The organism is Pararhodobacter oceanensis (assembly GCF_003076755.1).
GTDB lineage: Bacteria > Pseudomonadota > Alphaproteobacteria > Rhodobacterales > Rhodobacteraceae > Pararhodobacter > Pararhodobacter oceanensis.
In genome coordinates this window covers 456254-513924 of sequence record NZ_QDKM01000003.1, presented here as the reverse complement: position 1 = coordinate 513924, position 57671 = coordinate 456254, and the positions used below count along the sequence as shown (strand labels likewise).

Annotated in this window: 49 protein-coding genes and 1 pseudogene (2 of these 50 running past the window's edge); 28 read left to right on the top strand and 22 right to left on the bottom strand. The window is 63.1% G+C overall.

The annotated features are described in order from the left end of the window. On the top strand, window positions 1-1037 hold the 3' portion of the coding sequence (locus DDE20_RS09895) for a GTPase (RefSeq protein WP_116558309.1). Its footprint begins 487 nt before the window's first position; only the last 1037 of its 1524 coding nucleotides appear in the window; its start codon lies beyond the left edge, outside the window; the stop codon is at window positions 1035-1037. Between the two features lie 27 nt (window positions 1038-1064). Here DDE20_RS09895 and DDE20_RS09890 read toward each other — a convergent pair whose 3' ends face one another. The 4 genes from DDE20_RS09890 to DDE20_RS09875 form a co-directional block, all read right to left on the bottom strand. Next, window positions 1065-2003 (bottom strand): endonuclease/exonuclease/phosphatase family protein, encoded by a 939-nt coding sequence (locus DDE20_RS09890; RefSeq protein ID WP_116558308.1) that lies wholly within the window; start codon window positions 2001-2003, stop codon window positions 1065-1067. A gap of 137 nt (window positions 2004-2140) precedes the next feature. After that, the gene (locus tag DDE20_RS09885; protein WP_116558307.1) at window positions 2141-2992 is read right to left on the bottom strand and encodes a hypothetical protein; all 852 of its coding nucleotides are present in this window, start codon (window positions 2990-2992) and stop codon (window positions 2141-2143) included. Between the two features lie 242 nt (window positions 2993-3234). After that, entirely contained in the window at window positions 3235-3840 is a 606-nt protein-coding gene (leuD, locus tag DDE20_RS09880; protein WP_116558306.1) for a 3-isopropylmalate dehydratase small subunit, read from the bottom strand. 63 nt (window positions 3841-3903) lie between these two features. Further along, window positions 3904-4719: a DUF4198 domain-containing protein gene (locus DDE20_RS09875; protein WP_116558305.1), complete on the bottom strand. Its 816-nt coding sequence runs from the start codon at window positions 4717-4719 to the stop codon at window positions 3904-3906. On the opposite strand from DDE20_RS09875, the gene DDE20_RS09870 reads away from it, so the two are divergent. Beyond that, complete coding sequence (locus tag DDE20_RS09870) at window positions 4718-5911, top strand: HupE/UreJ family protein (RefSeq protein ID WP_116558304.1); 1194 nt, start codon at window positions 4718-4720, stop codon at window positions 5909-5911. The genes DDE20_RS09875 and DDE20_RS09870 overlap by 2 nt on opposite strands. 335 nt (window positions 5912-6246) lie before the next feature. On the opposite strand, the gene leuC is transcribed toward DDE20_RS09870, so the two are convergent. Next, window positions 6247-7656: a 3-isopropylmalate dehydratase large subunit gene (leuC, locus tag DDE20_RS09865; RefSeq protein WP_116558303.1), complete on the bottom strand. Its 1410-nt coding sequence runs from the start codon at window positions 7654-7656 to the stop codon at window positions 6247-6249. 355 nt (window positions 7657-8011) lie between these two features. On the opposite strand from leuC, the gene DDE20_RS09860 reads away from it, so the two are divergent. The 9 genes from DDE20_RS09860 (at window position 8012) to DDE20_RS09820 (ending at window position 17662) form a co-directional block, all read left to right on the top strand. Further along, window positions 8012-9379 (top strand): mechanosensitive ion channel family protein, encoded by a 1368-nt coding sequence (locus tag DDE20_RS09860; RefSeq protein ID WP_116558302.1) that lies wholly within the window; start codon window positions 8012-8014, stop codon window positions 9377-9379. A 117-nt stretch (window positions 9380-9496) separates the two neighbouring features. Then, window positions 9497-9883: a ribosome silencing factor gene (gene rsfS, locus DDE20_RS09855; protein ID WP_116558373.1), complete on the top strand. Its 387-nt coding sequence runs from the start codon at window positions 9497-9499 to the stop codon at window positions 9881-9883. A 26-nt stretch (window positions 9884-9909) separates the two neighbouring features. Then, window positions 9910-10380, top strand: coding sequence for a 23S rRNA (pseudouridine(1915)-N(3))-methyltransferase RlmH (rlmH, locus tag DDE20_RS09850; protein ID WP_116558301.1), 471 nt, complete (start codon window positions 9910-9912; stop codon window positions 10378-10380). A gap of 235 nt (window positions 10381-10615) precedes the next feature. Beyond that, window positions 10616-12163 (top strand): 2,3-bisphosphoglycerate-independent phosphoglycerate mutase, encoded by a 1548-nt coding sequence (gpmI, locus tag DDE20_RS09845; protein ID WP_116558300.1) that lies wholly within the window; start codon window positions 10616-10618, stop codon window positions 12161-12163. 1 nt (window position 12164) lies between these two features. Further along, window positions 12165-13325: a murein hydrolase activator EnvC family protein gene (locus tag DDE20_RS09840; RefSeq protein WP_116558299.1), complete on the top strand. Its 1161-nt coding sequence runs from the start codon at window positions 12165-12167 to the stop codon at window positions 13323-13325. Window positions 13326-13389: 64 nt separating this feature from the next. Then, on the top strand, window positions 13390-14721 hold the full coding sequence (locus DDE20_RS09835) for a S41 family peptidase (protein ID WP_116558298.1): 1332 nt from the start codon (window positions 13390-13392) through the stop codon (window positions 14719-14721). A 26-nt stretch (window positions 14722-14747) separates the two neighbouring features. Beyond that, complete coding sequence (locus tag DDE20_RS09830; RefSeq protein ID WP_116558372.1) at window positions 14748-15251, top strand: RNA pyrophosphohydrolase; 504 nt, start codon at window positions 14748-14750, stop codon at window positions 15249-15251. A 98-nt stretch (window positions 15252-15349) separates the two neighbouring features. Continuing rightward, window positions 15350-16528: an MFS transporter gene (locus DDE20_RS09825; protein WP_116558297.1), complete on the top strand. Its 1179-nt coding sequence runs from the start codon at window positions 15350-15352 to the stop codon at window positions 16526-16528. 111 nt (window positions 16529-16639) lie between these two features. Then, the gene (locus DDE20_RS09820; RefSeq protein ID WP_116558296.1) at window positions 16640-17662 is read left to right on the top strand and encodes an aspartate-semialdehyde dehydrogenase; all 1023 of its coding nucleotides are present in this window, start codon (window positions 16640-16642) and stop codon (window positions 17660-17662) included. Between the two features lie 59 nt (window positions 17663-17721). Here the strand turns inward: DDE20_RS09820 and DDE20_RS09815 are convergent, their stop codons facing one another. Next, on the bottom strand, window positions 17722-18771 hold the full coding sequence (locus tag DDE20_RS09815) for a hypothetical protein (RefSeq protein WP_116558295.1): 1050 nt from the start codon (window positions 18769-18771) through the stop codon (window positions 17722-17724). 174 nt (window positions 18772-18945) lie between these two features. Between DDE20_RS09815 and DDE20_RS09810 the strand changes: the two genes are divergently transcribed. Genes DDE20_RS09810 through DDE20_RS09800 form a run of 3 tightly spaced genes read left to right on the top strand, consistent with a single transcriptional unit; the run spans window position 18946 to window position 25675 of the window. Further along, complete coding sequence (locus DDE20_RS09810) at window positions 18946-19590, top strand: sulfotransferase family 2 domain-containing protein (RefSeq protein ID WP_116558294.1); 645 nt, start codon at window positions 18946-18948, stop codon at window positions 19588-19590. Between the two features lie 39 nt (window positions 19591-19629). Next, entirely contained in the window at window positions 19630-21417 is a 1788-nt protein-coding gene (locus DDE20_RS09805; protein WP_116558293.1) for a glycosyltransferase family 2 protein, read from the top strand. 55 nt (window positions 21418-21472) lie between these two features. Continuing rightward, complete coding sequence (locus tag DDE20_RS09800; protein WP_133240338.1) at window positions 21473-25675, top strand: glycosyltransferase family 2 protein; 4203 nt, start codon at window positions 21473-21475, stop codon at window positions 25673-25675. Here DDE20_RS09800 and DDE20_RS09795 read toward each other — a convergent pair. The 3 genes from DDE20_RS09795 to DDE20_RS09785 are packed head-to-tail and all read right to left on the bottom strand — an operon-like array spanning window position 25603 to window position 28918. Further along, a complete protein-coding gene (locus DDE20_RS09795) occupies window positions 25603-27108 on the bottom strand; it encodes a glycosyltransferase (RefSeq protein ID WP_116558291.1) in 1506 nt (501 codons plus the stop codon). The genes DDE20_RS09800 and DDE20_RS09795 overlap by 73 nt on opposite strands. After that, entirely contained in the window at window positions 27105-27758 is a 654-nt protein-coding gene (locus DDE20_RS09790) for an ABC transporter ATP-binding protein (RefSeq protein WP_116558290.1), read from the bottom strand. The genes DDE20_RS09795 and DDE20_RS09790 overlap by 4 nt, the downstream gene beginning before the upstream one ends. Window positions 27759-27769: 11 nt before the next feature. Beyond that, entirely contained in the window at window positions 27770-28918 is a 1149-nt protein-coding gene (locus DDE20_RS09785; RefSeq protein WP_133240337.1) for a KpsE/RkpR family capsule polysaccharide export protein, read from the bottom strand. A 363-nt stretch (window positions 28919-29281) separates the two neighbouring features. On the opposite strand from DDE20_RS09785, the gene DDE20_RS19235 reads away from it, so the two are divergent. Then, on the top strand, window positions 29282-30109 hold the full coding sequence (locus tag DDE20_RS19235; RefSeq protein WP_133240336.1) for an ABC transporter permease: 828 nt from the start codon (window positions 29282-29284) through the stop codon (window positions 30107-30109). 286 nt (window positions 30110-30395) lie between these two features. Here DDE20_RS19235 and DDE20_RS19230 read toward each other — a convergent pair. Then, a pseudogene (locus DDE20_RS19230) lies at window positions 30396-31085 on the bottom strand (glycosyltransferase); the annotation flags it as partial. Between the two features lie 224 nt (window positions 31086-31309). Here DDE20_RS19230 and DDE20_RS09770 point away from each other — a divergent pair. Then, window positions 31310-33982, top strand: a complete 2673-nt coding sequence (locus DDE20_RS09770; protein WP_116558286.1) for a calcium-binding protein — start codon at window positions 31310-31312, stop codon at window positions 33980-33982. A gap of 46 nt (window positions 33983-34028) precedes the next feature. Here DDE20_RS09770 and DDE20_RS09765 read toward each other — a convergent pair whose 3' ends face one another. The 3 genes from DDE20_RS09765 to DDE20_RS09755 all read right to left on the bottom strand — a co-directional run bounded on the left by DDE20_RS09765 (window position 34029) and on the right by DDE20_RS09755 (window position 36406). Then, the gene (locus DDE20_RS09765; protein WP_116558285.1) at window positions 34029-34841 is read right to left on the bottom strand and encodes a 3-deoxy-manno-octulosonate cytidylyltransferase; all 813 of its coding nucleotides are present in this window, start codon (window positions 34839-34841) and stop codon (window positions 34029-34031) included. Next, window positions 34834-35670: a 3-deoxy-8-phosphooctulonate synthase gene (gene kdsA, locus DDE20_RS09760; protein WP_116558284.1), complete on the bottom strand. Its 837-nt coding sequence runs from the start codon at window positions 35668-35670 to the stop codon at window positions 34834-34836. Before kdsA ends, DDE20_RS09765 begins: the two co-directional genes overlap by 8 nt. An 85-nt stretch (window positions 35671-35755) precedes the next feature. After that, a complete protein-coding gene (locus tag DDE20_RS09755; protein WP_116558283.1) occupies window positions 35756-36406 on the bottom strand; it encodes a carbonic anhydrase in 651 nt (216 codons plus the stop codon). A 157-nt stretch (window positions 36407-36563) separates the two neighbouring features. On the opposite strand from DDE20_RS09755, the gene DDE20_RS09750 reads away from it, so the two are divergent. The 3 genes from DDE20_RS09750 (at window position 36564) to DDE20_RS09740 (ending at window position 39406) form a co-directional block, all read left to right on the top strand. Beyond that, entirely contained in the window at window positions 36564-36944 is a 381-nt protein-coding gene (locus DDE20_RS09750; protein WP_133240335.1) for a hypothetical protein, read from the top strand. A gap of 231 nt (window positions 36945-37175) precedes the next feature. After that, on the top strand, window positions 37176-38591 hold the full coding sequence (locus DDE20_RS09745; RefSeq protein WP_116558281.1) for a leucyl aminopeptidase family protein: 1416 nt from the start codon (window positions 37176-37178) through the stop codon (window positions 38589-38591). Continuing rightward, window positions 38588-39406, top strand: a complete 819-nt coding sequence (locus DDE20_RS09740) for a C40 family peptidase (protein WP_116558280.1) — start codon at window positions 38588-38590, stop codon at window positions 39404-39406. The genes DDE20_RS09745 and DDE20_RS09740 overlap by 4 nt, the downstream gene beginning before the upstream one ends. A 111-nt stretch (window positions 39407-39517) precedes the next feature. On the opposite strand, the gene DDE20_RS09735 is transcribed toward DDE20_RS09740, so the two are convergent. Genes DDE20_RS09735 through DDE20_RS09720 form a run of 4 tightly spaced genes read right to left on the bottom strand, consistent with a single transcriptional unit; the run spans window position 39518 to window position 41877 of the window. Next, entirely contained in the window at window positions 39518-40045 is a 528-nt protein-coding gene (locus tag DDE20_RS09735) for a copper chaperone PCu(A)C (RefSeq protein WP_116558279.1), read from the bottom strand. Window positions 40046-40088: 43 nt separating this feature from the next. Beyond that, window positions 40089-40439, bottom strand: a complete 351-nt coding sequence (locus DDE20_RS09730) for a hypothetical protein (protein ID WP_116558278.1) — start codon at window positions 40437-40439, stop codon at window positions 40089-40091. 59 nt (window positions 40440-40498) lie between these two features. After that, on the bottom strand, window positions 40499-41116 hold the full coding sequence (locus DDE20_RS09725) for an enoyl-CoA hydratase/isomerase family protein (RefSeq protein WP_116558277.1): 618 nt from the start codon (window positions 41114-41116) through the stop codon (window positions 40499-40501). Beyond that, window positions 41113-41877, bottom strand: coding sequence for an SDR family oxidoreductase (locus tag DDE20_RS09720; RefSeq protein ID WP_116558276.1), 765 nt, complete (start codon window positions 41875-41877; stop codon window positions 41113-41115). The genes DDE20_RS09725 and DDE20_RS09720 overlap by 4 nt, the downstream gene beginning before the upstream one ends. A 135-nt stretch (window positions 41878-42012) precedes the next feature. Here DDE20_RS09720 and DDE20_RS09715 point away from each other — a divergent pair, with 135 nt between their 5' ends. Together DDE20_RS09715 and DDE20_RS09710 are read left to right on the top strand one after the other, a co-directional pair. Continuing rightward, the gene (locus DDE20_RS09715; RefSeq protein ID WP_116558275.1) at window positions 42013-43503 is read left to right on the top strand and encodes a hypothetical protein; all 1491 of its coding nucleotides are present in this window, start codon (window positions 42013-42015) and stop codon (window positions 43501-43503) included. Between the two features lie 19 nt (window positions 43504-43522). Then, window positions 43523-44548, top strand: coding sequence for a trans-3-hydroxy-L-proline dehydratase (locus DDE20_RS09710; protein ID WP_116558274.1), 1026 nt, complete (start codon window positions 43523-43525; stop codon window positions 44546-44548). Between the two features lie 145 nt (window positions 44549-44693). Here the strand turns inward: DDE20_RS09710 and pnp are convergent, their stop codons facing one another. The 4 genes from pnp to rpsO form a co-directional block, all read right to left on the bottom strand. Then, a complete protein-coding gene (gene pnp, locus DDE20_RS09705; protein WP_116558273.1) occupies window positions 44694-46820 on the bottom strand; it encodes a polyribonucleotide nucleotidyltransferase in 2127 nt (708 codons plus the stop codon). 242 nt (window positions 46821-47062) lie between these two features. Continuing rightward, window positions 47063-47338 (bottom strand): hypothetical protein, encoded by a 276-nt coding sequence (locus tag DDE20_RS09700; RefSeq protein ID WP_116558272.1) that lies wholly within the window; start codon window positions 47336-47338, stop codon window positions 47063-47065. Between the two features lie 149 nt (window positions 47339-47487). Beyond that, window positions 47488-48837, bottom strand: coding sequence for an NADP-specific glutamate dehydrogenase (gene gdhA, locus DDE20_RS09695; RefSeq protein WP_116558271.1), 1350 nt, complete (start codon window positions 48835-48837; stop codon window positions 47488-47490). A 191-nt stretch (window positions 48838-49028) separates the two neighbouring features. Further along, complete coding sequence (gene rpsO, locus DDE20_RS09690) at window positions 49029-49298, bottom strand: 30S ribosomal protein S15 (protein ID WP_116558270.1); 270 nt, start codon at window positions 49296-49298, stop codon at window positions 49029-49031. Window positions 49299-49614: 316 nt separating this feature from the next. Here rpsO and DDE20_RS09685 point away from each other — a divergent pair, with 316 nt between their 5' ends. The 7 genes from DDE20_RS09685 (at window position 49615) to DDE20_RS09655 (ending at window position 57412) form a co-directional block, all read left to right on the top strand. After that, entirely contained in the window at window positions 49615-50700 is a 1086-nt protein-coding gene (locus tag DDE20_RS09685; RefSeq protein WP_165814472.1) for a calcium-binding protein, read from the top strand. 299 nt (window positions 50701-50999) lie between these two features. After that, window positions 51000-51542: a cupin domain-containing protein gene (locus tag DDE20_RS09680; RefSeq protein ID WP_116558268.1), complete on the top strand. Its 543-nt coding sequence runs from the start codon at window positions 51000-51002 to the stop codon at window positions 51540-51542. A gap of 147 nt (window positions 51543-51689) precedes the next feature. Continuing rightward, window positions 51690-52604 (top strand): VOC family protein, encoded by a 915-nt coding sequence (locus tag DDE20_RS09675; RefSeq protein ID WP_116558267.1) that lies wholly within the window; start codon window positions 51690-51692, stop codon window positions 52602-52604. A 4-nt stretch (window positions 52605-52608) separates the two neighbouring features. Beyond that, window positions 52609-53400 (top strand): SDR family oxidoreductase, encoded by a 792-nt coding sequence (locus DDE20_RS09670; protein ID WP_116558266.1) that lies wholly within the window; start codon window positions 52609-52611, stop codon window positions 53398-53400. A 37-nt stretch (window positions 53401-53437) separates the two neighbouring features. Then, window positions 53438-55090, top strand: a complete 1653-nt coding sequence (locus DDE20_RS09665; protein ID WP_116558265.1) for a thiamine pyrophosphate-binding protein — start codon at window positions 53438-53440, stop codon at window positions 55088-55090. A 3-nt stretch (window positions 55091-55093) separates the two neighbouring features. Further along, on the top strand, window positions 55094-55918 hold the full coding sequence (locus DDE20_RS09660) for an aspartate dehydrogenase (RefSeq protein ID WP_116558264.1): 825 nt from the start codon (window positions 55094-55096) through the stop codon (window positions 55916-55918). 9 nt (window positions 55919-55927) lie between these two features. After that, window positions 55928-57412: an aldehyde dehydrogenase gene (locus tag DDE20_RS09655; RefSeq protein WP_116558263.1), complete on the top strand. Its 1485-nt coding sequence runs from the start codon at window positions 55928-55930 to the stop codon at window positions 57410-57412. 68 nt (window positions 57413-57480) lie between these two features. Here DDE20_RS09655 and DDE20_RS09650 read toward each other — a convergent pair whose 3' ends face one another. Further along, a protein-coding gene (locus DDE20_RS09650) for an IclR family transcriptional regulator (protein ID WP_116558262.1) crosses the window boundary here: on the bottom strand, window positions 57481-57671 show its 3' portion. The gene runs 607 nt beyond the window's last position; the window shows 191 of its 798 coding nt (coding positions 608-798); the start codon falls outside the window, past its right edge; its stop codon occupies window positions 57481-57483.

Sequence of the window (57671 nt, the reverse complement as noted above, 5' to 3'; positions counted from 1 at the left end):
ACGTGCCCTATTCCGACCGGCTGTCGGTGCGCACGATGCATTGGGCCTGGCGCAAACAAGAGACCGCGCAGGCGGCGTGGAACACCGGGTTTCTGGCCTGGCGCGGGCTGCGTTTGGTGCTCAATCCGGCGATGGGTCTGCTACGCGAAGCCGAACGTGTGCTGGCGGCGGGGCTGCAGGACCGGCTGACCGTGCGGTTTCGCCGCGATGCGCAGGCGATCCTGCTGGAAGAGGCCGCGCAGGCTGCAATTGACCTCTATTCTGGGCGGCTGCGGGCCTCAGATGACGATTTGGCGCGGGTCGCCGTCGCGGGGCACCAGCGGGATCTCGCGCTTGCGGCACCATTGGACAGCCCGCTGCGGGTGGTGGTGGTCGGTCAGAAGGGTGTCGGAAAATCCAGTTTGATCAACGCTGTGTTGGATGACGATCTGGCAGAAGTGGACGCGGTTTCCACCAATGGCCGCGCGCTCGCCTTCGAGGGGACCATGGGCGACACGCCGCTGCGGATGATCGACACGCCGGGATTGGACGGCAGCGCGGCGCGGGAGAAAGTCTTGCTGCGCGAGATGCTGGAGGCGGATATCGTGCTTTGGGTGCACCGCGCCACACGGCCCGGTCGCGCGGCGGATGCGAGTTTGATGGCGGCGCTGCAAGAGGCATTGCGCGGCCTGCCCGAGCGTCGTCCGCCGGTGATCCTGCATCTTGCCAGCGGTGTCGATCAACTGCTGCAAGACTGGCCGCGCGTTGAAAACCGGTTGACCGCTGCCGACCATGCGCTGGTGGAGCGCGCGATGCAGGCGATCGCTGATCCCCTCGGATCAGTGCCAGTATTGCCGCTGTCGCTGGCGCCTCCAAATTGGAATCTGGAGGCTCTGCGCCAGCGGTTGGTGGCGGTTTTCCCCGAAGCGCGGCAGGTGCAGCGTGGACGATTGCGCGTGGCGGCGTCGGATCGCAGTGGTCTGCGCGGGAATGCCAAACGCGCCGGACGCGGCATGCGCAGCGCGGCACGCACGGTGCTGGGCCGCATCCGCAAGTAGGCCGTGCTCATCCTTGGCCTCTGCGGTTCACGGAGGCCACGCGATATCGACCCAGATCAGCGCATGATTGGCCTGCGGATGCGGCCAATATAGCCCCGCATCCAGCACCCGCAATTCCGCCGAGGGCAGCACATAGTCCACCCGCAGCGCCCCCGGACCCTCGGGCCAATAGCCGGTTGTATCACTGGTCACGCCCCGCGCCGGATGCTCCCCTGTCGGGTGCGGATCCTGCACCGAGGGATGGGCAAGAAGCGCCGCGATTTCGCTATGGATACCCGCGCCATTCTCAACATCAAGATTGGCGTCAGCCAGCAGGACGAAGGGCGCCGTCGGTGGCGGGCCGAGCAGCCCGTCCAACCGTAGGCGCCAGAAACGTGTCTCGTCGGCGTTGCGGTTCCGGTTGCGCTGATGCGCGCCGCCGAATGCGGGCGGGCCGGCGTGATAGCCCATTATGGTGAGGCGCCTGTCATGGATCAGGAGCAGCACTTCGAAGGCGGCGACCGAGGCGAGACGCTGGATATCGAAGACCTCGGGCGCGGGGAAGGGCGCGCCATTGAATCTGGGCAGGCGGGCGTCTGGCAGGTCGCGCCATAGAAAACCTGTGCGATCACGCAGTGCTGCGTGTTCGATTGGCCAACGCGAGAGTAGCGCCATGCCGCCCGATCCTGCGAATGCGGCCCAGCCCTGCGCGTCATCTGCGGTGCCGCTGCGCCCGTCGCCGTCGAGATCCAAGCCAGTTGCAACACCGGAATTGGGCTGCGGCGCGATGTGATACGGCATCGGATGTCCGGCTTCGGCGAGCTGCGCTGCAAAGGCCAGGAGCGCCAATCCGTTCAGATCATAGTCGAAATCCAGCAGCATAAGGGCGTCGGGGGCGTGCGAGGCAATCGCGGTGATGATTGCACTGACGTCGGGCGCGGCGCGGCGGATATCGCGCAGCAACAACCCGGGACCTTCGCGGCCCAAGCCGCTATGCAGCAGCGCAATCCGTAGGCTGTTTTGGGCGGTGGCGGTGGAACTCAGCGAAAGCAGGACGGCAATCGCTAGGACCAGCGGCCATGGGGCGCACCATGGTGAGTGTCCTGCGCTTGGATTTATCCGGCTTAGGCGTGGGCGAAAGCGTTGCCTTCGGAATCTGCGAAGCGGCGGCGGCTGACGCGGATCATGCGGGCCACCCGCGCCATCGCGACGCCACGCATCACCAAGGCAGCAGGCAGATAGGCCCAAAGCACGATTCCCCAAACAAACCCCATGGGCGACAATAAAGTCAGCGGTTTGATCAGCACCGCCGAGGCGAAAAACGCAGCCGGCAGCAAGAATGGCAGCAAAAGCCCTAATACAACGTTAATGCGCGCATGCCGCTGCAGGCGCAGCACCACATCATTGCCCGCGGTCGGGTCAAAGGTCGGCAGGTTGATCCAGACGTTGAACGGACCGGCGCCCATGGGCCATGCGTTCAGCTTGATCGCCGCGGCAAAGCCGATGACCGTGGTCGCCGCCAGCACCATCGACAGCGCCGCCCCGTCGCGGACCAGCGTCAGATGCGCCTCGGGCACCCAAGAGGGGAGGGCGGCGGCCAAGAGATGCACCGGGCTGCCGGTGAAATCGAGCATCTGCCCGCAGGCCGACGCGAGTTTCGCCGCCAGCGCCGAGAGCGCACCGGGTTCGACGCCGTGGCGCTGCAACAGGGAGAGAAGCACCGCCATCAAGGCGATCAGGGCGAAGCGCGAGCGGTTGAACGGCGCGGCAAAGCGGAATTCGATCAATCCGGGGTATTCGGACGCGTATTCAGCGAAAACGATGCCACCGGCGAAAACCGCCAGCAGGATCATGCTTTGCGCCACATCCGGTGCGGTCGAAGGAATAGCCATCGCAGGGAAAATCGCCAAGGCAACGACCAAAAGCGCGCGCGCGACTGCGCCCGGCACATTGGACTTTGCTTTGCTCTCGCTCATTTTCATCTTCCTTGCCGAACGCCGCGCGCCGGTGGAGAATTTTATACGGCCCAGAATTGTGACCGCCTGCCTCAATTTTGCCACAATGTTGCCCAATTTCTCGCCTCCACGCAAGACTCGCGGTATTGTGGCGAGCCTCTGGCGCCATTTCGAGACAGAACTGTCGCGGTTTTGCATCAATATTGGGGAAAAAAGAAGGCACCCCCAAAGGGATGCCCTAAATACTTGTTATATATGGATAATTAGAGCCAAGGATACTGCAGCTTTGCACCGGATTCAAAAGAATCAATTGCAGATACTTTCTCCAGCGTCAGGCCGATATCGTCCAAACCGTTCAGCAGGCAATGCTTCTTGAACGAATCAACCTCAAAGCTGAACTCGGTGCCATCCGATGCGGTCACAATCTGGTTTTCCAGATCTACGGTCAGCCGCGCGTTCGAGCCCTTGGTGGCGTCATCCATCAAATGATCGACCGCTGCTTTCGGCAGCACGATCGGCAGGATGCCGTTTTTGAAGCAGTTGTTATAGAAAATATCCGCGAAACTGGTCGAAATCACGCAGCGGATGCCGAAATCCAAGAGCGCCCAAGGGGCATGCTCACGCGATGAGCCGCAGCCGAAGTTATCGCCCGCGACAATGATCTCGGCACTGCGGTATTGCGGCTGGTTGAGCACGAAATCGGGGTTCTCGTTGCCTTGCCGGTCATAGCGCATCTCGTCGAACAGATTGACCCCCAGCCCCGAGCGTTTGATCGTCTTGAGGAACCCTTTCGGGATGATCATATCGGTGTCGATATTGACCAGCGGCATCGGCGCCGCGATGCCGGTGAGGGTATCGAATTTTTGCATGTCTCAAGGTCTCCTTGCGTCCCTGCGGGCATAGCGTTTTCCCTGTGTGAACACAAGATGTGCCTAGCCTGCGGGGACCGCGAAGGTCAGCGACGCCCAGAGGGTTTGCCAGACCGCATTGCGCGGGGCCTCGGGGTCATGTTCCAGCAGTTCGACCGCATCTGCCATATAGGTATGGCCCGCGGTCACCGGCAGCAGCACATGGCCCTCGGCATCGGTGCGGTGCAGGGTGACGGTGACCGCGCCAGTCGGGGCGCGATCAAAGAGCTCCACTTGCGCATCGGGCCGTGGTGCGCCGTCAAACAGCAAGAGCATCGGCAGCCCCGCGCTCAGGTCATCGGTATAGGGGTTGGCGAGGGCGACAAACTCGGTGCGCAGCCCGAAAGCGCGGTCCTCACCGGCGCCGTCGCCGACCGCGATCAGGCTTTTGACGTGGCGGGTATAAACCTCGGTGAAATCCGCCTCGGGCAGGCCGCGCGCAAGGTGGCGCTCGATGGCGTCGTCGAAATCCTTATGGGCGGCGAAACGCTCGAATTGCGGCAGGTCGTCATAGGTAAGATAGCTGCCGGTGGTTTCATAAAGAACAATCGCCAGCCCGTCGTCGAGCGGTTCAGTGCTCACCGCGGGTTTGGCGCCCAGCTGCCCCTCGACGGGCTGGATGGTGGCGCCCGAGGCGATCTCGAAACGGGTGAAATTGCGCGGGATAAAAGACAGTGTCGCGCCGCTGAACTCTTGGCCGACGCGGATATCGGCGATCAGGGGCGCGTCGATCGCGATTGAAAAACTGCGCGGTTCAATCCAAAGTTCGTGCCCGACCGTAGGAAATGCAGAGAGCAACAGCACCGGCGCGGCGCTCAGCAAGCTGGAAAGGTTACGCATGAGATTATCCCCGTTGTTTCCCCTCAAACTGGCGCATTTCGCTGCAGTTTCAATTTTATTCGTCATGCTGGCGTCTTTGAGGCTGCAGGCGCATGAGATTGATCCGGCGATATCAGACGTCGCGGTGGGGCAAGAGCGGGTGGAGATTGAAATCCAGTTGTCACTGGAATCGATCCTTGCGGATGTGGATCTTTCAGCGGTGGAGGACACCGCGCAGGCGCCTGAAGCCGAGGTTTACGACAGGTTCCGCGCGCTCGGCCCCGAGGAATTGCGCCCGATGTTACAGGACGCATGGTCCGAGATCGCGCCGCGTATTGTCATTGATGTGGATGGCGCGCGGGTGGTGCCCGAGTTGATCGCCACCGAGATCCCCGAGGTGGGTGACTTTGAGCTGGCGCGGGTCTCAGTTTTGACGCTGCAGGCGGCGCTGCCCGAGGGCGACGCGCCGGTGCAATTCGGCTGGGCGGCGCAATACGGCGATCTGGTGGTGCGGCAGGTTGGCGGCGGCGAGGATGCCTATGCGGCGTTCTTGTCGGACGGAGATCTGTCCGAGCCCTTACCGCGGATGGAGATCCTCACCGAGGGTATGGGCGCGGTGTTCCTGCGCTATATTCCGGTGGGCTTCGATCATATCGTGCCCTTGGGTGTCGATCATATCCTCTTCGTTTTGGGATTGTTTCTCTTTTCGCTGCATCTGCGACCACTGCTATTTCAGGTCACCGCCTTCACCGCCGCGCATACGATCACGCTGGCCTTGGCGAGCCTTGAGATCGTGACGCTCTCGGCCAGTATCGTCGAGCCGCTGATCGCCGCGTCGATTGTCTATGTTGGCGTCGAGAACCTGCGCGGGCGCGGCAATGTCTGGACGCGGACGGCGCTGGTGTTTGCCTTCGGGCTTCTGCACGGGTTGGGGTTTGCCAGTGTGCTGGGGGATTTCGGGATCTCGGCCAGCAGTTTTGTCGGAGCGTTATTGGGGTTCAACTTGGGTGTCGAGATCGCGCAATTGGCGGTGATATTGGCGGCTTTCGTGCTGGTCTGGCTCGGGGCAAGGCTGGCCCGTGTCGCGCCCTTGCCCGATGAGGAACTGCCGGTGCGAAATCTGCAGGTGATGTATCGCGCGGTCTCTGTGGTCGGCTCGATCATCATTAGCCTGATCGGGGCGTGGTGGACCATCGAGCGGGTGTTTTTCTAAAGGCTGCGCGGGATCACCACGCGAGTCTCCTCGAGCCCATCCGTTGGGTGCTGCCCCGCGCGGAATCAAGGCGAAGCCGCCGCGCATCGCCAGACCGCCCGCAGGGCTGGCGATTTGGTAAGCTGGGCGCTTCGTTCAGGCAATGGCTGTAGAGAGCACTATAAAGCGCATCGTTCGGCCTTCAGGTCGCCATCCCGCGGTCTGGCGATGCGCTCTGATGGGCGTCATTGCTTGTATGGCTTGCGTAGAAGCTGCCGTTAATAGTGGAGCAACGCGCATGAAAAAGCCCCCGAACCAGCGGTTCAGGGGCCAATCAATCGTGCGATAGCGCTCGCTTACATCAACTCGCGCACATCGGTCAGATGGCCGGTCACGGCGGCGGCGGCGGCCATGGCGGGGCTGACCAGATGGGTGCGGCCCTTATAGCCCTGACGGCCCTCGAAGTTGCGGTTCGAGGTCGAAGCCGCGCGCTCACCCGGTGCCAGTTGGTCGGGGTTCATCGCCAGACACATCGAGCAACCGGCCAGACGCCAATCCGCGCCCGCCTCGGCGAAGATCTCCGCCAGCCCCTCTTCCTCGGCCTGCGCGCGCACCAGACCCGAGCCCGGCACAATCATCAAGCGAACCCCCTCGGCAACCTTGCGGCCCTTGAGGATCTCGGCAGCGGCGCGCAGGTCTTCGATCCGACCGTTGGTGCAAGAGCCGATGAACACCGTATCGACCTTGATGTCGGTCAGCTTCTGGCCCGGAGTCAGCCCCATATAGTCCAGCGCGCGCTCGACCGCCTCGACCTTGCCGCCGGTGAAATCCGAGGGTGCAGGCACGGTGGCGCCGATCGGCAGCACGTCTTCAGGCGAGGTGCCCCAAGTCACCACCGGCTCGATCTCTTCGCCTTTCAGCGTGATCACCTTGTCGAAATGCGCGCCCTCATCCGAGAACAGGGTCTGCCAATAGGCCAGCGCGGCCTCCCAAGCGGCGCCTTTCGGGGCATGCGGGCGGCCCTTCACATATTCAAAGGTGGTCTCGTCGGGGGCAATCAGACCGGCGCGGGCACCGCCCTCGATGGCCATGTTGCAAACCGTCATCCGGCCTTCCATCGACAGGCTGCGGATCGCCTCGCCGCAGTATTCGATCACATGGCCGTTGCCACCAGCGGTGCCGGTCTTGCCGATCACCGCCATGGTGATGTCTTTCGCGGTCACACCGGGACGCAATCGGCCGGTGATCTCGACCTTCATATTCTTGGATTTCTGCTGGATCAGCGTCTGCGTGGCCAAGACATGCTCGACCTCGGAGGTGCCGATGCCATGGGCCAGCGCGCCAAAGGCGCCATGGGTGGCGGTGTGGCTGTCACCGCAAACCACGGTCATGCCGGGCAGGGTCCAGCCCTGTTCGGGGCCAACGATATGCACGATGCCCTGGCGCACGTCCGAGACCGGATAGTAATGCACGCCGAAATCCTTGGCGTTCTTGTCCAGCGCTTCGACCTGAATGCGGCTGTCTTCGGTCATCGTCTTGGCATTGGCGCGGTCCAGCGTGGTCGGCACGTTATGGTCGGGCACGGCGATGGTTTTTTCCGGCGCGCGGACGGTGCGACCGGTCATCCGCAGCCCCTCAAAGGCCTGCGGGCTGGTCACTTCATGGACCAGATGGCGGTCGATATAGATCAGGCAGGTGCCGTCGTCGGATTGGTGCACCACATGGGCGTCCCAGATTTTATCATAGAGCGTTTTCGGAGCGGTCATGGCTCTGTCTCACTTTTGTCGAATGGCGATTTGCTGGGTGACATCGAGGTCAGAAACGGGGGCAATTTCGGGGCATCGGGCCGCGCGCAATGGATCGGCGCAGGCGGCCAGCGCAAAGACGCGCCGCCGCCGCAGCCCGATCAGATAAGCCGTGCGCGTGCCGACCGGTTTTCACGGTAAAAGCGCTGTGGCAGGCGCGCGCGGTCGGACAGGTCAAAATAGCGGATCATGGGCGGTTTCATACGCTTGAATTGCCGCGCAGGCAAGGCTTTCGGCGGCGGGTATGAGCAAAGCACGCGCGAGCGCTGGTAGCGATAAATCTTGCCCGAGAGGCATGGCGCGCTAAGGTGAGCCCATGGACGGCGAATTTCAGCTATGGCTTGAAACCTGGATCTCGGGCGCGGGAGATTTCTGGCAGGCCGTGGTGTTTTTCATCGAAGGGCTGCTGCTGCCGTTTCGTCTGTATCAAGTTGCGGTGGCGCTGGCGGTTTTGCTGCTGGCTTGGGGGCTGGCCTGGCTGATCGACCCGAGGTTCGAGGCATGGCTGCGCAGCAAAAGCGGCTGGAAAGCCTGGCAGTTGCGGTTCCTGATTCTGTTGCGGCGGCGGATGGTGCTGGCGGTCTTCGCGCTGCTGATCTGGGCCACGGTGGGCGTGTTCGCGTCGATCTACCAATTCCCCTCGCGGCGCCAAGTCTTGGTGTTGATCGCCACGATTGCCACGGCGTGGCTGCTGATCTGGTTTGCCGCGCAACTGGTGCGTAATCCGGTGCTGCGGCGGTTCGTTGTCTGGGGCATGACGATCTATGCCACGTTGCATTATCTCGGCCTCAAAGACGCCGCCGCCGATCTGTTGGAGGGGCTGGCCCTGACCATCGGCGACTTCCGCCTGTCGGCGCTGACGATACTCAAAGCCGTGGTGGTGACCGGCGTGCTGATCCTTGGCGCGCGGATGCTCAGCCATGCTTTGGGGCGGCGCATTCGTGGCAACAAGGATATCAGCCCCTCGGTGCAGGAGCTCAGCATCAAGGGGTTGCAGATCGCCCTTTACGGCGCGGCGTTTTTCACCGGCGTCAAGGCGGTGGGGTTTGATCTCACCGGTCTTGCGGTGCTGTCCGGGGCGATTGGCGTCGGGCTCGGGTTTGGCTTGCAAAAGGTGGTGTCGAACCTTGTTTCGGGGGTGATCATCTTGATGGATAAATCGGTCAAACCCGGCGATGTGATCAGCCTTGGCGATACCTTCGGCTGGATCAACACGCTGGGCGCACGCTATGTTTCGGTGGTGACGCGTGACGGTAAGGAATATTTGATTCCCAATGAAGACCTGATCACCGGACAGGTGGTGAACTGGTCGCATTCCAGCGATCTGGTGCGGCTGGACTTAAATTTCGGCACCTCCTATGGTGACGATCCGCACCGTGTGCGCGCCATCGCCATCGACGCGGCCACCGGCGCGCCACGGGTGTTGAGCGATCCGGCACCGGTCTGTCATATCATCAATTTCGGTGACAGTTCCGTGGATTATGTGCTGCGCTTCTGGATCCGCGACCCATCGGGCGGGCTGACCAATATTCGCGGCAAAGTCTATCTGGCGCTCTGGGACGCCTTTGTAGACAACAACATCTCGATCCCCTTCCCGCAGCGTGAGGTGCGTGTCCTCGGGGAGGCCGGCGCGCCCGAGGGTGCCGCGTCGCAGGACACCCCGAAGCCGGAAAAATCGGCGTAATTGCGCTTGTTGAGAAGACTCTATAAGGGCTGCGGCAGCGTGATCCATTGAAATTGCGCTCTGGATTGCTAAATTCAGTGTCAGTATTTCTTGCAGGAGGACAGATCTCTGTCTCATATCGACCCGGCCGCCCCTGCGGCCCCCGCCCCGAAACCGACGGCCCCGACCTATACGGCCGATGACGTTCTGGCTGTGGTCCTGCAATCTCTCGACGACGACAAAGCCGAGGATGTGGTGCAAATCAGCCTGCGCGGCAGGTCTGCCATGGCCGATTACATGGTAATCTGCTCGGGCCGTTCGTCGCGTCAGGTTGCCGCCATCACCGACAAACTGCTTGAGCGGTTGAAGGAAGAGTTCCGTCTGATCGCCCGCTCCGAGGGCAAGGATACCGGCGACTGGGTGTTGCTGGATACCGGCGATGTGGTGGTCCATGTCTTCCGCCCCGAAGTGCGCGAGTTCTACCAGCTTGAGCGCATGTGGCAGGTGCCGCCGGACGCCGCGTGATGCGGCCTGTCTGAGGGGCGCGGGCGATGCGGGTGCATCTTTGCGCGGTGGGGCGGATCAGGTCCAGCCCCGAGCGCGAGTTGATCGATGATTATCTGAAACGGTTTGATCGCAGCGGGCGGGCGTTAAGCCTTGGGCCCGTGCGCGAGCATGAAGTGGAAGACAAGCGTGGTGGCGGCATGGAGGCCGAAGCCGCGCTGTTGGCGCGTGCCTGCCCCACCGGCGCGCTGCGGGTGGTGATGGACGAGCGCGGCGCGCAGATGTCCTCGCCCGAGTTCGCCCGCAAGCTGGCGCAATGGCGCGATCAGGGGGCGCAGGATCTGGCGTTCTTTATCGGCGGTGCGGATGGTCTGGCGCCGGATCTGCGCGGGCAGGCAGATGCCGCGGTGTCCTTTGGCGCGATGGTCTGGCCGCATGCTCTGGTGCGGGTGATGCTGGCCGAGCAACTCTACCGTGCGGCGACAATACTGGCAGGCGGCCCGTATCACCGCGCGTGATTTCCGACGGTATATCCAACAGAACAAGGGCAGCGCGGTCACGCGGGGCAAAGCGGAGCGCCGCCCCGAGGGGGCGTGACGGCGCTGCCCGGTGGTGCCACCGGGCGGGGCTTTTTGCCTGCGTTCCGCCATGCACTGTGACCATCTCCCCGCCATTCTCCGCCACCGTCGCAAATCCCGCCATTGCCCCCCGCTTTCGCAATGCGTAGATAAGCGCCAAGGAACGGAGGCTTCTATGACCAGCGATGAAACCGGCCAGAACACGGGCGCGAAACCCGTGGTGTTGTGTATCCTCGATGGCTGGGGGATCAGCGCCGAAACCGCAGGCAATGCCGTCGCGCTGGCCGAGACGCCGAATTTCGACCGGATCATGGCCAGCTCTCCGAATGCCACGCTGATCACCCATGGGCCGGATGTCGGACTGCCGACCGGCCAGATGGGCAACTCCGAGGTCGGCCACACCAATATCGGCGCCGGCCGTGTGGTGGCGATGGATCTCGGGCAGATTGATCTCGCGGTCGAGGATGGCTCCTTTGCTACCAACAGCGCGCTGCTAGAGTTCATCGCGCGGCTACAGGAAACCAACGGCACGGCGCATCTGATGGGCGTGGTCTCGGATGGCGGGGTGCACGGGCATATCACCCATCTCAAGGCGGCGGTGCGGGCGATCACCGAGGCGGGTATCAAGGTGGTGATCCATGCGATCACTGATGGCCGCGATGTGGCGCCCAGTTCGGCGCAGGGCTTCATTGCCGATCTGATGGCCGATCTGCCGGCCAAAGCGCGGATCGGCACCGTCATCGGGCGCTATTGGGCGATGGACCGCGATTCGCGTTGGGACCGTGTCGAGCGCGCCTATAAAGCGATGGTGCGCGGCGAGGGCGAGAAAGCGCCCGACGCCCGCCTTGCCGTGGCGCAGGCCTATGAGGCGGGCGAGACCGATGAATTCATCCCGCCCACGGTGGTTGGCGATTTCGCCGGCGCGCGCGGTGGTGACGGGTTTTTCTGCCTGAACTTCCGCGCCGACCGCGCCCGCGAAATCCTTGCGGCGCTTGGCGCACCCTCGTTCAACGGGTTTGAAATCCGCCATCAGGTGGAATGGGCGATGATGCTGGGCATGGTCGAATATTCCACCGCGCATAAGGCGTTCATGAAGACCGCCTTTCCCAAGCGGTTGATCAAGAACACCCTCGGGCATTGGGTGGCGGCAAAGGGGCTGAGCCAGTTCCGCCTCGCCGAGACCGAGAAATATCCGCATGTGACGTTTTTCCTCAACGGCGGTGTCGAAGTGCCCGAGGAGGGCGAAGATCGCTCGATGCCCTCCAGCCCCAAGGTCGCGACCTATGACTTGGCGCCCGAGATGTCCTCGGCTGAGGTCACCGACAAGTTCGTCGCCGCCATCGGGCGTGGCTATGACCTGATCGTGGTGAATTACGCCAATCCCGACATGGTCGGACATACCGGCGTCGTCGAGGCCGGTGTCAAAGCGGTTGAAGCCGTCGATGCAGGACTGGGCCGTGTGCTTGAGGCACTGAAAGCGGCGGGCGGCGCGATGCTGCTGACCGCCGATCACGGCAATTGCGAGACGATGATCGACCCCGAAACCGGCGGGCCGCATACCGCGCATACCACCAATCCGGTGCCGGTGGCGCTGATTGGAGTGTCTGGCGCAGCGGGTCTCAGGGACGGGCGTTTGGCCGATGTGGCGCCGACGCTACTCGAGATGATGGGCGTGGCGAAACCCGCGGAAATGACAGGCCAAAGCCTGATCCGGTGGGGCTAGAATGCATGTCGCGCGCCGCTTTGCGCAGGTCTTGGCGCTGATCACCGGACTGGGCGCGGGGATTTGCGCGACTCCGGCGCTGGCCGATCCCGCGCAGACCGCCCGTGATGCGGCTCTCTCCTTGCTCAGCGCGATTGACGGGCTGGCCGAGGCGCGCGAGGCCGACAATCAGGTCGCGGCGCTGACCGGTGCGATCCGTGCGCATGAAAACGGCTTGATGGCGCTGCGTGCGGGTCTGCGCGACGCGACGCTGCGGCTGGTGACGATCAACCGCCTGTTCGAGCGCCAGCAAGAACAGGTCTCACGATTGCTGGGCGCGATGATGTCCGCCGAGCGGGTCGAAGGACCGGCGATGCTGGTGCATCCGCAAGGGCCATTGGCGACCGCGCGGGCGGGGATGATGATGGCGGATCTGGCGCCCGCGATGCAGGCGCAGGCGGCGCGCATCGGCCAGTTTGCCCGTGAACTTGAGGAATTGCGCGCGCTGCGTCAGGTGGCGATTGAAACGCTGGATGCTGGGCTGATCAGCCTGCAAAACGCGCGTTCGGAACTCTCGCAAGCGATGGCCGACCGCCGGGATCTGCCGCCGCGCGTGGGTGACGATGAGGCGCGCATGCTGACGCTGCTGGAATCGGTGACCACGCTGGAAGAACTGGCGCGCGGGCTGGCGGAGCGTCCGGCGGGGCTCTCGGCCAATCTGCCGGTCTTTGCTGCCGCCCGTGGTCGCCTGCCGATGCCGGTGGTTGGCACCGTTTTGCACCGCGCGGGCGAGGAAGATGCCGCCGGTATCACCCGCCCCGGTGTGGTCTTGGCCACCGAGCCGGGCGCGCTGGTGGTCTCGCCCTGGCATGGCACGGTGCGCTATCGCGGGCCGCTCTTGGATTACGGCAATGTCGTGCTGATCGAGCCGGGCGAGGGCTGGCTGATCGTGCTGGCGGGGCTGGATACAGTCTATCCGCGCGCCGGTGAAATCCTCGCGCAGGGTGACGCGCTGGGCCTGATGCCGGGCGCGCAACCGGCGGGTCCGAACGCCACCGCCGAATCAATTGACGAGTTTGTGCGCCCCGACCCTGTAGCGGCGCGCAACGAAACGCTGTATCTGGAACTCAGAGAAAACGGGCAGGCCATTGACCCCGCTGACTGGTTCGATTTGAGTGGGTAGGGCCGAAACAGGGAAAACGCCGGATCCGCGATAGCGTGATGATCCGCCGATACGGGAAACGATGATGAAAAAATATTTGGTGGCGGTCTGTGCGGGCATTCTGAGCGGCGCACTGGTCACGACGCAATGGGTCGGGCCTTTGTTGGCGCAAGAACAAGAGGCAGAAACCACCATCTATGAGCAGCTGGACCTGTTCGGCGATGTTTTCGAGCGGATTCGCGGGCAATATGTGACCGAGACCGACACCGGCGAACTCATCGACGCGGCGATCAACGGCATGCTGAATTCGCTCGATCCGCATTCCAGCTATCTGCCGCCCGATGATTTTGAGGATATGCGGGTCCAGACCCGTGGCGCCTTTGGCGGTCTTGGGATCGAGATCACCCAGCAAGAGGGCTTTGTGCGCGTCGTCACCCCGATTGACGACACCCCCGCCTTCCACGCCGGGGTGCAGCCGGGCGACCTGATCACTGCCGTTGACGGCGTGTCGCTGCGCGGTCTCATGCTGCCCGATGCGGTCGATCTGATGCGCGGGCCGGTGGGTTCGGAAATCATCATCACCGTGCTGCGCGAGGGTGTCGCCGAACCCTTCGATCTGTCGATCATCCGCGACACCATCCAGATCCGCGCGGTGCGCACCCGTATCGAGGGCAATACCGTGGTTCTGCGGGTTACCACCTTCAACGAACAGACCTATGACACGATGGCCACGCAACTGGCCGAAGCCATCGAGGAACTCGGCGGGATCGAGCAATTGCGCGGCGTGGTGCTGGATTTGCGCAACAACCCCGGCGGGCTGTTGTTGCAGGCGGTCAGCGTCTCGGATGCCTTCCTTGAGCAGGGCGAGATCGTCTCGACCCGTGGCCGCAACGAGGCCGATATCGAGCGCCATAATGCCACTGCTGGCGATCTGATCGAGGGCCGCCCGATGGTGGTGCTGATCAACGGCGGCTCGGCCTCGGCGTCCGAGATCGTTGCCGGTGCGCTGCAAGACCACAACCGCGCGGTGATTGTCGGCGAGCGCAGCTTTGGCAAAGGCTCGGTGCAATTGCTGATCCCGCTGCGTGGCAACGGCGCGATGCGGCTGACCACGGCGCTTTATTACACGCCTTCGGGCCGCTCGATCCAGGCGCTGGGCGTGGCCCCCGATATCGTCGTGCACGCACCGCGCCGCGATGACGAGGCGGCTGCCCCCGAAGAAGACGCGCGTCCGCTGCGGACCGAGAGCTCGCTGCGCGGGTCGCTGACCAACGAGAATATCTCGGATGAAGAGCGCCGCCTGATGGAAGAGGAAGAGCGTGCCGCCGAAGAGGTCGCACAACTCCGGCTCGAGGATTACCAACTGGCCTATGCGCTGGATATCCTGCGCGGTCTGTCGGCGATGAACGGGCGCTAAGGGTGGCCGAGGTGAGCGACAAACCGCTGTCCCCCGAGGCGATCGCGGCGCTGCCCTACCGGCCCAATGTCGGGATCATGCTGATCAATGGCGAGGGGTTGATCTTTGCCGCGCAACGGCTGGATGCGCCGAAACTTTTCGGGCATCCGGTCGAGGCTTGGCAAATGCCGCAGGGCGGGATTGACGCGGGCGAAGACCCGCGTGGTGCGGCGCTGCGCGAGTTGGAGGAGGAGACCGGCGTCTCGCCTGCCTTGGTGCAGATGATCGGGGAAACCCCTGATTGGCTGACCTATGACCTGCCGCAAGATGTGGTCGGGCGGATCTGGAAAGGCCGGTTTCGCGGGCAAAAACAGAAGTGGTTCCTGCTGCGCTATCTGGGCCGCGACGACCAGATCGACCTTGAGCGCGAGCATCCCGAGTTCAGCGATTGGCGCTGGATTTCGGCCGACGAGATGATCGAGGCCATCGTGCCCTTCAAACGCGAGATTTACCGGCAGGTGGTCGAGATTTTCCGCCCGCATCTGGCCTGATCGCCGTTTTTCACGCGCTCCATCGCCGGTTGCGATCCGCACTGGACCTCGCAGGGCGGATGGGCAATGTTTCACCTATGTAGCAACACAGGTGCGCGATGAAACTCGGTATTTTCTTTCTGGTCATCGCCTATGTGCTCAGCCAATTCTACCGCGCGTTTCTGGCGGTGCTCAGTCCGGTGCTGGGCACCGAGATCGGCGCGATGCCCAATGATCTGGCGCTCTCGTCGGGCCTGTGGTTTCTGACCTTCGCGGCGATGCAAATTCCGATTGGCTGGGCGCTCGATACGCTGGGGCCACGGCGCACGGCGGCGTGGATCCTGGGCGTCGCGGGCGGTGGCGGCGCGGCGGTGTTTGCGCTGGCACAGGCACCGATACATCTGCATATCGCCATGGCGCTGATCGGCATCGGTTGTTCGCCGGTGCTGATGGCAAGCTATTACATTTTCGGGCGGATTTATTCGGCGCGGGCCTTTGCCACGCTGGCCGGCGCGGTGATCGGCTTTGGCACTCTGGGCAATCTGGCGGGCGCATGGCCGCTGGCCTTTGCCGCCGAGACCTTTGGCTGGCGCCAGACTGTCGGTGCCTTGGCGTTGGTCACACTGCTGGTCGCACTTGCGGTGGCAGTCTTTGTGAAAGACCCGCCGCAGGTTGAGGATAGCGGCGCTGGAAAAGGCTCGCTGCTGGATATCTTCAAAATCCGCGCGCTCTGGCTGATTTTTCCGCTGATGGCGGTCAGCTATCTGCCCGCGGCGGGGATGCGCGGGCTTTGGGCGGGGCCGTATTTCGCTGATGTCTACGGGGCGGATGCAATCACCATCGGCTGGGTGACGCTGGCGATGGCGCTGGCGATGGTCGCGGGGGCCTTTGTCTATGGGCCGCTGGACCGGCTGTTTGGCACCCGCAAATGGGTGGTGCTGACGGGCAATGCTTTGGGGATGCTCTGCATGTTCGCGCTCTGGTGGCTGCCGACGGCGGGCTACGGGTTTGCGGTGCTGATGCTGGTTGGCGTCGGGCTCTTCGGCTCGTCCTACCCGCTGATGATGGCCCATGGCCGCAGCTTTTTCCCGCCGCATCTGCTGGGCCGCGGGGTGACGATGATGAACCTGTTTTCCATCGGCGGGGTTGGTGTGTTGCAGACCCTCTCGGCGCGGGTGCATGGATCGGTGGCGCCACAGCCGCCCGAAGCGCCCTATCAGGCGATCTTTGCGATGTTCGGCGGCTTGCTGCTTTTGGGTGTGGTGATCTATGCCTTCGCGCAAGACCGGACCGATTGAGCGGCATTTGGTCCGGATTTGAGTATTTTTGGCAAGATGAAGGCGCAAAGGCTTTTAAAGAGCTGCGGTTTCGCGTAGGTCCGCGCCTGTCCGAACTCTAAGGAGATAATGATGGGCTATCGAGTCGCTGTAGTTGGTGCCACGGGTAACGTGGGCCATGAAATGCTGAAAATTCTGGCTGAGCGGGAATTCCCGATCGACGAAATCGTCGCTCTGGCGTCGCGCCGCAGCCTCGGGACTGAGGTCAGCTTTGGCGATAAGACCCTCAAATGCAAAGATCTCGAGCAGTTCGATTTCACCGGCTGGGACATCGCCTTGTTTGCCATCGGCTCCGAGGCCACCAAGGTCTACGCGCCGAAAGCTGCAGCAACGGGCTGTGTGGTGATCGATAACTCGTCGCTCTACCGCTATGACCCCGATGTGCCCTTGGTGGTGCCGGAAGTGAACGCCGAGGCGGTCGACGGCTACACCAAGAAGAACATCATCGCGAACCCGAACTGTTCGACGGCGCAGATGGTTGTGGCGCTCAAGCCGCTGCATGACCGCGCGCGGATCAAGCGGGTGGTGGTCAGCACCTATCAGTCGGTCTCGGGTACCGGCAAAGAGGGGATCGACGAGCTGTGGAACCAGACCAAGGGCGTGTTTGTCCCCGGTCAGGAGGTCGCGCCTTCGGTCTATCCCAAGCAGATCGCCTTCAACGTGATCCCGCATATCGACGTCTTCCTTGACGATGGTTCGACCAAAGAAGAATGGAAGATGGTCGCCGAGACCAAGAAGATCATGGACCCGAAGATCAAGGTCACCGCGACCTGCGTGCGGGTGCCGGTCTTTGTCGGCCACTCCGAGGCGATCAACATCGAGTTCGAGGACTTCCTCGCCGAGGATGAAGCCCGCGATATCCTGCGCGAAGCACCGGGGATTCTGGTCGTCGACAAGCGCGAGGACGGTGGCTATGTGACGCCGATTGAAAGCGTTGGCGAATACGCGACCTATATCAGCCGCATCCGTCAGGATTCGACGATCGAGAACGGCATCAACCTGTGGTGCGTGTCCGACAACCTGCGCAAGGGCGCGGCGTTGAACGCGGTGCAGGTCGCCGAGGTTCTGGGCCAGCGCTGCCTGAAAAAAGGCTAAGCCGGATCAGGTTTCGCGATAGGTTTAAAAGGCGCCCCGCAACGGGCGCCTTTTTGCTGTCAGCCCGTTGCAATGGCAGCCTCGAGCACTTTGCGCAGATCATCGGGCTTGGCCTGCGGCAGTAACCAGTCACGCAGCGCGGCGCGGATCGTGTTGTCCTCGGGCGTGGCAATATCCGGCGTGGGCATCCCGAGCGGATGGCGCTTGCCCGCCTCGCTTTTGTTAAAGAACGCAATCGCCGCGGCATGGTTCTGGCGCAGCAACTCGGCAATCAACGCGGGCGGCGGGGTCAGTTTGGGCAGGTCTTGCAGCGCCGGCGCTGCGGCGAGACGGCGGACCAAAAGCAGGCGCCGCCGGATCAGCTCGCTGTCGTCGCCGGTCGCAAAGCGCACAAAGGCTTCATTCGCTGCCAGCAGCCAGAGGGTCGCCGGGGCGCAGAGGCTCTCGTTGGCCGTCGCCACCGCTGTCGGCATGACCACCTCCCGCCCGAGCACCGCCCCAATCTGAGCCGCGAGATCGGCAATCAGATCGCCGCCGATAAACGCCTTGCGGTGAAACCCGCGCATGATCACCCGCTCAGGGCCCAGCAGCTTGCGATAGCGCTGCACGATCTTATGCCAATGCGAGATGGTCAGATGCGGCAGCGGCAGATCGGCAAACCGGTCGCCGTCGCGAATACGTTGATCGAGGGTCGAGCGATACTGATCCACCGGATCGCGGATATAGACCAGAATATGCACCTCGGAGAATAGCGGCTCCAGCACCTCCAGCACCTTTGGCACCGCGCCGATATTCAAAAAGGCCTCGCTCGAGAGGACGGTCAATTCGGGCCGCTGCACAGAGAGGTCGCGGGCCAGCTGCGCCCAGACCTGCAGGCTCCAGTCGCGGGCTTGTTGACGGTCGGTGAAATGCAACCTTTCGCGCGGTCGCAGGGGGCGTTCATCGGTTTTGAAGCGATTGGCGAGGGTCAGCGGCGGCGGTCCTTTGTCGGAGGGCGCCGTCCATGCCATCACCCCCTGTTCGCGCAGGGTTTGAGCATTGACGATCAATGCCGACTGGATCGAGGACGAGCCCGCTTTGGGGGCGCCAATATGCAGTAACAATCTCATCGCCGCCCCGTTTCCTGCCCTGACAAAACGCGTTTTTCACCGGCAAAGATGCGCATCCCGCGTGACTTTCGTCAAGTTATGCGCGAGTGTTGGTTGGTAAATACAACCTAAAGGCGCTAAGGGCGGCAAGGTTAATGTGGTCAAACGTGGCTAAGATGAGGGTTTGAACCGGCTATGGCCGTCATTCTGGATCAACACCAACTGGCCTATTTCGCGGTGCCCAAAACCGCCTGCACCTCGATCAAAACCATGTTTTTCGAGATCGAGAACGGCTTTGCGTTCCATGATTTCCGCGCCAGCGGGCGCTATTGGTGGATTCACCATTTCTATAAAACCCTGCTCTTTGAGCGGCAAAACCACGCGCGGATTGCCAATCACCACCGGATTGCCGTGGTGCGCGATCCGATCCAGCGGCTGCTGTCGTGCTATAGCAACCGTGTGCTGCATCATAAGGAGCTGTCGCAAGCCAATGCGCAGGCGCAATTGCGCGGCACCGGTCTGCCATTCGATCCCAGTCTGCGCAGCTTTGTGAGCAACCTGCGCGGCTATATGGCGGCGGTGGAAAGCATCAATCACCACGCGCGGCCGATGGTCGATTATCTGGGCCGTGACACTGGATATTTCGCGCGGCTGTACCGGATGAGCGAGCTTGACGCTTTCGTCGCCGATGTCAGCGCCGCCACCGGCACGCTGGTGGGTTTGCCGCGATTGCAGACCGGCGGGCCGAGGATCGAAGTGGACACACTGTCGAAAGAAGTCGTGACCATGTTGCGGGAGTTCTATGCCGAGGATTACGAGGTTTTCGCCGGATTTCTGTGATTCGGGGGAGACTCCGGCATCACCCAAGGGGGCAAATGCATGTCGCGCCAGACACCAGCAATCACGGTGATCGTGCCGGTCTGGAATGTCGCCGCAGAGGTGGGCGCGGCGATCGCCAGTCTGCGGACGCAGCAGTTCACCGATTTCGAGGTGCTGGTCATTGATGACGGCTCCACCGACGGTTCGGGGCAGATCGCGCAGGCGGCCGCGGCGGGGGATGGGCGGTTCCGGCTGATCCGGCAAGAGAACGCGGGTCTCTCGGCGGCGCGCAATCGCGGTCTCGACGCAGCGCAGGGCGCGTTTGTCGCCTTTCTGGATGGCGATGATGCGCTCGATCCTGCGTTTCTGGCCGAGCTTTATGCAGCGCTCACCCGCGAGGGCACCGATTGGGCGGCTTGTGGGCTGGCATTCCGCTATCCCGATGGCGCGATGATCCCGCATCCGGCGCTGCATCACGCGGAGGGTGCCGAGCCTGCCAGTGACTGCCTTCACCTCAAGGATGCCTGCGACGCAGCGCGGGTCTTTCCCTCGGCGTGGAACAAATTATACCGCAGCGCGGCAATCGGCGATCTGCGCTTTCCGCATGGGTTATGGTTCGAGGATCACCCGTTTTTCTGGGCCCTCGCCGCGCGCAGCCCGCGCTTAGCCTATATCTCCGCGCCGCTATACCACCACCGCCGCGACCGCCCCGCACAGATCACCGGCAGCGATAGCGAGCGGGTGTTCGATCAGTTCATCGTGCTGGACAAGGTGCGGGCGTTGATCAATGCGGGCGGGTTCACCCGTAAAGATGAGGGGTTCGCGCGACTGGCCACACGGTTGCTGCATGAGCGCGCTTTGGTGATCAAAAACCGCCCCCGCCGCGCGCGGTTCCTTGCAGCGGCGGCAGAGGCCTTCGCGCGCTGGGGGATCTCGTTCTCGCCTGCCGGTGATCCCTCGATCAGCCTCGGCTTCGGGGTGGCGATGGGGGGCGAACTGCCGCTCTCGGTGGTGCTGTTGAATGACCCGTCCGACCCTTCTGCCGTGACGCGCAGGCTGGACGCATTGCAGGCGCAGAGCATGGCAGATTTCGACGTGCATCTGCTGCAAACCGGTGCTGAGGTGGCGGTGTGTCCCGAGGGGCTAGAGGTCACCCGTCACGCTTCGCCCGACGCGCTGCTAGAGGCGCTACGGGGGCGCTATGTGATGATCTTTGCGGCGGGTGAGAGGACGATGCCCGAGGCGCTGACGCAACTGGTCAATCTGGCGCTGCATGAGGGTGCGGGCACGGTGGTTGGCGGGTTTATGCGCGATACCAAAGGGTATCATGATGGCTGGACAGACAACCGTTTGGTATCGGATCACGCTGGCGGTGTCCTGAGCCCTGCGCAGGTGCTGCGGCTCTATCCGGCGCTGGGCAACCGGATCATTCATCGCGCGCTGATCACCCACGATATGCTGCAACATCTGGCAGATGGCTCCGCAGCGAGGCTGCAGGCTTTCGTCTTCGAGACCGCGCTGGCCGCAACGCATGTTGTCATCACCGATCAGCCGGTCGCATATATTCCGGACCAGCCGCACGCACTGCCCGGCCTGACCGGAATTCTCGACGCGGTGCAGGCGCCGAACGGGGAAAACCTCGCGGCATTGCCCGAGGGCTGGCGCGGTATGGTGTTTCTACGGCTCACCGGCCTGCAGCCTCGGAACCCACCTTGGCGATGGCTCTGGGCGCTGGCGTTGATGGCAAGCGCTGGCCTCTGGTCCGCTGATGCTGCCACCCAACCAGACCCCGAAACCCCACGCTGGCTGCGCGCCTGTCTCCGGCGCTGGCCATGGCGCCGAGGCTGAGCCCAACCGCCTGCCCGCAACCATATACCGCAGCAATTTTAAAGGCCTCGCCATCTTGTCAATCAAATCCAAATTGCTCGAATTTCACATCTCGGCGGGCGCGCGCCTGAGCTGCACCGCCGATTTTCTGAACGGCGATGTGCTGAATATTGATTTCTATGATGCTGGGCGCACCACGATCCCTTTCCACCTGTCACTGCGGCGTGATGAACATCTGGTGGTCCTTAATCGCCGCGAACTCTTGGGTTGGCGACGCGAGATTCCGATCCATTTCGAGTTTGCGCCGCGCGCCATTGCAGTGGACATCCGCTTCAAACTTGGCCGCGTGGAGCTGCGCGTCGACCGCCAAAGCCTTGGCAGTTTCGACGCGCTTCCGCGGCCCGCAAAAGGCGGCCGACTGGGGCTGCGGCGCGGCTTTCCGCATCTGTCGCGGATCGCTGCTGTCGGATTTGAGGGGGCAATGAAACCCGGCAGCCTGCTGCTCACCTGCCCGAAACTGCCGCTGCCCGCTGCGGATATGCCGCTGCTGAATGACGCGCTGGAACTCATGCTGGGCGGGTTCACGCAGGCGGCGCAGGCAGGGATGCGTGCCGCCTATGTGCAGGTCGAGGGGCTGGCCGATCCCATCCCCGCGACTCTGCGCGCTCTGCCCTATGCGCTGGGCGGCAAGGACACGCGCGCCCATGCATTGACGGCGGTGCTCCCCGGTCGCATCTGGCGGGGTGGTGCAAACTCCCTGCAGTTAACCTTGATGCGCGAGGCTGGCGCTAAGCTCGCCACACTGCGGATCACCCGCGATGAGGTGCTTGTGCGGATCGAGCGTATCGCCGCATCCGGCGGGCTGGAGGCCGATGACCGCGCCGCGTTGCAAGCGATCGAACATGCCCATCACGCCGCGCTTTTGCCGGACCTGAGCCGCAAGGCGCGCGAGGGGCTGGGCGCTGTTGCCGAGCGGTTCAAGCTGACCGACTACCTATTGGCCGGTGCTGCACAGGCGACCTCCACCACGCCGCCCGCCGCGACAGCGCCGAATCCCGTTGACGCAGCGCGCGACGCTTTCACACAGGCGATGCGTCAAGCGCCAGAGGGCGATCCAGTGGCGCTGCTGCGCAGGATCATAGCCGCGCGCGCTCTATCCCCGCCGAACCTTGATCTATTGTTGCTCTCGCTGGTTGAATGGTTCTGCATTCACGGCGGCGTCTATCACTTGGCGCAGCTTCGTCGCGATCTGGGATGCAAGGACCTGCCAGAGCCTGTGGCGGGCGGCGCATGGCATCTCTCGTCGGTATTGCCGCTCTATTACGCAGAGGGTCGATTTGCCGAGATCGCACAGGCGTTGCAGATCCTCACGCCGCCCAATGGCGAGTGGATCGTCACGCCCGCCTTGGGGTGGATCGCCCGTCAAATCGCCGTATCGACGCCCGATTTGCAGGGCGGATTCCTGCCCTTTGCCCCACGCCATGCGATTCTACAGGCCCTCTGCGCATGGGCTGATGCGCGCGCGCCGCTCTATTGGGAGCGCACGCAATGTCGGCAATTGATCAAAGGCATGGTTGCGCTTTTGGCACATAGTCAGAGCTTCGCGCGCAGCCAACGCCTGACGCTGATATGGATGTTGGCGCGGGTCTACGGGTTGTCGCCGGTGTTCTGGCGTGAGGTCGCTCGGGTGCCGGATGGCCTTCCCTTGCCGCCGGTTCTGCAAGCGGCGGGCGACGGTTTTGCTGCGTTGCACAAGGCTTTGGCGGGCAGCGCACCTTTGGATCAGGCCGGACGGCAGGCGCTGCTACCGCATCTGGACTGTTTCCAGACGCTGGGCGCGGCAGACTACCTGCGGTTCCGGCGCGATCTCTTGGGGCCATCGGGGCAACTGCTGGCCGAGGATGCGCTGCCCGATGCCTGCGGCAGTCTGGCCAGCGGGCTTGACCTAGACGAAGCACTTCTGCGCCATCTGGTCTTCCCCCGCGTCGCCCCGCTTCCCGAGGATCACCTGCACCGGCAGGCCGAGCATTTGCGGCGCGGCGTTGCGGCGGCCTATGTGCAAGTGCCCCGCGCCGCGTTTCGGGATGCCGAGGCCGCGGCACTGGCCGAGGCGGCAGCGCTTTTGCGTCACCCCGATCCGGCGCGCATGACCCGGTTGCAGCAGCTTCTGGTGCCGCTGACGAGTGCTCCGGCGCGGTTTGTCGGCCTCGGGTTGGGTCTGAACCTCACGCGCGGATTGCTGGCGCAACAGCGCGAGGATGAGGCGGCCACGCTGGTGGCGCATGGCTTGGCGATCTGCGCCGCGCTGACCGATCCGCATGAGCATCTGGCGCTGCTCAGGTCCACCGCTCCGGCACAGGCGCTCGCTGCCCTGCAGGCCGATCACCCCGAACATCCGCTCACCCGAAGTGCGCTGGCGGCGTTGTCCAGCCGTTTGCGGGCCGGTATCGCCGCGCCGGTCGCGGACCAGACCGCCGATCTGCGCGCCAAGTCCAATCCGCTGTTTGACGCGGTGGTCTGCATCTACACCTGCCAGCGCAATCTGCCGACGCGGGTGGCGACGATCCGTGAGACATGGCTGCAAGAACTCACGGCGCTGGGCGTGCCGTGGTTGATCTTTGTCGGCGGCGGCGATGGTGGCGGTGGGCGGCGCGAGGGCGATGTGGTCTATCTGGATGCGCCCGACGACTACGAGGCGCTGCCGCAAAAGACCCTTGCAATGGTGGAATGGGTGCGCCGCCACACTGGGTTCGGGCATTTGTTCAAGGTTGATGACGATTGTTTTGTGCATGCCGAGGCGCTGTTCGGCGATCTGGCGCTGCAGAGTTTCGACTATTACGGGCGCACCCTGACCCGCCGCCGTGGCAGTATGGACCGCACTTGGCATATGGCGAAGTCACGCAGCGCGCGCGGACGGCTGGAGCTGGATAAATCCCCCGAACCCTCGCGCTATTGCGACGGCGGATCGGGCTATGCGCTGTCGCGGCGCGCGATGCTGGCGCTGGGCGAGGCCGCGCAAAGCGCCGCCGGTCGCGAGTTGATCCAATTGTCGTTTATGGAGGACAAGTTGGTCGGCGATCTGCTGGCGCTCAACGGGATTTCACCGGTGAGCGAGGAGTATCGCACCTGCCTTTTGCGCCGCAGCACACCGGACGGGCCGCTGTTGGCGCGCTGGGACAACGGGCTGCTGCCCTTCGCCAATTCCGGCATCAAACTGGCGCATCTTGACGGCGCCGAGCGGCAGGCCGAGGTGCTCGAAGCCAGTCGCAAGCCATGGCCCAAGGCTGCCAAGATCTGGCCGAGCTATCAACCGGCGCAACTGGGCTGGCGCAGCAACACGCTGGACCTGATGTCCACGCCCGAGACACTGGCGCAGGTGAATGAAGCCGAGGTCGCGGTGGTTGCCTGCCTGCGCAACGAGGTGTTCATTCTGCCGCAGTTTCTCGCGCATTATCGCGGGCTTGGGGTGCGCGGGTTTCTGATCGCGGACAACGGCTCGGATGACGGGAGTTTCGAGTTTCTGGCGGCACAGCCCGATGTCGCGCTCTTTGCCGTCGATACCGATTATCGCGCCTCGCATTACGGTGTCGCTTGGCAGCAGGCGCTATTGTCTAACTTTCGTGTGGGGCGTTGGAGCCTGGTGGCCGATGCCGATGAGTTCCTCTTCGCCTCGCTGGATCGCAATGACAATCTGCCCGAGATCACCCGCGGCTTTGATGCCGAAGGGGCGACGGCGGCGCGTATCTTCATGCTGGATATGTATCCGCAGGGGCCGCTGTCGGATGCGGATTTCGCCAGCGGTGATCCTTTCGCGCAAGCCGGTTTTGTTGACCGTGACCCGTTTCTAAAGGTCTGGGGCGGGCGCGGCCCGTTCAGCGACTCGCCGGTCTGGACCAGTGCCCTGCGGCATCGGTTGATCCCCGGATCGCGCGCGGATCTGTTTGTCGCGCAGAAATACGCGCTGTTGAAATATATGCCGTGGATGCGGCTCTCGGCGGGGTTGCATTTTGTCGCCAATCTCGATCTGGCGCAGCGCGAAGTGTTCTTTGCGCATTTCAAATACAACGCGGCATTTCACGCAAAGGCGCAGGCGGAAGTGGCGCGTAAACAGCATTTCAACAATGCCGAGGAATACCGAAAATACCTCGCGCTGGCCTCGGAAGGGCGCGATGTGGTCTATGATCCGGCACTCTCGCTGCGTTGGGATCAGGCGGAGTTCCTGCGCCGCCGTTTGTCTGCGCGCGGCGCGGGGTCGCGGGTGCGCAAGGTCTCGCGGTAGAGCGCGGTCAGCGCGTCCAGATGCGCCGCCATCGTCACCGGCGGCACCGCCTTGGCCCAATATTGCGCTTGCGTCACTTCCCCCGCCAGCACACGGGTCAGGGCACGGGCGAAATCCGCCTTGTCACCGGCGCGGAACTGGAGATCGGGGCAATTCCCCAACTCCTGCGCGCCGCCCAGATCCGAGGTCAGCAACGGGATGTGCCGCGCGTGCATCTCGATGCTGACCTGCGGCAGATTATCCTCCCAGAGCACCGGAACCACGCCCAGATCGACATCCTCCAGCAGGTCATCCAGCCCGTCATGGGTATAGCCGTCGATATGGCGCAGCGAGGCCAGTCTGGGTGTAAGTTCTGCCAGAAGGCGCATTGCTTCCGCGTCTCCGACCCGCGCGGCGACGGTCAGATGGACACGCGCGGCAAGGTCCGGCGGTATCGCAAAGAGCGCCTGCATCAGAAAGTAGAACCCTTTGTCGCGGCGCATATAGCCCAGATAGGCCAGCCGCAGCGTCCCGTCGGGCTGGGTGAACGTGGCGCGCGGCGTGGTCCGCTGCCATGCGTCAGCCTCTCGCGTGCCGATATAGAGGGTCTGTAGCTTGGCGGGGTCGATGCCGTGTTGCGCCGCGATTTGCTGCACCCGCTTCGAGACGCAGATCACCGCGTCGCAATTGTGGTTGATCAGCGCCACCATACGGGCTCGGCGATGTTGGAACAGGCTGCCGTCTGGAGGCACAGGGCTTGGCGGTATCTGACGCTGGCGCCGCCGCAGCAACCTGCGCGCCAAACGCCACGAAAACCCGAGGACGGGGCGAAAGAGCTTTTGATAGGCAAGGCTCTGCGGCCCCGCCCCGATCCGCGTCAAAGCGGTGCCGACGCCGTAGGCCAGCCTCACCGAGCGGGGATTGGCCGTGGCAGGCAGGCAAGTGACGCAGCGCGCGCCCTCGTCAAAATCGGTGCAGTTACGGCGCTCTTGAAGCCAGAGGTTCACCTGCGGACAAACCGGATAGTAATTGTGCAAAGACAGGACAAACCGCGTGTCCGGCCAGCGGGACCTGAGCGCCAGAACCTTCGCGGGCAGCCCTTCAAGGTTGTTGAAATGGATCACATCCCAAGGGCCGCTACGCTCGATGAAATCGGCGAATGCGGCCTCGGTGGCGGGGTGATCCAGTTGCGCCGCGCCGCCGAAATCCGCATGCGCGGGCGCCACCGGCCCCGCGTTGACCAGCGTATAGCGCGGGTTCGGCCCGGTGCTGATCTGCTCGATCCGTGGCGCGCGGTTGCGCAGATCATAGACCAGCCCCGAGGACAGAAACGCGGTCTTGAACCCGCCCCGCGCCGCCAGCCCGTCGATCAGATTGCGCTGGTAAATACTGACCCCGCCGCCACGGCCTTCGGGATCATGCGGGTCGGCCCAGTTGTAGTAGAGCACCCTCATGCCATATTGCGGTTATGCTGTTCGACCGCCTCGCTGAGATCGGCGAAATACGACAGCTTCCCGTCATGCAGCAACAGCGCTGCGTCACAAAACTCCTGCAATTCCGATAGGTTATGGCTAACCAGTATCGCGCTGGCGCTTTGCATACGGTCGCGGAACAAGGCGCTACTCTTGCGCCGGAAACGCGCGTCGCCGACCGCCGTAACCTCATCGACCAGATAGGTGTCAAAGGGGATACCCATGGAGATCCCGAAGGTCAGCCGCGATTTCATACCGGTGGAATAGGTGCGCAGCGGCATGTGGAAATGCGCCCCGATATCGCAAAACGCCTGCACGAAATCGGTGAGCTCATCGGTATCCACCCCGTAAACGCGGGCCAGAAACTTGGTGTTCTGCGCGCCGGTCAGATCGCGGTTGAAACTGCCGCCAAAGCCCACCGGCCATGAGACCGTGCCATCGCTCCAGATCGCGCCGGTGTCGGGGCGGATGGTGCCCGCGATCATCTGCAACAGCGTCGATTTGCCCGCGCCATTGCCCCCCAAGAGCGCCAGTGACTGACCGCTTGGCAGTGTCAGGGTGAGCGTGTTGATCACCGTGGCGAACTGCCGCCTGACCCAGAATCCCTTGCTGACATTATCGAACTGGATCATCGCGCAACCCATCAGCCGCGATCGCGCAGGCTGTAGTAAACCAGCGTCAGCGAGGCCCAGATCAGCAGCATGAACAGCGCCGCCAATGCCATGAGCAGGAGGCGCTGCGGGTATTCGGCGCGTTCAGCCAAGGTTGGCTGGATATAGGTCGCCAGATAGAGGCTCTGGCGTTCGGCATTCGAGCGCGCCGCATCCAACGCGCTGAGCGCGGCGGTATAGGTGCGCTCGGCAAACTCCTGATTGACCATCAGGCTTTCGAATTGGGCGATCAGCCGCGGATAATCGGTATCCAGAACCGTTACATCCTGCGTTGCGAAATTCAGCCGCTCCGAGTGGATACGGTCCTCGATCACCTCGATCCGGCGCAGCGCCTGACGCACGCGCGGATCGGTGTCGGTGGTGTTTTGCAACAGTAGATCATGGTCAACGAGGCTCTGCGCCAATTGCTGTTGCAGGTTGTTGATCACCCCCATGCGGCCTTGGATATCCGCCGCCGGATCGACGATCTGGGTGCGCGCGCGAAACGCCGCCACCTCCTCGCGGGCGATGCGCAGACGCTCGACCGAGGCCTCGAGATCCAGCTGCGCATTGGTCATCGAGTCGTTGCGCGCCTGCCGGTTCAACTCGTTGATCATCGCTTCGCTTTCGCGCACCACGGCCTGCGCGACCTGCTGCGCGTATTCGGCGGTTCCGGCGCGCACCTGCACGCTCATCAATCCCGAGGCTTTGTCGTAAGACACCCGCACCACGCGGCCCCAGAACCAGAATAGGTCTTCGATGGTCGCGTCGGGCCAGATCGAGAACACCGGATCGCTGCGCCAGTTCTGCGCGTAATGGGCGCGCAGATCGAGTTGCTCTTGCACGCGTCTGACGATCTGCTGGCTCTGGATATAGGCATAGAGCACATCGCCATTCGTTGAGCTCGGCCCGCCGATGATCGACGACAGGCCACCGGCGATTTCGGTGGCTGACGAGGTCTCCTCGCTGCGCACGGTGAAGCCGGTGGTCGAGGCGAATTGGTCGTTGGCATAGGCATAAAGATAGACGCCCAGGGCGACCAGCGGCAGCAGCACCAGCGCGAAAAATCCGGTGAGCACGCCGTAGTGGCGAGGGCGCAGATGGGCCGGAGGGACCGCGGGACGTTGCAAGGGCTCGGGCAAAGGGCGCTGCACAGGTTGCGGGGGTTTGCCGCTACTTTCAAGGCGCCTCTCTCCGCGCGCTTCGCCGCGTGCGGGGGGCTTTTTAACCATGTTTGTGCTATCGCTTGGGTTGTTTTTCGATTTCGCCGCGCGGCGCGCCTGTCCCGGCTTCTCACCGCCTTGACCGACGGGTTTTGCCGCGGCATCCGACGGCATGACCGAGGCGACCTGTGCCGCCGCCCGCGCCTTGCGTTTCGCCTCTTGGCGTGACGTTTGCGCGTCACCTCGTGACAGGTCGTCCACGCTGATCTCCAAACCAATGTTTGCTCGATTCTATATTTTTCTACATAATCATATGCATAAATGCCAGAAAAGGATTCGTAAGTGAGCGAGTTGCCGATCCATAACCCACGCGTAGGGCGAGTGCACCGGCGCCATCGGTCCCGTCGCAGCCACCCGACATTGCGGGTGATCGGCGCGCTGATGCTGCGTGAAATGAGCACACGATTCGGCCGCACACCGGGTGGATATATTTGGGCAATACTACAACCTTTGGGTGCAATCATCATGTTGTCGGTGGCGTTCTCCTTGCTGATGCGCAGTCCGCAATTGGGCAGCAGCTTCATCATGTTCAAAGCCACTGGCCTGATGCTGTTTCAACTGTTCCGCGTCACCTCAAGCATGGTCGGGAAGTCGTTAACCTTCTCGCGCGCGTTGATGGCCTATCCCGGCGTGACATGGGTTGACGCGGTGCTCGCGCGGTTTTTGCTCAACGCGCTGGTGGTGGTGATTGCCACCATCCTGATCTTGGGCGGGGTGGTCCTGTTTGAGGATCTGAACCTGCTGTTGGATTGGCCAATGATCATCGGGGCGGTGGCGCTGACCGCGCTCTTAGGCTTTGGGTTTGGCGTGTTCAATGCCTTCATGTTCGAGCGATTCGATGTCTATGAGAACCTCTGGGCGATCCTCACCGCGCCCTTGCTGATTACCTCGGGGGTGATCTTTCTGTTCGATGATCTACCCGCCGCGGCGCAGGAAATCCTGTGGTATAATCCGCTGGTCCATCCGGTCGGGATGATCCGCGCGGGGTTCTATTCGGTCTATCAGCCGCAATATATCTCGGTGGTATATGCGCTGGTTGCGGCGCTGCTGCCCTTGGCCTTAGGGCTGCTGCTGTTGCGGCGCCATCACCGTGAGCTGCTGATCCGCTGAGCCCCGCGGCAATCGCCAGTATCCGCGCGTGCGGGGTGCTGCGGTGGCGCGAAATCCCGTCGCGCAGGGCCAGCGCCAGAAGCCGCAGGAACCGCCGGCGATGGCTGCCGTAATGGCGGGTGCGCCACAGCCATTTCGGCAGATACAGCAGCATCACCGGCCCGAAGAACACGCCCGCTGCGATACGGTAAAGCCGCAGCGAATTGCGGTAGTAATAATAGACCTTCCACAGCGGGCGGATGCGTGGATCTTCGGCAGAAAACGTCGAGCAATCATGTTCAAAACGCACCGAAGGATCAAAGCCGATACGGTGTCCGGCGCGGGTCAGCCCCATCGTATAGATCGCGTCGTCGCCATAGAGAAACAGCGCCGGATCAGGATATCCGCGCGCCCGCACCGTGCTGGCGCGGACGAAAAACCCGACGAATGACGCGCCATCGACGCAGCGCAGGCCTGCGCGGGCGAAGTCTTCGGGGCGCAGATGAAAGGCATTGCGCCCGCCACCCATGAGGGTGCGCAGTAGAATGCGCTTGTGCCAGAACGGGTTGAAGGTCGGCATATTCATGTCGCAGATCCTGCCGTCAGGATCGCGCACCGCCGCAGCGAAACCGTCAAAACCGCGCAAATCCAGCGCGTGAAATGCCGCAAAGGCCCCCGCGTCGGGGCGCGCGTCGTCATCCATCACCACGATCCAATCGGGCGCCAGTTCCGCCATCGCGGCGCGCATCCCCATCTCGAAGCCACCCGCGCCGCCCATATTTTGCGCCGAGTGCCGCAGAAGCAGGCGCGGATCCTCAAGCGTCGCCAGCCAAGGTGCCGTGCCATCCTCCGAGGCGTTATCGACCACCACGATGCCCGCCAAGTCGTCGTGCGGCTGCGCCAAGAGCGCGCGCAGGGTGATCTGGAGCTGCACCAGCCGGTTATGCGTCACCACCACCGCCGCCAGCCGGGGCTTGGGCGGGCCGCGGGACAGCATATCGAGAGAAGGGCTGGCTGTGGCCATGCAATATTCCACATCACTGTTTACGCGGCCCTGCTTGCGCAGACGCCAATACTCACCAGCCCACCAAATACAGCTTAAGGTTGTAATTTGAAAAATCAAATCAAATACAAGGAGAACGCCACAATTTCGCCACTTTCTCACGCCGGTCCACGCCGCTGTTGCGCGTCAGGGTGGTCGCGTGTGTAAAGGGGGCTGCCATGCGGCTGCGCGTAAACGGTGTCATTGAGACCGGTATTGCCGAATTGGATAACGGGATAACCGACCTTCAGGTCGCGGTCTTTGACGGTGCGGTGCATGTCTATTCCACCACCGGCCGCAATGGTGGTGTGGCGGGCTACACACTTGGCGCCAATGGCGATTTGCGGCTCGATACCACGGTGATCTTCCCGACCGAGATCACCGGCGTGGTCAGTGACCGGCTGGTGTTTGGCGGTGATGGATCAGGGCCGATCCTCTATCTGGGCAGCGATTCGAACGGGTTGATCGGCTATTCCCTTGGCGTGGGCGCATCCAGCAGCAGTCTGCGGATGGGTTGGGACATAGTGCAATCCTTGGCCTCGACCGGCAGCACGGCGGCAATCGATGCGCTGATCACACTTGCTGATCAATCCCCTGATCTGTTTCCCGCCGCGGTTGATCTGACGCAGATTGTCGATCTGGTCAGCATGCGCGTCGACGGGCAGGATTTCATGCTGACGCTTTGCACCGACAGCAACCGGATCACCGCCTATCAACTCGACACCGGCAACAACCAGATGGTCGAAGCGGGCGCCATCGGCGCGCTGGAAGGGCTGGGCATTGCCGCGCCCACGGCGATGGAATGCGCCACGATTAACGGTCAGACCTATGTGCTGGTCGCCGCCGCCGGCACCTCGTCGATCTCGGTGTTGCAACTCGGGCCGGACGGGGCGCTACTGCCGACCGATCACCTGCTCGACAATGGCACCACGCGCTTTGCGGGGGTGCAGGATCTGGCGGTGGCGCAATCGGGCGACCATGTGTTTGTGGTGGCGGGTGGCGCGGATAATGGCATCAGCTTGTTCATGTTGATGCCCGATGGCACACTGGTGCATCAGCAGACGATTGCCGATAGCGCCGCCACCTCGATGCACACCGTGACCGCCCTCAGCATAAGCATTGAGGGAGATCTCTTGCATGTCTTTGCCGGTTCGCAAAATGACGCGGGGATCAGCCAGTTCACCATGGACCTGAGTAATTTGGGCGGGCTGGAGATGGGCAGCGACGCCGCCGAAATCCTCAATGGCAGCAGCGGCGACGACATAGTATTTGCCGTGGGGCAGGGTGACCGGCTGCGCGCGGGCGCGGGCGACGATGTGCTGGTCGCGGGGGACGGGCAAACCCAGATGACCGGCGGCGCGGGCAGCGATACCTTTGTCTTTCGCGAAGGCAGCGGCACCAGCGATGTGCTGGATTTCGAGCGTGCTTTTGACCGGCTCGACCTGACGGCCCTGCCGATGCTGCGCGACATCTCGCAGTTGAGCATCACCACCACCGCCACCGGCGCCCGCATCGACTACCGCGGGCATACGATCTTTGTCACCTCTGCCGATGGCGAGCCTTTGTCTGCCGATGACCTGTTTCCAGATGGTCTGATCGGCGGTGATCACATCCCCTATATCCCCTCCGAGCAGCCACCTGCTGGGGTTGAAATGGACGGCTCGCTGGGCAGCGACGCGCTGGTTGGCACCGCCTATAGTGACGTGATCAACGGGTTGAAGGGCAAGGACACGATCTCGGGGGGCGCGGGTGATGATTATCTCTCTGGCGGTGGCAGCAAGGACCGGCTCGATGGCGGTGACGGGAATGACACGCTCATGGGCGGGAACGGTCGCGATTTTCTGGTCGGCGGCACTGGCAACGACTGGATTGATGGCGAAGGCGGGCGCGACCGGATCTATACCGGCCATGGTGACAAAAGGGTTTATGGCGGCGAGGGGCACGACTCGATCTATGCGGGCGACGGCAATGACCTGATCGACGGCGGCACTGGCAATGACAAGATCTATAGCGGCAGCGGCAATGACACGGTGTTTTCCGGCGGCGGCGCGGATTCGATCTATGCCGGTGAGGGCGATGATCTGGTCTCCGTCGAGGGCGGCGCCGGTGTCGTCTACCTTGGACCGGGGCGCGATTCGGTCACCGGCAGCGATTTCGGCGATCTGCTGGTCGGCATGCAGGATGATGACACTCTGGATGGCGGCGGCGGCAATGACACGCTGATCGGCGGCAAGGGCGAGGATCTGATCCTTGGCGGCGACGGCCATGACCTGCTCAATGGCAAGAATGATGACGACACAATCTATAGCGGCACCGGCAACGACCATATCATCGCCGGCACCGGGCAGGATCTGGCCTATGGCGGCACCGGCAATGACATCATCAACGGCGGGCGCGGCCATGATACGCTCTATGGCGAGGATGGCGGCGATGGCATCTGGGGCGGCAAAGGCCATGACGTGATCGATGGCGGCCACGGCAATGACTGGCTCAGCGGCGAATCCGGCAATGACACGATCTATGGCGGTTCGGGCAATGATACGATCCGCGGTGGCTCTGGGTTTGATGAAATCTGGGGCGGCGCCGGTGCCGATGTGTTTGAGTTCTACGGCGATCATGAGACCGGACTGATCATGGATTTCGACCCGTCCCAAGGCGATATCCTGCGGCTCGAAGATGCGATGTGGCTCTGGCAGGGCGAAATGTCCGCCGCCGAGGTGGTCTCGGTCTTTGGCTCTTTGGATGACGCGGGCAATGTGGTGCTTGATTTCACCGATGTCGGCGGTTCGGTGATCGTGCTCACCGGCTTTAACGACTTGCAGGGGCTGCACAATAACATCGAATTTATGTGACTGGTGCAGGTGCCAATATCAGGCCCGTCGGTTTCAGAGCGTAGGCCTAAGCCATCCCCATCCGTGCCAGATAGGCCTCGATCAGCGGCACGTCCGAGGGGTTGTTGAGCTCCCAAAACGCCGCTCCGGGGGCCGAGACTTCGACCGCCGCAATCTTATGCCCGTGCTCGAGAAACCGCAGTTGCTCCAGCCCCTCAATGCGTTCCAGCGCGCCCTGCGGCAGCTTGGCATAAAGCTGCAGGGCTTTCGGCGTATAGGCATAAAGCCCGACATGGTGGAACACCGGAATATCCGCCTCGGGACTGTGGGCGCCGGTGAAGGGGATCACCTCTTTCGAGAAATACATCGCATTGCCGAAATAGTCGCAGACCACGGTGGTGGCGCCGACCCGTCCGGCACGGCGGTCGGACTGGAAATTCTCCAACGCTTCACGGTCGCAGCGCAACACCGGCGTCGCCACCTGTCGGCTGGCGTCGGCGCGCATCGCCTCGATCAGCGCCGAGACGAAATGCGGCGGGGTCAGCAGCGCATCGCCCTGCAGATTGACGATGATCTCCTGCGTCAGCCCCTCGCGGGCCAAGGCCTGCGCGACCCGCTCGGTGCCATTGGCGCAATCGGGATCGGTCATGATCACATCCGCGCCGATGCGCTGCGCCTCCTCGGCGATCCGCGCGTCATCGGTGGCGATATAAATGCCGGTGACCCCCGGCGTGGCCTCGGCGGCGGCGCGGGCCGCCATGGTGCTGCGCTCCAACAGGCTGCGCGATTCGCCGGTCGCGCCGCGCAATTTCGCCAGCGGTTTCGCCGGATAGCGCGTCGAGGCATAGCGCGCCGGGATCACGATCACCGCCTCACGCATGCGCCGCGCCTTTGGCCAGCGCATCAAATGCGCGCAACTGCCCGATCAACCCCTGCATCTGGTCGAGCGGCATCATATTCGGCCCGTCCGATGGCGCAGTGTCGGGCGCCTCATGGGTCTCGATGAACAGCGCGTCGACGCCGACCGCACAGGCCGCCCGCGCCAGCACCGGCACAAACTCGCGCTGCCCGCCAGAGGTTGCACCCTGTCCGCCGGGTTGCTGCACCGAATGGGTCGCGTCAAACACCACCGGATAACCGGTCTCGCGCATCACCGGCAGCCCGCGAAAATCGCTGACCAGCGTGTTATACCCAAAAGACGTGCCACGCTCGCAGAGCAAAATGCGCTGATTGCCGGTGCTGGCAATTTTATCCGCGACATGCTGCATGTCCCAAGGCGCCAGAAACTGCCCTTTTTTTACATTGATCGCGCGGCCAGTCTCGCCCGCAGCCAGCAGTAGATCGGTCTGGCGGCACAGAAATGCGGGGATTTGCAACACATCCACCGCCTGCGCGACCTCGGCGCAATGTGACGGCTCATGCACGTCAGTCAGCACCGGCACGCCGAACTCGGCACGGATCGCGGCGAGGATCTCCAGCCCCTGCGCCATGCCCACCCCGCGCTGCGACGCCAGCGACGAGCGGTTCGCCTTGTCATAGCTGCTTTTGAATATCAGCTTGGTGCCGCTTGGCGCGCAGGCTTCCAGCAGGCCGCTGCAGATCATCCGCGCATGGGCAAGGCTTTGCAATTGGCAGGGTCCGGCGATCAGCGCAAAAGGCGCGCCACCACCGATCTGAAAATCTCCAACCGAAACACTGCGTTGCGACATCAACCCATCCAATCATACCGGGCGCAGCATAGGCGGCGACGGGCGGTGCAGCAAGGCGGGCCCTGCGACGCGCCAGACGCCGGGCCTAGACCGATTTGAACGTCTCGGTCTCGCTGTCGAACACATCAATGCTGCCCGCGCCGATGTCATGCCACAGACCGTGCAGCGTCAGCCGCTCGTTTTCCACCGCATCCGCGACAAAGGGAAAAGTCATCAGATTGTGCAGCGAAATCCGCACCGCCTCGCGCTCCATCGCTTGGATACGCTCTTCGGTATCGGTGATATCGGCGGTGCGATCAAAGCCGGGGCGCAGGATATCGAGCCAGCGACCGATGAAACTGGAGTTCTCGCTCAGGTCATCCGCCAGCCCTGCGCACATATCGTGACAGCCGCGAATCCCCCCGCAGTTCGAGTGTCCGACGACGATGATATGGGCCACATGCAGCGCGCTGACCGCGTATTCCACCGCCGCCGAGGTGCCGTGGTGATCACCGTTTGGTGAGAAGGGCGGCACCAGATTCGCGATGTTGCGATGGATAAAGAACTCGCCCTGATCGGCACCAAAGATCGCCGTCACATGCACGCGCGAGTCACAACAGGCGATCAGCATCGACCTTGGATGCTGGCCTTCATTGGCTAAGTGTCTGAACCAACTTTTGTTTTCTTCATATGCCGTGGCCCGCCACCCGCGATAACGGGTCACCAGATAGGCAGGTAATTTACGGGCAAACGTCATTATGAATTCCTCTTATTCCGGGCCGTTCATAGTGCTATTCTCAATTTGCAAGAAAATCGAGCATTAACCCGCCCCCGCAGCAACACTTTGTTAGCTTGGATCGAAGATCCTGATGACGGGAGCAAGGGAATCAGTGGTGTAAAAAGAGGTAGTGGGCGTGACACTCGTGTGTGAATTTCGTCCCAGCGAGCGAATCATAATCGATTCGGACCGGCTGGAAGAACTGTTCAGCGATCTGGGGGACCGATCGGCTGAAGCCAAGGTGATGGAGACCGTGGTGATCATCTCGGACCTGCTGGTCCAGGTGGATGCCAGCGTGCGCGCCGGTGACTTGGCGGCAATCGGGCCGAAAGCCAAAAAAGTGTCGCGGCTGAGCGCCGAGATCGGAATGACCTCGCTGGCGCGGGTGTCGCGGGATCTGGCAATCGCCACCGCGCGCGAAGATGCCATCGCCTATCGCGCGGTCTGGCAGCGTTTGGTGCGCATCGGCGACCGCTCGCTGTCGCTGGTCTGGGAGCAGCCGGGACTGTCGATCTAACCCGTTTTCGTTGATGTAAAGTTGGTCGGAACGCCGCCGCAGCCAGCGCAGGCGGCGTGACCTCTGTTGCGCTGCCTGCCCCTGAACGGGTGGCACGTGGCTGGATGATCTGTCGCGGGCTGACGCTTGCGGCACTGCGTCGGCGCAATCCGGCGCATCCCCCCTTTCATTTCGGGGCGGTTGCGCATTAGGCTCTGGCACCCATTGCAGAGAGTGTCGCAGAGAGCATCCATGTCCCCAAATCTTACCGCTTTTGCCAGCCCCGACACGGCGTCGGTTCCCTTGTATTGCATCGCCAGCGAGGACCTGTCCGAATGGCGCGACAGCCAGCCTGAGCGGGTGCGGCAATGGCTCGAGACATTGGGTTTTGCCGGTAAGATCGGCGAGGTTGCGGCAATCCCCGATGCGGCAGGGCATCTTTCACTGGCGGTTTGCGGCATGGGCAGCGCAGCGGCGCGTGAGCGGAGCCGCATGGTGTTGGGCGCCGCGCGTGCCCGCCTGCCGGTCGCCTGCTACCATCTCGCGGGCGGCATCCCCGAGGCGGATCTGGCCGAGAATATGCTCGGTTGGCTGCTTGCGGGCTACCGGTTCGAGCGGTTCAAACAGCAAGGTGCAGGGCAGATGGCGATGCTCAAACCGCCTGCCGCGATGGATGGGCGCCGGATCGAGGTGCTCGCCGCCGCCGAATGCCTGACCCGCGATCTGATCAACACCCCCGCCGCGCATATGGGCCCCGAGGAGCTGGAAACCACGGTTCTGGCGCTGGCCGATGAGTTCGACGCGCAGGTCTCGGTGACTTACGGCGAAGACCTGTTGCATGAGAATTTCCCGATGATCCACGCCGTGGGACGCGCTGCCGAACGCATCCCGCGCCTGCTCGATATGCGCTGGGGCGACGAGGGGCCGCGGCTGACGCTGGTCGGCAAGGGTGTGTGTTTCGACACCGGCGGGCTGAACATCAAACCCGGCGCGTCGATGGGGCTGATGAAGAAAGACATGGGCGGCGCAGCGACGGTGCTTGGGCTGGCGATGATGATCATGGCGCTGGGCTGGCGGGTGCGGCTCAGGGTGATCATTCCGGCGGTCGAAAACGCGATCTCGGGCGATGCGATGCGCCCCGGCGATGTGCTGACCGCGCGCAATGGGCTAACGGTCGAAGTGAATAACACCGATGCCGAGGGGCGCTTGGTGCTCGCCGATGCGCTGGCGCTGTCCGATGAGGAAACGCCCGATGTGTTGGTCTGTATGGCCACGCTGACCGGTGCGGCACGGGTGGCGCTGGGCCCCGACTTGATGCCCTTCTACACTGACGATACCCCGCTGGCCGAGGCCCTGACCGCAGCCTCCCGCAGCGAGGCCGATCCGCTCTGGCGGATGCCCTTCTACACGCCCTACGAGCCGATGATCGAACCGGCAATCGCCGATCTCGACAACGCGCCCGCAGGCGGCATGGCGGGCTCGATCACCGCCGCCTTGTTCCTGCGCCGCTTCGTGACCAACGCACCGCGGTTCGCCCATTTCGACATCTACGGCTGGCAACCCAAAGACCTCGCAGGCCGCCCGAAAGGCGGTGCGGGGCAGGGCGCGCGGGCCTTGCTGGGCGCCTTGCCGCAGGTCTTGGGTGACGAGATTCTGGGCGAGACATGACCGACCGTCGCTATCTGCGCGCCGCGAAGGGGGTGGCGCATGACAGTCTGCGCGGGCAGGTCGAGGCCGAGCACTTCGTCGCCGGAACATGGCACCGCGTCGCGGTGGCGCTGGCCGACCTGCGCGCCGCACCGGATGGCGCACGAGACCGGCAGTTGCTGCTGGGTGCGCGGTTTTGCGTGGTGACGGTGCAGGACGGCTGGGCCTTCGGGTTTGATGATCCCGAGGGCTACTGCGGTTGGCTGCAAGAGGCGGCGCTGGGGGCAGATCATCCGGTCAGCCATTTTGTCGCCACCCCCGCCACCCTTGCCTACCCCGCACCGGATATGAAAACCCCTGAGGTGATGGCGCTGAGCCTCGGCGCACAGCTACAGGTCATTGGCGAACAGGGGAAATTTCTGCAAACTCCGCAGGGCTTTGTGCCCGCGAGCCATCTACGGCCTTTGTCCGAGCCGCTGAGCGATCCGGTCGCCGCGGCGCGCGGGCTTTTGGGCACGCCCTATCTCTGGGGCGGGAATTCGCGCGGCGGGATTGATTGCTCGGGGTTGGTGCAGATCGCGCGGCGGGTCTGCGGGCTGCAATCCCCTGCGGATAGCGATTTTCAGCAGGCGATGCCGGGGCAGGAAATCGCGCATGAGGAACTGCGCGCGGGTGACCTGATCTTCTGGAAAGGGCATGTGGCGATGGTCTCGGGCGCGGGGACAATCCTGCACGCCAATGCCACGCATATGGCCGTGGTCGAACAGGATCTCGAGGCCGCTATCGCCCGCATTGCGCCCAGCGACGGGCCGGTTGTCAGGCGATTGCGCGCCTGACAGTGTGTTCATGCCTGCCGCGCTCTACAGGGGGGCGAGGGCGTGACATTGCAAGGCAACTGCACACACGCCCTCTGGTGGATTCAACGCAACAGGCCTTGGCACCACGGCTCAGTGGTCGTGCGACATCTCGCCGTGATCGCCGTGATCGCCGTGGGATTCACCGTGACCGTGATCATGCGCGTGATCATGGCCCTCGGCGGGCATGCGGTGCAGGTCGACCGGCACCTCAAAGCGATGCTCGGAGCCATCGGCGAAATCGAAGGTGACCTCAAGGATCGCATCCTGCTCGAAGGGCGCGTTCAGCCCCATGAACATCACATGATCCCCACCGCGCGCCAACTCATGCTCACCGCCCGCAGGCACGTGAAACCCGTCCTCGACCTCGCGCATGCGCATGACGCCGTTCTCGTCTTGGATATGGGTGTGCAACTCGGTGCGCTGCGCCACATCCGAGCGCGCGCCGGTGACATGGCAGTCATTCTCGCCAGTGTTGACCAGAACCATAAACGCCCCGCCGGTCGGCGATGAGGGCATCGAGGCGCGCGCATAGGCGTGATGGACTTCGAAACCGGCGCAGGCGAGGGCCGGGGTGGAGAGAAGTGCCGCCGCAGCGGTCAAAGTGAAAAAGCGGATCATTGGATTGTCCTGTTCTCGTGTAACTGTCTGAAGATGAAGAGGTTCAGGTCAGAACAGGCGGGCCGCGCGACAGTGAGTGAACCGAGGTTTGCGTGATCGGCGCGGTGACCACACGCGGCGCAAATCCCAGCGGCACCAAGGCACCCGAGACGCGCGCGATTTCGGGGGGGGTGCCGGTCAGCGCCACCATCGCTTGGGTGCATTCGGGGCAGGGCATCTGCGGGCCGGTGGGCTGGCCATTGGCATCTATCGCCACGCTGACCGCGCCCGCTGACGTGCAGAGGATCATTTCCCCCACCGCACGCGGCTGGTTGCGGGCCACTGCCATGGTCACCGAGCTGATGGCAAAGGCCAACAGCACAAGGGTGAAAGACAGGGTGCGCAACAGGGTCATGGGGAAAGCCTATTCAAACACGCAGCCGAGCGCCAGTGCGACCAATTATCCACCCGCGGTTACCCCTGCGGTATCATCGCTTTGATCCGGCCCGCATGGCCTTGCGGCGCGGCGCAGGGATCGGCGGCCAGCGCGCGGGCCTCGGACAGCAGCGCCTCGGGCGGGGCGAGCCGGTCGACCAAACCCCAGTCCAGCGCCTCGGCGGCCTCGATCTTGGCGCCGCCCATCAGCAACAGCTTGCTGCGCCCCGGCCCGATCAGCGAGACCATCCGCGCCGGGTCCGAGGGCTGCGGCAGAAATCCCAGTTTCATCACCGGATAGAAGAACTTCGCCGATGGCACCACCAGCCGGATATCGCAGGCCAGCGCCATACCAAAGGCACCGCCCGCCAGCGTGCCGTTGAGCGCGGCGATGGTCAGGCAGGGCAGCGCGGCAATCGTGGCCGAGAGTTCCTCCCAGATCGGGTCGGTGGCCAGACCGGCGCGGGCCTCGTCAAGATCGGCGCCTGCGCTGAACACTTTGCCCGCACCGGTCAGGATGATCGCCTGTGCCTGCGGTGCGGCGTCGTGCAGATGGGCGATCAAGTCCTCCATCATCGCGCGGGTCAGCGAGTTGGCTTTATCGGGCCGGTTGAGGGTCAAGAGGGTCAGCGGCCCCTCATCATGGCGCAGGATCATGCGCCCAGCCCCAATGTCGCGCGGATTTCCGCGTTGCGCAGGCTGACCTCGCCGCCGCGGAACGCATCGGCCTCGGGGCTGCACATCCACAAGAGCGCCAGCGCGGGCCATTCCGGCGGGATATGCGCTGACCAGTCCAGCGCACTGGAGGGGGTGGCGCCTGCATCCCTGATCTCGGCCTGCATATCGGTCGCCACACTGCCCGGCGACAGCGACATGATGCGCAGCTGCTCGCCCGCCTCAAGATGCGCGACTTTGGTGAGCATCAGGGCACCCGCTTTCGAGGCGCAATAGGCGGAAATCCCCTCGCGCGGGGTATGGGCAGCGCCGGTGCCGATGGTCAGGATCGTACCGCCCGCCGCCTGCATCACCGCCAGCGCCGCGCGCATCCCATGGAACACGCCCTTGAGATTGACGTCGATCTGGTGGCTCCAGGCATCGGGATCAACCTCGGCCATCGGGCCTTGCGGGGCGACGACACCGGCATTGTTGATCATCACATCCAGCCGGCCATGCGCCGCGACCATCGCCTGCACCGCGGCCTCGACTTGCGCGGCATCGGTGACATCGCAGGGCAGCAGCTTTGCATCGAGTTCCGCTGCCAGCGCGCTCAGCGCCTCGGAGGGACGTCCGGCCAAGCCCAGCTTGGCGCCGGCTTCGGCAAACAGACGTGCGGTGGCGGCGCCGATACCCCGACTGGCGCCGGTGATCAGAACCGATTTGCCAGCCACAGAGTTGCGCCATGCGGTTTTCGTGCTCATTGCGGGCCTCGCTGCGTTGTTTGACACTTGGTATCCCGCTGTTTTCCGCCTGACCAGACCCGGTAACGGGCTTTTCGCTTGACCCCTCATGCCGCAACGCCACAATCGCAGGGGAATTGATTTACGGAGTTTGATATGATGCTCATCCGATTGACCCAATCCATTTTAGCTGCGTTTTGTCTGGTCATAGCCTTTTCGGTGGCCGCGCTGGCGCAAGAATCCGAGGCGAAAACCGCGTGGCAAAACCTGCGTTCGACGGCGGCCTCGCATGGGGTGGTGATCTCGTCGCAGGGCGCGACCGATTACGGCACCTCGCTGGTGGCGCAGAATGTGCGGGTGTTTCTTGAGGATGATCCCGACGATCTGCTGGTGCATATGCCCGAGCTGCGTATCGAGCCGCGCGGCACCGCCATCGCGCTGGTGCCTTCGCCGGAATTCACCGTGACGATCCGTCCCAGCCGCCGCGAGCTGCGCGAGTTGACCTTTACCCATGATGGCGAAATCGTTGCCGATGTCTCGGATGACCAGATTGCGATTGATCTGTTGTTCGACCAGTTGAGCGCCCGTCTGACCCGCTCGGAGCGCCGTGGCGAGGCTTTGAGCGACAGTTTCGAGATGTCGCTGGAGGGGTTCACCAGCAGCCTGAATGCCCTGCGCGAGGGCAGCGCCGATTTCACTCTGGGCGCGGAGACCACGCGCTATGATTTCAGCTTTGACGCAGGCTCTGCGCGCCGCCCCTCGCCGCAATCCGGCGACGGCACGATTGCAGGGCTTTTGGTGGAACTCTCGGGCCGCGAGCTGGATATGCTCGGCGATGACGAGGGCATGCTGCGGGCGGCCTTTGACGCGGGGCTGGCGATGCGTCTGGTCTATTCCGCGCAATCGGTCACCGGGAATTCCAGCCAGATGATCGAGGGCGCGCAGGTCGATATGACCTCCAGCGGCGGCGCCTCGGAATTTGTCGTCGATATCCGCGACGGCGTGTTTGCCGCCCATACCACCGCGGGCGCGGCGCAGATTTCCGGCGGAATGGCGGGGATTTCCGGCGATGTGAGCTTTGGCGGTCTGGGGCTGCATCTGGGCTTTCCGATGCTGTCGAGCGCCGAGGATCAGCCGCTGTATCTGCGCTTCAACCTTGATGATCTGATCGCCAGCGAAGAGACGTTGGCCTTGGCCGGTGCCGGTGATTTCGCCGGTGAGGCGGTGTCGCTGGCGCTGGAGGTCAGCGCCCTTGGCCGGTTGACCGAGGACATGGGGCCAGAGTTCTTTGAGGCCGATGAGCCGCCCTTTGACGTCACCAGCGTCAGTCTCGACCGCCTGTTGACCCGCGTCGGTGCGGCGGAATTCACCGGCAGCGGCGCCTTTGCCTTTCTCGGCGGATTGCTGGCCAGCATTGACCAGGAGATGCCCAATGGCACCGGCGATTTCGTGTTCGAGTTGATCGGTGGCGATGCGCTGCTGACGCGGCTTTCGGCGCTGGGCGTGGTGCCGCAGGACCAGCAGTTCTTTGTGCGGATGATGCTGAACGGGCTTGGCCGTCCGGTCGGCGAGGACCATCTGCGCGCCGACGTCGCGATCCGCCCCGGTGGCGCGGTGACGGTGAACGGCGCACCATTGCCGTTCTGACCGGCGCGGGGCGAGGCTGATGCGATCCACGTGCTTGGTGCAGATCACCGGCTGTCATGCCGAGGGCGAGGTCGGCGATGTGATCACCGGCGGCGTCGCCCCGCCGCCCGGTGCGACGCTCTGGGAGCAAGCGCGCTGGATCGACGCTGACGGGGCGCTGCGCGATTTCGTGCTCAACGAGCCGCGCGGCGGGGTGTTTCGCCATGTGAACCTGCTGGTGCCGCCGAAAGACCCGCGCGCGCAGATGGGGTTCATCATCATGGAGCCCGCGCATACGCCGCCGATGTCAGGCTCAAACTCGATCTGCGTGGCGACGGTGCTCTTGGAAACCGGCATCCTGCCGATGGTCGAGCCGGTGACGCATCTGGTGCTGGAGGCTCCCGGCGGGGTGATCGCGGTGCGCGCCGAGTGCCGTGACGGGCGGGTGACGCGAGTGCATGTGCAAAACCTGCCAAGTTTCGCGCAGCACCTGGACGCGGTGCTTGAGGTTGAAGGGCTGGGCAGCCTGCGGGTGGACACCGCCTTTGGCGGTGACAGTTTCGTGGTGGTCGATGCCGAGGCGCTGGGATTTGCCTTGCGCGCCGATGAGGCCGCCGATCTGGCCGCGCTCGGCGTGCGCCTGACCCGCGCCGCAACCGAGCAACTGGGCTTTACCCATCCGGGCAACCCCGACTGGCGGCATATCTCGTTCTGCCTGTTTGCAGGGGCATTGAGCGAGGGGTTCGAGACCCGCCACGCCGTCGCTATCGAGCCGGGCAAGATCGACCGCTCCCCCACTGGCACCGCGGTCTCGGCACGGCTGGCCTTGCTGCACGCGCGCGGCGAGATCGGTGAAGGACAGGTGCTGACCGCGCGCTCGCTGATTGACGGGCAGTTTCAGGGGCGGATCGTCGGCACCGGCAGCCTCGGTGAGGTGCCAACCATCACCCCCGAAATCAGCGGTCGCGCATGGCTGACCGGCACCAAACAATTGATGCTCGATCCCGGCGACCCCTGGCCGCGCGGCTACCGGCTGTCGGATACTTGGCCGAATGCCTCGGGGTGAGGGGCGGTGCGTGCGCAGCACACACCCTACACGGCCGCAGCCGTAGGGTGTGTGCTGCGCACGCACCGTCTGCTGTGACCCGAGGTGCCAAAGCAAAAGCCCCGATGTTTCCACCGGGGCTTTCAAATCTCTCAGGCGCTAAGGCTTACTCGGCGCTCTCGGTGATTTCTTCACCGGTTTCCTGATCGACCATCTTCATCGCCAGACGGACCTTGCCGCGGTCGTCAAAGCCCAGAAGCTTGACCTTGACCTCTTGGCCTTCCTTCAGCGCATCCGACGGATGGTTCAGGCGCTTGTTGGCAATCTGGCTGACATGCACCAGACCGTCACGCTTGCCGAAGAAGTTCACGAAGGCGCCGAAATCGACGATCTTCACCACGGTGCCGGTATAGACTTTGCCAGCTTCGGGCTCGGCCACGATCGAATAGATCATGTCGTAGGCCTTCTTGATCGCTTCCTGATCCGAGGAGGCAATCTTGATCACACCGTCGTCGTTGATATCGACTTTAGCGCCCGAGGTTTCGACGATCTCGCGGATCACTTTACCGCCCGAGCCGATCACTTCACGGATCTTGTCGGTGGCGATCTGCATGGTCTCGATCTTCGGCGCATACTGGCTAAAGCCTGCCGGTGCGGCGAGGGCCTTGTTCATCTCGGCGAGGATGTGCATGCGGCCGTCTTTGGCTTGCGCCAGCGCCTGCTCCATGATCTCGACGGTGATGCCCGACACTTTGATGTCCATCTGCAGCGAGGTGATGCCGTTCTCGGTGCCGGCAACCTTGAAGTCCATGTCGCCGAGGTGGTCTTCGTCACCCAGAATATCCGACAGGATCGCAAAGCGGCCATCGTCTTCAAGGATCAGGCCCATGGCAACACCGGCCACCGGTGCTTTCAGCGGCACACCTGCGTCCATCATCGCCAGCGAACCACCGCAGACCGAGGCCATCGACGACGAGCCGTTGGATTCGGTGATCTCCGACACGATGCGGATCGTATAGGGGAAGTCGGTGGCTGCGGGCAGAACCGCCTGCAGCGCGCGCCATGCCAGTTTCCCGTGACCGATTTCACGACGACCCGGAGGGCCGAAGCGACCGACTTCGCCAACCGAATACGGAGGGAAGTTGTAGTGCAGCAGGAAGTTCGACTTCGAAGTGCCGGTCAGCGCGTCGATGAACTGCTCGTCGTCGCCGGTGCCCAGCGTCGCGATGCAGAGCGCCTGCGTTTCACCACGGGTGAACAGCGCCGAACCATGGGTGCGCGGCAGAACCGAGGTTTCCGAGACGATCGAGCGCACGGTCTTGGTGTCGCGGCCATCAATACGGGGATCACCGTTGATGATGCCACCGCGCAGGATCGAGGCTTCGAGCTTTTTCATTGCCGCGCCGAGATTGGCATCGGCCAGCTCGTCTTCGGTCAATTGCGCCATGATCCCGTCACGGGCTGCCGAGATCGCGGTGACGCGCTCTTGCTTGTCGCGGATCGCAAAGGCCGCACGCATCTGCTCTTCGCCCAGGGTTTTCAGGCGGGCCAGCAGGGCCGAGTAATCCGGCGGGGTGAAGTCGAAAGGCTCTTTGGCGCAGTCTTCGGCGAAATCGACGATCATGTCGATCACCGGCTGACAGGCGTCATGGGCGAATTTCACCGCGCCCAGCATTTCCGCTTCGGTCAGCTCATAGGCTTCCGATTCGACCATCATCACGGCGTCTTTGGTGCCGGCGACAACCAGATCGAGGCGCTGCTCGGGGTTCTCGCGCAACTTGTGCATGTCGTCGCACTCGGGGTTCAGCACGTATTCGCCATCGACGAAACCGACGCGGGCGGCGGCAATCGGGCCCATGAACGGCACGCCGGAAATGGTCAGCGCGGCCGAAGCGGCGATCATTGCCACCATATCGGGCTCATTGACGAGGTCATGCGACAGCACGGTGCAGATCACCAGCACTTCGTTCTTGAAGCCTTCGACAAACAGCGGGCGGATCGGACGGTCGATCAGGCGCGAGGTCAGCGTCTCTTTTTCCGAGGGACGGGCTTCGCGCTTGAAGAAGCCACCAGGCACTTTGCCGGCGGCGTAATAGCGTTCTTGGTAGTGCACGGTCAGCGGAAAGAAATCCTGCCCCGGCTTGGGTGCGCGCGCATAGGTCACGTTGGCCATGACCGAGGTGTCACCCAGAGTGGCGATGACCGAGCCATCAGCCTGACGGGCCACGCGCCCGGTTTCGAGCGTGAGCGTGTCCTGGCCCCACTCGATCGATTTTTTGGTAATGTTGAACATTCAGCGTTTCCTGTAAGGGAGCACTCCCGGCCTTCCGGGTCTCCCGTTTTGTGTGGCGGCCCCATTGCCGCCGACCCCACATATCTTGCTTTCGAACGCCGGGGCCCGGACGTCGCGTCTCAGATGCGCGGGACATACAGGAAAAACCCGTCTCTGGGAAGGGGGCGCGGGCGCCACTGTCAATCGCCATGATTGTCGCAGAGCCATGGTGCAAACGCAGATAAACCGCGCGATTGCCCTCGCTATTCGTCGCAGGCTTCGCGGATCACCGCATCTTCGTCGGGGCCTTGGTTTTCAAGATCCTCGAAATACAGCCGCCCGCGGTGATCGGTCTGGTAGCGAATGGTAAATGCGGTGCCGTTGTTACAGGTGCCGCTGACATCGCCATATTCATCCTCAACATCGCCGCCGATCGGGGTGGAATCATTGCGCTCGAAGACTGAATAGGCATGGGCTGCGCCCGTTAGGCTCAGGGCCAATGCGGCGGCGGCAAGCAGGAGGTGTGATTGCGGTCTCATGTCGGATATCCTTTGTGCAAGGGGCTATCGCAAGACCTGCGATGCCACATCCTGCCACAAACGGGCCGAGGGACATAATCACGTTTGGTGCACCATTTGACGCCAGTCCCGCGCTTTTGCAGGCGGGACCGGCGCCAATGGCAATGGCGTCAGATCACGCCGAACGAACGCATGGTTTCCGCCACGCGCACGAAACTGGCGATATTGGCGCCCAGAACATAGTTGCCCGGCACGCCGAATTCATCGGCGGTATTGGCGCAGAGATCGTGGATATTATGCATGATCTCGGCCAGACGGGTCTCGGTTTTCTCAAAGCTCCAGCTATCGCGCGAGGCGTTTTGCTGCATCTCCAGAGCCGAGGTCGCGACCCCGCCCGCATTCGCCGCTTTGCCCGGTGCGAACAACACGCCGGCATCTTGGAAAGCGTGGATCGCTTCGGGGGTCGAGGGCATATTCGCGCCTTCGCCAACCGCGATCACACCGTTCTTGATCAGCGCGCGGGCGTCTTTGCCGCTGAGTTCATTCTGCGTCGCCGAGGGCATCGCCACATCACAGGGCACATCCCAGATCGAGCCGCCCTTGATGAAATGCGTGCCATTGCCCTTGAGTCGCGCGTATTCCGAGATCCGCTGGCGGCGCACTTCCTTGATTTCCTTGAGCAACTCAAGGTCGATACCGTTCTCGTCAACGATATAGCCGCTGGAATCCGAACAGGCGACGACCTTGCCGCCGAAGGACAGGATCTTTTCAATCGAATAGATCGCCACATTGCCCGAGCCCGAGACCACACAGCGTTTGCCGTCAAAGCTGGTGCCTTTGGTCTGCAACATGCGCTGCACGAAATAGGTGTTGCCGTAGCCGGTGGCCTCGGTGCGCGCGCGCGATCCGCCGTAAAACAGGCCCTTGCCGGTAAACACCCCCGCCTCGTAGCGGTTGGTCAGGCGTTTATATTGGCCAAACAGATAGCCGATCTCGCGGCCACCGACGCCGATATCACCCGCAGGCACATCGGTGTATTCGCCCAAGTGGCGGAACATTTCGGTCATGAAGCTCTGGCAGAACCGCATCACTTCGGCGTCCGAGCGCCCTTTCGGGTCGAAATCCGCGCCGCCCTTGCCGCCGCCGATGGGCAGGCCGGTCAGGGCGTTCTTGAACACCTGCTCGAAGCCGAGGAATTTGATGATCCCGACATTCACCGACGGGTGGAACCGCATCCCGCCTTTATACGGGCCAAGCGCCGAGTTGAATTGCACGCGAAAGCCGCGGTTGACCTGCACCTGACCTTTGTCGTCGGTCCATGGCACGCGGAAAATGATCTGGCGCTCGGGTTCGCAAATGCGCTCGATCAGCGCGCCGTCGGTGAACTCGGGGTGTTTGGCAATCACCCGCCCCAGGCTTTCCAGCACTTCGCGTGCGGCTTGGTGGAACTCGGTCTCACCGGCGTTGCGGCGGATCACGGTGTCCAGAATGGGTTCGAGTTTTTCGTCAAGTTTAGGCATTTTGGGTCTCCTGCGCGTCCGACACTTTGGGAACTACGCTATGAAACGAGGGGGTAAGCGGTTTTTTTGGCAATGAAAAGTGCCATCCGCAGGTTTTTCGCCTTCGGCCCCGGTGTTTCCTGCGACGTATGCGCATAATAAAAAACGCCCACCGAAGCCGGCGGGCGTTCCAATTTAGGATCGTGCGGCGATCAACGACGGATGTTGAGGCGCTTGATCAGGGTCTTGTAACGCTCTTCTTCTTTGCCTTTGAGGTAGTCCAGCAGCTTGCGGCGCTGGGCAACCATCATCAACAGACCACGACGCGAGTGGTTGTCTTTTTTGTGGCTTTTGAAGTGTTCGGTCAGCGTGCTGATCCGCGAGGTCAGGATCGCAACCTGAACTTCGGGCGAACCGGTGTCACCTTCTTTGGTGCCGAATTCCTGGATCAGGCGCTGTTTTTCGTCTGCTGCAATCGACATCGGGGTCTCCTGTTTATCAATGTGGCAAGGCGCAAGCCGGGATGTCGTCCAGACAAGGCCCTTGGAGTCTCCTCGCCGGAATGGGCGAAGACATGCGCATATAGACGGTAAATGCGGGCAGGGCAATATGCGACGGAACGCCTTGGTTTCGCACGCGGATTGGCGGGGCGGGGCGGCGGCATCTGGCGCGCGCGGTTAACTATAAAAGCAGAAACAGGCTGGAATCACCCTGATGATCGCGGTTTGTTCATGTTTTACGCGTTGACTGGCCCAAAGTGAGTCGCAAACGGATTTGCGGTTAGGGGGCGAGATGTGGATGTTCTTGGGTTTAATCGGTGTGGTCATGGCGTCCAGCGTGGCCGATGCCTTCATGGGTTCCGGCGCGCGCGATGCCGAGGATCCGGATGATGCGGGCAACGGCGCGGGCGGCATGCAACCCGCCGGTGGTTCAGGCACGGAGACTGGCGGGCATGTGCAGGACTTGCTGCAAGCGCTCGCCGAAGAGGATGCAGCGGAGAGCGTAAGCGATCCAGCGGCGGTGCACCAACCCACGGTGCTTGATGATGGCGCAGAGCCGAGCTGGTATGAGGAAGAGTTTCTCAGCACTGATACCCCTCTGCCGCCACCGGTTGATTCCGTGGCGGTGGTCGCCGGAGACGGCCCGCCGACCGCAGGCGGCGCGGGCAATGATACGATTATCGGCGGTGGCGCGGATGACTGGATCGACGGGTTGGATGGCGACGACTCCCTGATCGGTGGCGGCGGCAATGACACGCTGATCGGCGGCACCGGCGCGGATATCCTCTTTGGTGGCGCTGGCGGTGATGACCTCTCGGCGGGCGCAGGCGGCGGAATTTTGGCGGGGGAAGCGGGCGATGACCGGCTGACCGGCGGCGCCGAGGCCGACCTGCTCTTTGGCGGCAGCGGGGATGACACGCTAAGCGGTGGCTGGGGCAATGATATGCTGGCCGGTGGCACGGGCGCAGACCTGCTGATGGGCGGGGCGGGCGATGACACGCTGCTCGGCTATACGCCCGATGCCGATGGTTCGGATATCGACGGCGCCGACTTCCTTAACGCGGGCGCTGGCGATGATTTTCTGGTGCTCGGCAGCGGTGATATCGCCAGCGGCGGTGGCGGTGCGGACACCTTCGTGCTCGGCAGTTGGATCGACCCCGAGGCGCCCGCTCAGATCAGCGATTTCGATCCCGCAGAGGATTCGCTGGTGGTGGCCTATAGCGCCAATGGCGTCTCGCCCGATGTCAGCAGCAGCTATGATTCCGAGGCTGGCGCCTTGCTGGTCTATGCCGATGGCAACCTGCTTGCGGTCTTGCCCGGCGTTAAGGCGCTGGCCTCCGAAACCCTGTCGATGATGCCGGTGAGTGGCGGCGGAGCCAGCTAACTGCGACCGCTTGGTTCGGCCGTGGCGCGGGCTGAACGGTCGCGCGCTCGCGGGTAATTCATTGAATCCCCTCACAACGCTACGCGCCCTCGCGCAGGGGTGCCCGCCACGCGGACGGATCGCGGCCTCTCCCAGTATGCGCCTGTCAACGCGGTTCCATTGCAGCAATTCAAAAACTCCCGGCAGAGCTCCGCGCGGCGCCTGATCGGAGGCTCTACCCGCCTATTGACTTTGAATGCCTCTTGTGGTCATAATATTTGAACAGAAAGTTCATATTTGAACCATAGCAGGAGAAGATAATGGCCGCGCCGAAAAAATTCCCCTCAATCGAGCCAAGTGACGTCGAGATTCCCGCAGGCAAAACGCTGGGCAGCTGGATCGAAAGCCGCGTCGCGCGCTATGAGACCCGCACGCTGGACTGGAACGCGCTGAAGTTTCAGGCCGACTATGATCCGAAATACAAGCGCGCCCAGATGCGCTATATCGGCACCGGCGCCACCGGCATTGTCGATGACGAGAATGTGGTTCCGGCCGAGAATTTCACCTTTTCGACGATGGTGCTTCCGGCTGGCTGCGAAGGCCCGCTGCATATCCACCGTGACGCCGAAGAGGTGTTCTTCATCCTCAAAGGCCATAAAATCCGCCTGTTCATCGAGCACGAGGGCGAGACCGTTGAAACCCTTTTGACCGAGCGCGATCTGATCTCGGTGCCGCCGGGGGTCTACCGCGGGCTGCGCAACGAGGGTATCGAAGAGGCGCTGATGTGCGTGATGATCGGCAATCCGAAGCCGGTGACGCCGACCTATCCCGCAGACCATCCGGTCTCGAAGCTCAAGCGCTAAGCTGCGATGATCCGGAGCGACAGGTGCGGAGATATCGGGTCTCCCTACCCGCCGCATCTACGCTCCGGCCCCGACGCCGCACGACCGGCTTCGGGATACGCCAGCCAGACCAGAATGAGCCGCCAGCGCCACCATGAGGAGACAGATATGAGCAATCCAATACGGGCCGGATTCCTGCGCGGGATCGTCATGCGTGCGCCGGGCATCACCGCCACCACCGACTTCTACACCGAGTTGTGGGGCCTCAATGTTGCCAAAACCGCCGATGGCATCACCTATCTGCGCGGCACCGGACCTGAGCCCTTCATCTACGGTCTCAAGGACGGCGACAGCTACGGCATTGAATATGTGCATTTCGGCATGGACAACCGCGCCGATATGGATGCGCTCTATGCGCATGTGACCGCCAAGGGCGCGCCCGCTTTGGGTCAGCCTGCGGACTTTGATCATCCGATTGGCGGCTACGGGTTTGAAATCCTTGACCCCGACAACCGGCGCCTGCGCTTCACCACCGAGCTTGAGGCGAATGCCGAAGACGACAAATTTGCCTATCCGCGCAAGGTCTCGCATGTGGTGCTGAACACGCCGGATATGGACGCGCTCGAGGCGTGGTATCAGGAGGTTTTGGGCTTTCGGACCAGCGATTACTCGGCTGATATGATGGTGTTTATGCGCTGCAACCGCGATCACCACTCGATTGCTTTGGTGCGCGCGCAATATCCCTCGGTCAACCATGTCGCCTTCGAGATGCCCGATCTCGACAGCTTCATGCGCGGCATTGGCCGGATGAAGCAAAAGGGCCAAGTGCCGAGCTGGGGACCGGGGCGGCACGGGCCGGGGAACAACCCGTTCGCCTATTTCGTCTCGCCCTCGGGCTATGTGATCGAGTTCACCTCGGAATTGCAGCAGATCGACGAGGCCACTCATGAGGCGCAGGTCTGGTCGCGCACCGATCCCGATTCGATGGATCGCTGGATGACCGCAGGCCCGCCGACGCCGGCGCAGCGTGCGGTGATGGCGGGGCGTCCCGACGCCGGTTTCCCGCATCTGAAAAAGGGCTGAGCGGATGGATCTGGGGCTGCAAGGCAAAACCATTGTCGTTACCGGCGGCTCGTCGGGTATTGGCCTGGCGACCGTGCGCGCCGCGCTTACCGAGGGCGCCAATGTCGCGTTTTGTGCGCGCGGCGCCGAGCGTCTGGAGCGGGTGGCGAGCGAATTGGCGGGCGAGTTCGGCGCCGACAAACTGCTGGCCCAAGCGTTTTCCGTGCTCGATCCCGAGGCCAACATTGCCTTTGCCGCGCAGGTTGCCGAGCGTTTCGGCACCTGCGACGCCTTGATCACCAACGCCGGACAGGGCCGCGTCTCGACCTATGCCGACACCAGCGATGCCGATTGGCGCGACGAGTTGGAGTTGAAATTCTTCAGCCAGTTGCACCCGATCCGCGCCTTCGAGGCGCAGTTGCGCGCCAGCGGCACAGGCTCGATCACCGCCGTAAACTCACTGCTCGCCTACCAGCCCGAAGCGCATATGGTCTGCACCTCCGCCGCCCGCGCCGGGGTGCAAAGCCTGCTCAAATCGCTGGCCGGTGAATTGGCGCCCGCGATCCGCGTGAATTCGATCCTTGTCGGCTTGATCGACAGCCAGCAGTGGCAGCGCCGCTTTGACGCGCGCGAGGATCAAAGCCAGTCGCGCGAGGAATGGTTTGGCAATCTGGCGCGGCGCAAGGCGATCCCTCTGGGCCGTCTGGGCAACCCCGAAGAGGCCGCCCGCGCATTGGTTTTCCTCGCCTCCCCCGCCGCCAGCTATATCACCGGCGCGCGGCTTGAAATTTCTGGCGGCGTCTCGCGTTTCGTCTGACCGCCCTCGCATGACCTTTTGAACAGAAAGTCTGACCATGACCGAAACCGTTGGTTACCAAATCGCCAGAAATCTCGCCGATGCGGGTATCACCACCGTTTTCGGGGTCATTTCGATCCATAATATGCCGATCCTTGACGGGATTGCCGAGCAAGGCCGCATCCGCTTTGTGCCCGCGCGTGGCGAGGCCGGCGCGATGAATATGGCCGATGCTTTCGCCCGAGTGTCAGGGCAGGTGGGCGTGGTGCTGACCTCAACCGGAACCGCGGCGGGCAATGCCGCAGGCGGGCAGGCCGAGGCGCTGACCGCAGGCTCCAAACTATTGCATATCACCACGCAGGTTGACCGCGAGTTCATGGACCGCGACCGCGCCGCGATCCACGATGTGCCCAAACAGCCCGAGATGCTGAAGGGCGTGTCGAAAGCCTATTTCCGCATCTGGGACGAAAAATCCGCCATCGGCACGCTCAATGCCGCGATCCGCGCGGCCAGCACGCCGCCGAGCGGGCCGGTCAGTCTGGAAATTCCGGTGGATGTTCAGCGGCTTACCGCCACCACCGGCTTCACCCTCTCGCCGCCGGTTGCCGCCACGCCGCCCATTGATGAGGCGCAGATCGACGCGCTCGCCAAGCTGGTTCTGGCGGCAAAACGCCCGATGATCTGGCTCGGTGGTGGTGCGCGCGGTGCGTCTGCGCAGGCCAATGAACTTGTCGCGCGCGGCTTTGGCGCGGTCTCTTCGACGCAGGGCCGCGCTGTGGTGTCCGAGGACAACGCCGCCACGATGGGCGCCTTCAACATGACCCCTGAAGCGCGGGAAATCTATGCCGCCTCGGACCTGATGATCGTTGTCGGCTCGCGGCTGCGCGGCAATGAGACGATGAACAACAAGATGGCGCTGCCCAAGCCCTTGGTGCAGATCGACGCCGAACCAACCCAATGCGGGCGCAATTATCCGGTCGATATGTTCCTCAACGGTGACGCCGCGCAGACCCTGCAAGCGCTGCTCGACCGGCTGCCGGCCAAACTCGATGTCGATGCGCAGCAAAGCTATGATATCTCGGTCGCGCGGGCGAAATCCGAGGGCGCGCTGCGCGGGCGGCTTGGCCCCTATCAGGTGGTCGCCGATCATCTTCTGGGCGTGGTCTCGCAAGGCGGCCATCCGTGGGTGCGCGATGTGACAATCTCGAATTCGACCTTCGGCAACCGCTATGTGCAGATCGCCGCGCCGAACCTTGGTGTGCATGCGCTGGGCGGCGGCATCGGGCAGGGGATTGCCATGGGCTGCGGCGCGGCGGTGGCCTCACCGGATGTGCGCACGGTGACATTGCTGGGCGATGGCGGCGCGATGCTGGGCATTGCCGAGTTGATCACCGCCGTGGATGAGGATCTCAACGTCACCTTCTTGTTGATGAACGACGCGGCCTATGGCGTGATCGAGAACATTCAGGACGACCAATACGACGGGCGGCGCCATTATTCGGCGATCAAAACCCCCGATTTCGGCAAGCTGTGCGACGCCATCGATATGCCGCATGTGAAAGTCTCGGATATCGAGGCCTTCCCCGAGGTGTTTGACGCCTCGATGCAGCGCAAAGGCCCGATGGTCGTCGAAGTCGATATGATCGCCATCGGTCCCTTCGCCGAAGCCTTCGCCGGTCCGCCCGCCGGTGCCGCTGGCAGCAAGGCCTGAGCGATGCAGCATCTCGCCCTGATCGGTTTCGGTGCGATCTCGCGGTCTTTGGTGGCCACGCTTTGCGACCAGCCCGATGCGGGGTTGCGCGCGCTGTCGCTCTTGGTGCGCAGTGCCCCCGATAAGGCGCACGACGCGGCCACACAGCTCTGCGCACCGCATGGCATTGCGGTGAAGGTCTACACCGATCTCGCGGATCTATTGGCCGCGCAACCCGATGTGGTGGTCGAATGCGCCGGTCAACCGGCGGTCGCGGCCCACGGGGAGGCTGTGTTGCGCGCAGGGATTGATTTGATCACCGCGTCGGTCGGCGCTTTCGCCGATCAGGCTCTGTTTGACCGGCTCAAGGCCACCGCATCCGGGACCGGCGCGCAAATCATCCTGCCCGCGGGGGCCATCGGCGGCATTGACGCGCTGGTGGCGGCGCGGCTCTCGGGGTTGGAGGTCGTCACCTATACCGGCCGCAAACCACCGAGCGGCTGGGCGGGCACCGATGCCGAAAACCGCGTTGATCTGGCGGCGTTGACCGAGCCGACGGTGTTTTTTGAGGGCTCGGCCCGCGAGGCGGCGACGACCTTTCCCAAGAACGCCAATGTCGCCGCGACGCTGGCGCTGGCCGGTCTGGGCATGGACGCGACCCGCGTGCGGCTGATCGCCGATCCGCACACCCGAGAGAACACCCATGAATATCTGGTCAAATCGCAGGCGGTGGATTTCTCCCTGAGCCTGACCGGCAAAGTCTCGCCGTTGAACCCCAAGACCTCGCTATCGACCGCTTATTCACTGGCCCGCGTGGTCCTGAACCGGTCCGGCGCAATCGTTATCTAGGAGCATGAGATGAGTTTTCCCTTTCCGGACGGACGGCTGTTTGTCGGCGGCGAATGGCAGGCGGGCTCCGGCGCCGAGATCACCTCGACATTTGCCGCCGAGGGCACGGAAAATATGCGGTTCGCAGGCGCCTCCAAAGCGGATGTCCTGAGCGCCATCGACCGTGCCAAGACCGCGCAGGCCGACCCCGCGTGGCAGCGTCTGAAACCGCATGAGCGAGCGATGTATCTCTACCGGATCGCCGATGGGATCACCGCGAATATCGAGCGGATCTCATGGCTGCAAAGCCGCGACACCAGCAAAACCCGCAATGAAGCGCGCGCGCTGGCGGGTTCGGCGGCGGCGACATTTCGCTATTTCGGCGCGGTGCTCGAGACTTCGGACGAGTTGCTGACCGCGCCGCGCGGCGATTACCTGACCTATTCGGTGCATGATCCGATCGGCTTGGTCGGCGCGATCACCCCGTGGAACTCGCCGATTGCCTCGGACGCGCAAAAGGCGGCACCAGCGCTGGCGGCGGGGAATGCGGTGCTGCTGAAACCGGCCAGTTGGTCGCCCATCATCAGTCTGGAATTGGCGCGGATCGTCGAAGAGGCGGGGCTGCCCAAGGGGCTGTATTCGGTGTTGCCCGGATCGGGGCGCGAGGTCGGCAATCTGCTGGTCGAACACCCCGACATCGGCAAAGTGTCCTTCACCGGCGGCACCTCGACGGGGCGTCATCTGGCGCATGTGGCGGCGGAAAAGCTGATGCCGATCTCGCTGGAACTGGGCGGCAAATCCCCCACCATCGTGTTCGAGGATTGCGACGAGGATCTGGCGATTGCCGGTATTCTCTTCGGCATATTCTCGTCCAGCGGGCAAAGCTGCATCGCGGGTTCGCGGCTGTTCGTGCAGCGCAGCATCTATGATCGTTTCGTGTCGAGACTGGTCAAGGCGACCGAGGCACTCAAGGTTGGGCATCCGTTTGACGCCGAAACGCAGGTCTCGTCGATGGTCCACGCCGATCACCGTGCCTCGGTCGAAGCCTATGTGCAGACCGCGCGCGACGAAGGCGGCGAATTCCTCACTGGCGGCAGGCGGCCCGAGGGCGCGGAATATGACAACGGCGCCTATTACCAGCCGACGATCATCGCCGGACTGACCAATCAGGCGCAGACCTGCCGCGAAGAGATTTTCGGGCCGGTTCTGGTGGTCATGCCATTTGACGACGAAGACGATGTGATCTCCATGTCGAATGACAACGACTACGGACTCGCCTGCGGGATCTGGTCGCGCGATCACGCGAAATGCTGGCGTCTGGCGCGGGCGATCAGGGCCGGAACCGTCTGGATCAACACCTATAAGCAATTCTCGATCTCAACACCCTTCGGTGGCGACGGCGCCAGCGGCATGGGGCGCGAGAAGGGCCGCGCCGGATTGCGCGCCTATCAGCGCCAAAAATCCATCTATGAGGATCATTCCGGCCAGCCCCACCCTTGGGCGCGCTGGCCGTAAGCGGCAATTTGCGAACTGATTTGGCGGGCGCTTGGGTGATCAGGCGCCCGCACCGCGTTTAGCGGGTGTCAGCCGCTATATCCCAGCCCCATCGACGCCTGTTTGGCAATCGCCAGCACCGCGGATTTGATCGGCCCGTCCGGGGCTTGGCCTTCCTCGGCAAAGCGGCTTTCGGGGCCCGAGACATTGATTGCGCCGACCGGCAGCCCGCGATGGTCGAAGACCACCGCCGCGCAAGACCCGATACCGGCCTCGAAAT

What these genes read in the sequence shown, in the direction of transcription:
- DDE20_RS09885 (WP_116558307.1), bottom strand. Translation starts at nt 2,992, where the DNA reads ATGAGCGAGAGCAAAGCAAAGTCCAATGTGCCGGGCGCAGTCGCGCGC.
- leuD (WP_116558306.1), bottom strand. Translation starts at nt 3,840, where the DNA reads ATGCAAAAATTCGATACCCTCACCGGCATCGCGGCGCCGATGCCGCTG.
- DDE20_RS09870 (WP_116558304.1), top strand. Translation starts at nt 4,718, where the DNA reads ATGAGATTATCCCCGTTGTTTCCCCTCAAACTGGCGCATTTCGCTGCA.
- DDE20_RS09875 (WP_116558305.1), bottom strand. Translation starts at nt 4,719, where the DNA reads ATGCGTAACCTTTCCAGCTTGCTGAGCGCCGCGCCGGTGCTGTTGCTC.
- leuC (WP_116558303.1), bottom strand. Translation starts at nt 7,656, where the DNA reads ATGACCGCTCCGAAAACGCTCTATGATAAAATCTGGGACGCCCATGTG.
- DDE20_RS09860 (WP_116558302.1), top strand. Translation starts at nt 8,012, where the DNA reads ATGGACGGCGAATTTCAGCTATGGCTTGAAACCTGGATCTCGGGCGCG.
- rlmH (WP_116558301.1), top strand. Translation starts at nt 9,910, where the DNA reads ATGCGGGTGCATCTTTGCGCGGTGGGGCGGATCAGGTCCAGCCCCGAG.
- gpmI (WP_116558300.1), top strand. Translation starts at nt 10,616, where the DNA reads ATGACCAGCGATGAAACCGGCCAGAACACGGGCGCGAAACCCGTGGTG.
- DDE20_RS09840 (WP_116558299.1), top strand. Translation starts at nt 12,165, where the DNA reads ATGCATGTCGCGCGCCGCTTTGCGCAGGTCTTGGCGCTGATCACCGGA.
- DDE20_RS09835 (WP_116558298.1), top strand. Translation starts at nt 13,390, where the DNA reads ATGAAAAAATATTTGGTGGCGGTCTGTGCGGGCATTCTGAGCGGCGCA.
- DDE20_RS09825 (WP_116558297.1), top strand. Translation starts at nt 15,350, where the DNA reads ATGAAACTCGGTATTTTCTTTCTGGTCATCGCCTATGTGCTCAGCCAA.
- DDE20_RS09820 (WP_116558296.1), top strand. Translation starts at nt 16,640, where the DNA reads ATGGGCTATCGAGTCGCTGTAGTTGGTGCCACGGGTAACGTGGGCCAT.
- DDE20_RS09815 (WP_116558295.1), bottom strand. Translation starts at nt 18,771, where the DNA reads ATGAGATTGTTACTGCATATTGGCGCCCCCAAAGCGGGCTCGTCCTCG.
- DDE20_RS09810 (WP_116558294.1), top strand. Translation starts at nt 18,946, where the DNA reads ATGGCCGTCATTCTGGATCAACACCAACTGGCCTATTTCGCGGTGCCC.
- DDE20_RS09805 (WP_116558293.1), top strand. Translation starts at nt 19,630, where the DNA reads ATGTCGCGCCAGACACCAGCAATCACGGTGATCGTGCCGGTCTGGAAT.
- DDE20_RS09795 (WP_116558291.1), bottom strand. Translation starts at nt 27,108, where the DNA reads ATGAGGGTGCTCTACTACAACTGGGCCGACCCGCATGATCCCGAAGGC.
- DDE20_RS09790 (WP_116558290.1), bottom strand. Translation starts at nt 27,758, where the DNA reads ATGATCCAGTTCGATAATGTCAGCAAGGGATTCTGGGTCAGGCGGCAG.
- DDE20_RS09770 (WP_116558286.1), top strand. Translation starts at nt 31,310, where the DNA reads ATGCGGCTGCGCGTAAACGGTGTCATTGAGACCGGTATTGCCGAATTG.
- DDE20_RS09765 (WP_116558285.1), bottom strand. Translation starts at nt 34,841, where the DNA reads ATGCGTGAGGCGGTGATCGTGATCCCGGCGCGCTATGCCTCGACGCGC.
- kdsA (WP_116558284.1), bottom strand. Translation starts at nt 35,670, where the DNA reads ATGTCGCAACGCAGTGTTTCGGTTGGAGATTTTCAGATCGGTGGTGGC.
- DDE20_RS09755 (WP_116558283.1), bottom strand. Translation starts at nt 36,406, where the DNA reads ATGACGTTTGCCCGTAAATTACCTGCCTATCTGGTGACCCGTTATCGC.
- DDE20_RS09745 (WP_116558281.1), top strand. Translation starts at nt 37,176, where the DNA reads ATGTCCCCAAATCTTACCGCTTTTGCCAGCCCCGACACGGCGTCGGTT.
- DDE20_RS09740 (WP_116558280.1), top strand. Translation starts at nt 38,588, where the DNA reads ATGACCGACCGTCGCTATCTGCGCGCCGCGAAGGGGGTGGCGCATGAC.
- DDE20_RS09735 (WP_116558279.1), bottom strand. Translation starts at nt 40,045, where the DNA reads ATGATCCGCTTTTTCACTTTGACCGCTGCGGCGGCACTTCTCTCCACC.
- DDE20_RS09730 (WP_116558278.1), bottom strand. Translation starts at nt 40,439, where the DNA reads ATGACCCTGTTGCGCACCCTGTCTTTCACCCTTGTGCTGTTGGCCTTT.
- DDE20_RS09725 (WP_116558277.1), bottom strand. Translation starts at nt 41,116, where the DNA reads ATGATCCTGCGCCATGATGAGGGGCCGCTGACCCTCTTGACCCTCAAC.
- DDE20_RS09720 (WP_116558276.1), bottom strand. Translation starts at nt 41,877, where the DNA reads ATGAGCACGAAAACCGCATGGCGCAACTCTGTGGCTGGCAAATCGGTT.
- DDE20_RS09715 (WP_116558275.1), top strand. Translation starts at nt 42,013, where the DNA reads ATGATGCTCATCCGATTGACCCAATCCATTTTAGCTGCGTTTTGTCTG.
- DDE20_RS09710 (WP_116558274.1), top strand. Translation starts at nt 43,523, where the DNA reads ATGCGATCCACGTGCTTGGTGCAGATCACCGGCTGTCATGCCGAGGGC.
- pnp (WP_116558273.1), bottom strand. Translation starts at nt 46,820, where the DNA reads ATGTTCAACATTACCAAAAAATCGATCGAGTGGGGCCAGGACACGCTC.
- DDE20_RS09700 (WP_116558272.1), bottom strand. Translation starts at nt 47,338, where the DNA reads ATGAGACCGCAATCACACCTCCTGCTTGCCGCCGCCGCATTGGCCCTG.
- gdhA (WP_116558271.1), bottom strand. Translation starts at nt 48,837, where the DNA reads ATGCCTAAACTTGACGAAAAACTCGAACCCATTCTGGACACCGTGATC.
- rpsO (WP_116558270.1), bottom strand. Translation starts at nt 49,298, where the DNA reads ATGTCGATTGCAGCAGACGAAAAACAGCGCCTGATCCAGGAATTCGGC.
- DDE20_RS09685 (WP_165814472.1), top strand. Translation starts at nt 49,615, where the DNA reads ATGTTCTTGGGTTTAATCGGTGTGGTCATGGCGTCCAGCGTGGCCGAT.
- DDE20_RS09680 (WP_116558268.1), top strand. Translation starts at nt 51,000, where the DNA reads ATGGCCGCGCCGAAAAAATTCCCCTCAATCGAGCCAAGTGACGTCGAG.
- DDE20_RS09675 (WP_116558267.1), top strand. Translation starts at nt 51,690, where the DNA reads ATGAGCAATCCAATACGGGCCGGATTCCTGCGCGGGATCGTCATGCGT.
- DDE20_RS09670 (WP_116558266.1), top strand. Translation starts at nt 52,609, where the DNA reads ATGGATCTGGGGCTGCAAGGCAAAACCATTGTCGTTACCGGCGGCTCG.
- DDE20_RS09665 (WP_116558265.1), top strand. Translation starts at nt 53,438, where the DNA reads ATGACCGAAACCGTTGGTTACCAAATCGCCAGAAATCTCGCCGATGCG.
- DDE20_RS09660 (WP_116558264.1), top strand. Translation starts at nt 55,094, where the DNA reads ATGCAGCATCTCGCCCTGATCGGTTTCGGTGCGATCTCGCGGTCTTTG.
- DDE20_RS09655 (WP_116558263.1), top strand. Translation starts at nt 55,928, where the DNA reads ATGAGTTTTCCCTTTCCGGACGGACGGCTGTTTGTCGGCGGCGAATGG.